Origin of the sequence: Collinsella sp. BA40 (assembly GCF_008014645.1) — a bacterium.
Lineage (GTDB): Bacteria > Actinomycetota > Coriobacteriia > Coriobacteriales > Coriobacteriaceae > Collinsella.
In genome coordinates, this window is record NZ_VOWY01000015.1 from 1 (window position 1) to 50530 (window position 50530).

Here is a 50530-nt window from a genome sequence, read left to right on the forward strand (position 1 = left end):
GGGAGCCCTCCCTATTTGTCACCATCGAGATGTAAACAACGTCTTGGCACTTAACAGCTAGCCCCTGACGATCGACAGCGAGGAACGACGGCGCCGTCCAATGAGGACACGGCCGCGTGGCGGCAGACACCACCTCCGACCGCAGAAACCTGCCGCATTTCCACTCACTTCGAGGGGTCGACGGACTAAAACAACCTGGCACCCCCGAAGTGAGTGGAAAAATCGAGAGGCGCCCGATATCCCGCTGCAATTTGCAAGAAAACCCCAGGTGAGGCGCTCCCCCAACAGGGGTCTACTCGCCCCCTTCGAAAAAATCAACTCACTTCGAGGGGGAGGGCTCGAAGGGAGCTGATTTTTCTCCTCACTTCGAGGGGGAGAGCTCGAAAAAGCCTGCTCTTGCGCCCCGCTCCGAGGGGGATGGCTCGAAAGAACTCGTTTTCGATCCCGCTTCAAAGAAAACCGCCTCCCCTTTCTTGGCCATGAGAAAGGAGAGGCGGTTCAAGGCGGCCTTAGTCGCTAATCGTCATCACCCGATGCGCCCAAGCGCACAAGCAGGCCCAACGCGGCCTGGACGCACGTCATGCTCTCGTCGCTTGCGTCGATGCCGCGCCCAACGCCCGACCCCACGCCAGCACCCGAGCGATACGGCACGGTAAACTTGCGGCTCTTGGGATAGTTGATAGCCCCCAGCTGCCCCTTGAGCTCGAATGCGACAGCCTTGGGCACGTCGATCCCCTGGAACACCAGGCGCCCCTGCGTGAGCGCCACGCTCTCCAGGCCCAGGCGCTCGGCGCGAATGCGGATGCGCGCGCGGTCGAACAGGTTCGCCGCCGCCTGCGGCAGCTCGCCATGCTCGTTCTCGCACTCCTCCTGCACCGCATCCACCACGGAGAGCCCGTCGGCCGCCGCCAGCTTGCGATACACCATCACGCGCTTGTCCACCGCCGGCAGGTACTCCTCGCTTAGGAAGAAATCGGCCGGCAGGTTGATCGTCGCACCCGATTCCTCCACATCGGCGCCGCCCTCGCCGCGCGCCTCGGCAACCGCCTGCCCCAGCATCTGCGTGAACAGGTCGAAGCCCACGCTCGACAGGTTACCGTGCTGCTCGGCGCCAACCAGCGAGCCCGCTCCGCGAATCTCCAGGTCGCGCATGGCGATACGCATGCCGCTGCCCAGATCCTGGAACTCCGAGAGCGCCATCAAGCGCTCCGTAGCCTCCTCGGTGAGGGGCAGCTCGCCCGGAAACATGAAGTACGCGTAGGCCTGCGTTGCGGAGCGCCCGACGCGCCCCTTGAGCTGGTACAGTTGCGCCAGGCCCAGGCGCTGCGAGTCCTCGATGATCAGCGTGTTGGAGTGCGGGTTGTCGATGCCGCTCTCGATGATGGTCGTGGCCACGAGCACGTCGATCTTGCCGGTGGCAAACTGTACCATCACATCCTCGACCTCGCGCGGGCTCATCTTGCCGTGCGCCACGCCCACACGGGCCTCGGGCGCCGCCTCGTGCACGCGCTCCACCGCGTCCTCGATGGTCTTCACGCGGTTCGACACGTAGTACACCTGGCCGCCGCGCCCCATCTCCAAGCGGATGGCCGCCGAGACCACATCGGGATCGTACTCGCCCACGTGCACGCTCACCGGACGCCTACCCGTGGGAGGCGTGGTGATGAGGCTCATATCGCGCACCCCCGAAAGCGCCATCTGCATGGTGCGCGGAATGGGGGTCGCCGAAAGCGTGAGCACGTCGATCTGTTCGCGGATGTTCTTGAGCTGCTCTTTATGCTGGACGCCGAACCGCTGCTCCTCGTCGATGATGACAAGCCCCAGGTCGTGCGGATTCACATCGGACGACAGCAGGCGATGCGTGCCCACCAGCACGTCCACCTTGCCTTCCGCGAACGCGGCGAGGGCCCGGCGCTGCTGCGCCGGCGTGCGGAAGCGGCTGAGCACCTCGACCTCCGCGCCGAACGGGGCGAAGCGCTCGAAGAACGTCTCGAAATGCTGCTGGGCGAGAATCGTGGTGGGGCAGAGCACCATGACCTGGCGGCCGCCGGTCACGCACTTGAAGGCCGCACGCAGGGCCACCTCGGTCTTGCCGAATCCCACGTCGCCGCATAGCAGGCGGTCCATGGGCTTGGTGCTCTCCATATCGCCCTTGATGTCGGCGATGGCATCGAGCTGGTCATGCGTGGGCTCGTACGGGAAGCTCTCCTCCATCTCCACCTGGTCGGGCGTATCGGGACCGAACGCGTACCCGGTGATCGACGAGCGGCGCGTATAGAGGTCCACCAGGTCGAACGCCAACTTCTTGGCGCTCTTGCGGGCCTTGTTCGTCGCGCGGCTCCAATCGGCCGTGTTCAGGCGCGTGAGGCGCGGGTTGGACCCATCGGGGCCCACGTAGCGCGTAATGCGGTCGACCTGCTCGAGCGGAACATAGAGCTTGTCTCCATCGGCATATTCCAAAAGGAAGTAATCGCGCTCGCGACCCGCCACCTCCTGCCGCACGATCTCGGCGAACAGGGCAATGCCGTGCGTGGCATGGACGACGTAATCGCCCGGCTTGAAGGGGAAGGTCACCTCGGTGACGTCGACGCGGCGGCGCGCCCGGCCGCGAGCGCGCTTGGCGTCCATGCGCGCGTTGAGGTCGGCCAGCGAGAAAACCGCCAGATGCGCCTCGGGCACCACCGTGCCGGCGGGCAGGGGCGCGTCGATGAACGTCACGCGGCCGCGCGTGATGGTGGGAACGGTCGGACCGGCGGCCCCCTCCTCCAAGCCGCGTCGGTTCAGCGCGTCGGCGCGTCGGCGCGACACGCTCGCAAGCTCCACGGCCGGGGCGTCCGCGCCGAATCCGCCCGCGTTATCGGGATCGGCCTGCAGGGACTCCTCGAACGGAATGGACACATCGGTGAAGCTCAGCTCCATCGATTCGCGGGCGCCGCGGTCGGGGATGGCGAACAGCACCGCATAGCGGTTGTTCACCACCTCCTGGATGCGCGATATGAACCGGTTGTCCGAGCCCGCCAGCGCGGGTTGCTCGAGCTTGAGCTCCGCCGTCACCGCGCCGCCGGCGCGGATCAGACTCACGTAGTTCAGGCGCTGCTGGCGGCCGAAATCGAGCTCCTGCGGACGCACGTACAGCCCGTCGAGGCGCGCCACCTTCGCTTCCCCGGCACGGCGCTCCAGATCCTCGTATGCGCGCATGCAATCGTCGAACAACGAGCGCGGCTCCGACAGGATGACGAGCGCGTCCTCGGACAGGTGCGCCAACGGGCTCTCAGTCCGCTCGTACAGCAGCGGCAGATAGCGATCGAGCTCGGGGGTCACGATGCGCTGCTGCGCCAAATCGAGCATCGCCGCGAGCGCGGTATCGTTTTGCGCGGGCAGATACAGCGCCGCGCTGATGTGCTTCACCGCGTCATCGGTCAGCGCCAGCTCGCGACAAGGATAGATCTCCACAGCGTCCTCGTCGCCGATGGTCTGGCCCGTCGAAGCCACCATGCGGCGTATGCGGTCGATCTCGTCGCCGAAGAACTCGATGCGCACGGGAGCCGTTGCCTGGGCGGGGTAGACGTCCACGGCGTCGCCGTGCACCCAGAACAGACCCGGGGCGTCGGCCGCCTCGGAACTCGTATAGCCCATGCCGACCAGCATGCGGGACACCTCGTCGAACGGCACCTCGGCACCCACGGAGAAGCGCGTCGAGGACCAATAGCGGCTCTCACGCGGCGGCACGCAGCGCAGCAGCGAACGCGCCGAGGCCACCATCACGCACGGTTCCCCGCGGGCTACGCGACCAAGGGCCGCGCAGCGCGCCGCCACCACGGCATCGTCGGGCGCAGTGTCTTTCCAGGGATAATCGGAGCGCTCGGGGAATCGAGCAACATACTCGAGCCCCAGATAAGCCGCGAGCGAGCGATACGCGCGGTCGGCTGAATCCTCGCCGGAAACGATATAGACCGTGGGGCGCGGGCGACGCGCAAACTGCGCCGCGACCATGAGGGTGCGGCCCGATTGGGATACGGCGAGCGTAGCGTCCTCGCCCCGCTCCAATGCCTCCTCGATCACCTTCGGGCCCTCGGCGGTATACAGCTGCGCAGCGATGCGATGAATGAGCACGCGTGCCTCCGTTCACATAGCATATACGCCGAAAACCCGCCCAAGCGATATGGACGGGTCGACGCACGAGTGTGTTCTGCGAGCTATTCTACCCCAGCACGCGCAGTGCCACCCTACTCCATGCGCGCGCTGGGGCAGATATCCGCAAGGGGGCATTCACCGCAACGGGGCTTACGGGCATCGCAGATCTCGCGCCCCAGCATGATCCACTGGTGGTTCACGTCGTTCCAGTATTCGCGCGGCAAGATCTTGAGTAGGTCCTGCTCGGTCTTGAGCGGCTCCTTCTCATGCGTTTTCGGCGAGAGCTTCAACCGGTGCGCGATGCGGTTCACATGCGTGTCCACTGCGATGCCATCGACGATACCGAAGCTCACGTTGAGCACGATGTTGGCGGTCTTCCGACCCACGCCGGGCAACTTGACGAGCTCCTTCATGCTTGCCGGCACCTGGCCGCCGTAATCGGCCACGATCATCTGCGCGGCCTCCACGCAATGCTTCGCCTTCGTCTTATAGAAACCCAGGGATTTGATGACCTCCGCCACCTCGGCAGGAGTCGCGCCCGCCATCGCCTCGGGCGTGGGCCAGCGCTCGAACAACGCGGGCGTTACCTTGTTTACCTGGGCATCCGTAGTCTGAGCCGACAGCAGTACCGAGATGACCAGGCGAAACGGGTTCGTATGGTCAAGAAAGCACTCCACGGGACCGTAGCGCTCGTTCAGGCGGCGGCACACCTCGATGGCCCGCTCGGTCTTAACCGCGTTCTTCTCTCGTGGCATCGCGTTCCCCTTCCCCTCATCCTCGGCGCCGGGGCGCCGTTAGCAGTCGTCGTCTTCCTCGCCCGGCAGCATCGCGTCGTAGCCGATCACATCCGCCGCCTCCCGTGCATCCTCGAGCGCCGTTACCGCTCGCAGCTTGCGCTCGATCACGTTGGTGCGCGTGGTGATGATGCCGTCCACGGTCTTGCCCGCGGTCTCGATCTGCTTGCGCGCGCGGCGCAGCTCGGCCTGATAGCGCGGGAACTCGGCCTTCACCGCGGCGAGCACGCGCTGGATCTCGTCGGCGCGCTTCTGGAAGGCGAACGTCTGGTAGCTCATCTGCAAACTGTTGAGGATGGCCGCCATCGTCGAGGGACCGGCGACGTTTACCTGGTAGTCACGCTGCACGGCCTCGATGAGGCCGGGCCTGTCCACGACCTCGGCGTACAGGCCTTCGAACGGCAGGAACAGAATGCCGAAGTTCGTGGTGGCGGGCACCGAGAGGTATTTCTCGGATATGTCGCGCGCCTCGGCCTTGATGCGCTGCTCCAACGCCCGGCGCGCCTGCTCAATCGCCGCGGCGTCGCCCGCCTCTATAGCCTCGCGCAGATGCTCGTAGGTATCGCCCGGGAATTTCGAATCGATGGGCAGCCAGACGGGCTCTCCGCCGTCGACCGGCAGCTTGACTGCAAACTCGACGCGCTCGGAGCCATCGGGCTTGGTGGCGATATTCTGCGCGTACTGATCGGGCGAGAGGATATCGGCCAGGATCGCGCCCAGCTGTACCTCGCCCAGAATCCCGCGCGTCTTGACGTTGGACAGGACGCGCTTGAGGTCGCCCACGCCCGCGGCGATGTTGCGCATGTCGCCCAGGCCGGTATAGACCGCCTCGAGCTGGTCGCTCACCTGCTTGAACGAGGTCGACAGGCGGTCGTTCAGCGTGCGCGTGAGCTTCTCGTCGACCGTCTCGCGCATGCGATCGAGCTGTTGCTGGTTATCCTCGCGAATCGACCCCAGCTGCCGCTCCACCACCGTCCGGACCTCGCCCAAGCGCGCATCCACCGTATCGCGGCTCTTCTCCAGGCGCTCGGCCGTATCGCGGCGCAGCGCATCCATCGAACCCGACAGCACGGAGAACTCGCGCATCATGGCGTCGTGCCGCTGCTGGCTTGCCGCGGAATCGCCCACCGCCCACTGCGATAGCGCCCCCAAGACCGAGCGCGCATCGGATATCGACGCCTCGAGCGCGCCCATCCGAACCTCGAGCTCCTGCATGCGACGCGAGGCAGCGCGGCTCGCACGACGAACCTCGCCCAGCGCGAACGCCGCGCACACCGCGGCCACCGCGGCGGCGATTCCCACAATGATCAACGCCAAACCGTCCATGGACGAGCGCTCCTTTCAATCTCGCTTCGCGCTACGCCCCCATGCGCGGCGCAGCACGACCACAGCCTAACACGCATGCCGTGGCCACGGCCCCCGCCGCTCGCACTCGTTTCCCGCATGCCATAATAATCCCCCGCGAACGACGGACGGGCGACGACGCGGCATGCCCGCATGCGCGAGCCGAAGCGAGGCGGCGGACGTCACGAGACGGCCCGCCCCAGCACCTGGCCGGCGAACACCGCCATGCGCTCGAACAGCTGCCCCATGAGCCCGACGAGCTCCTCGGGCGTCGCTCCGTTCACGATGCAGGTAGTGGCATAAGCCGCAAGAAACAGCAGGACGAGAGCCAAGGGCGTGAGCACCGCGATCATCGCGATCCGCGCGACCGCCCAGCGCTTACGCGAACGAGAGCGCTGCTTGTCGTATGCGAGCGCATCGCGATAGGCCTCCTGCGCCGTGGAATACGCCTCCGAAGCCGCCGGCGCCGTATGCGTCAACGCGGCGACCGCAGCCCCGCCGCCGCGAGGAGCGCGGGCGGGGCCGGATGCAGCCTCGTAGCCCGGCGCCTCGTCCAGATCGAGTCCATCGTCCGCATGGCGCGCGCCCGCATCGCGATTCCACCCCGCCACCACGTCGCGCCTACGGGCGGCGCGCTGCGCGGATTCTATAAACAAGCTCATACGGCCTCCTTTGCCGGAGGCTCAATCGAAGAGAGGGATATTCAGCATGCACCCAACAACATGCCTGGTCAAGAGGCGTTGTTGTTCATTTTCACTAACAGAAACGACCCGCTTCCCCTACAGGATCGGCCCCGTGCCCCAACATCTCGCCACGGCGCCGCGGCCGCGCATCCCACTCCGCATCCAGGTACCGCGCCACCGCGCGCGCCGTGGGAGGCACCGCGGCCGCCACCACGGGACTCAGCCCGCGCTCCAGCGCGCCCGACCCCCTATCGGCCACCTGCACGCCGAAGCAGCGCCCCGCGCACGCCGCCCCCATGAAGCGCGCCGCGGCCAGCACGTCCGCGAAGCGCACCTCGCGCAGCGATGCCACCAAGCCGCCCACCGCCATGTCCTGCGGCCCGAAGGCAAACACCGTGCCCGGCGGGGCACCCGTGCCGTCCAGGGCGTCGACCAGCACCACGGCATCGAGGTCCAGCAGCTCCGGCACGATATCGAAACCCGCCACCGCGCGATCCATCACCATCACGCCCGGCCGAAACCGGTAGCACTCCCGCAGATAGCGGGCGACGGCGGGACCGAATCCATCGTCTTGCCGGTATTCGTTGCCAACGCAGACCACGCCCACGTACGGCGGCTCAGCCGCGCCGCTCATCGACGGCCCTCTCCCCCTTGAAGGTCTCGCCATAATCCGGCTTGCGCCCCATGCCATCGAACCCCACGTTGTTCATGGTCGCAGGGTCGTACACCAAGCCGGGGGCCTCCCTCCAGAAGAAGATCAGCGCCGCCGGCGTCGCGCCCTCGATCAGCGACAGGTACACGTGGATGCACATGAACGCCAAAAACGCCCACATCATGAGGTAATGCAGGATGCGCACGTTCATGGCGCCGCCGAAGAAATCCAGGCCCGCCACGCAGATCGGCCACGAGGCGGTGGGGCTCCACAGGCACAGCCCCGTATAGCCGGTAAAGAAGATCATGGCCGGAATGAGCAGGTACACGATCTTCTGCGGAACGCCCAGCTTGGCCGCGATGGGGTGCTCGCGGCGCAGGAACAGGTAATAGCTGACCCACGCCCACAGCTGGTGCCTGTTGTCGCGCTGCGGCAGCCAGGTCTTGTAATCGGGCACCACCTCGCGCGTACCGGGCGCCGGAGCGCTCTTGATGACGAACGCGAGCACGATGCGCACCAGGCAGTTCGCCAGTAACACGATGCCGAAGAACAGATGCAGCCCGCGCGCCAGCGACATCACGCCGCCGAACAGCGGATAATGCACGTAGAAGCCAGTCGGGATGAGGAAGGCCATCGCGACGAGGTTCACCCAGTGCGTCACCACGCACGCGAACGGATGCGCCTCGCGGTAATGCGCCATATGCGCCATCTACCTCACCCCCCAGGGGGATGCGACCATGCGAAACGTCCTGCCCGTCCCGGGCTCCGTCACATGGCACGCGCACGCGGTGCACGGGTCCACGCTGTGCACGACGCGCACGGCATCGAGCGGGCGGTCGATATCGGCCACCGGCGTACCCAGCAGCATCTCCTCGAGCGACCCGGGGCGGCCGCGCCAATCGGCGGGAGACAGGTTCCACGTGGAGGGGATGATCTCCTGATAGTGCGTCACGACGTCGTTCTCCACCCGCTCGGTATGGAGCAACGCCCCGCGCGGCGCCTCCCAAAGCCCCAGGCCCGTACCCGTCGTGCGCGCGGGCTCCACATGGTATTCGGCCTTGCCCGCACCTATCAAAGCCGCGAGCTCTTCGGCGTTCTGCTCCATCACGTCGCAGACGTAATCGGTCTCGAGCACGCGGGCGATCATGCGACCCGCCACGCAGTCGAAATCACCCAAGGGCAAGCCGGTCTTTGCCAGCGCCTCGTCGACGCGCGTCACCACGGGCTCCACGTTGCGAGCGTAGGCGGCCATCATGCGGGCGATGCCGCCGGCCTCGTACGACGCGCCGTCGTAGCGCGGCGCCTTCACCCAGGTGTATTTGTCATCCAGATTCTTGCCATCGCGCGGCCACAACGGCGCCGTCACGCCGTCTTCGGGGCGGAGCGGGGCATGGTTCTCGTAAAACGCATGAGCGGTATCCTCGGTGATGAGCGACGCGTCCACGTCTGAGATGGCGAGGCGCCCATCGGACGCAAGCACCACCATGCCCGCAGGCAGGTACCGACGGTTGAGCTCCCGGCTCGCATCATCGAGCACGCCGAACGATATGAAGCGCCCGGGGCCGCGCCCCATGCCCTTGATCCGCGGATAGCGCTCAACGAGCATATAGAGGTCGGGGATCATCGTAGCGCGTATCCAGGACTTGAGCTCCCGCACGCGAAAGACGATATCGTCGAGCTGATCGGTCGTGGGCACGAATGAGGTGCCGCCCGGAATCGCCGTCATCACATGGGGCATCTTGCCGCCGATGATCGCGCATATCTGCGACGCCTTCGCCTGGTTCTCGATACCCTCGAAGTAATGCGCCGTGGCAACCAGGTTCTCGGCAGGCGACAGCTTGTACGCGGGCGCCCCATCGACGTCGAGGCAGTCGAACCAGTTGCCCGTGAAGATGGAGAGCTGGCCGCCCGCGGCGAACGTGCGCAACCGACCGAGCAGGCTTTCGAAATCCGCGCCCGACGTGCCGTAGCGCCGGCACACGTCGCACGCATCGGCCGCGCTCGCCTCGAGCGCCCCGAGCGGGTTGATATAGTCCAAGCCGGCGAGATTGTAGAACCACAGGATGGTCGAATGCAGGATCTGGGCGCCCTCGGCGATGTTGCGCACGAGGCGCGCCGCTTCGGGGATCCGGATGCCGTAGGCGTCCTCGGCGACGAAGCACGAGGTGTGCGCATGCGACACCGGGCAGATGCCGCAGATGCGCTCGGAGATGAGCGCCGCATCATAGGGCGTGTGCCCCACCAGGGCGTTCTCAAGCCCGCGATACAGGTTGCCGCACACCCAGGCCTTGGACACCGCGCCGCCCTCAACCTCCATCTCGATAGAAAGGTGCCCCTCGATCCTGGATACCGGATCGACGACGGAATGCGCCATCACTCATCGCCTTCCTTCTTGCTCGACTCCTCCACGTGCGCCTGGGCGGCCTCGCGGGCAGCCCGACGCTCGGCGCGCTTCTTCTTCATGCGATCGATGTTCTTGGGCTCCAAGCCACGCGCATCCAGCTCGTCGTACAACCTCGCAGCCCGCTCGCCGGCCTCATGCGCCGCCTCGGTACCGTGCTTCACGTCCCAGCGCCGCTCGGCCTCGAAATCCGCTCCGCCGTCCACACGGCCCGCGAGCTTCATGCCCACCGCGTGAACCGACAGCGCTGCGCAGATCAGCCCCGTGCAGGCCAGGGCGGCCGCCGGCGGCTGGAATTGAAAATCGCCCAACGTCAGATCGCGATGCCGCTTGCGGAACGGCGCGCTCTCGTCCACCCAGTTGCGCTTGGGGTCCATGGGGTTGATCACGCCGCACCCGATGCATGGAGCGCCCGCCTCGACGCACCACGAAACCGAACGGTTCCACCTCGTGACCGGACAGGTCGAAAACGTCTGCGGTCCGCGGCAGCCCAGCGGATACAGGCAATATCCCTTTTCTTCCTCCGCGCTGCCGAACCGGTAGACGAACTCCCCGTTTTCGAAATGCCCGCGCCGAGGGCAGTTGTCGTGCACGGTCTGCCCGAACAGCGCTGCCGGACGGCTCTTCGTGTCGAGCCGCGGCAAGCGTCCCGTGAGCGCATACTCCACGATCACGGCGATCAGCCATTCCGGATTAGCCGGGCAGCAGGGAATGTTGACGACGGGCGTCTCGATACCCTGCTCAAGCAGATAGCGCTGCACGCCCATCGCATGCGCGTCGTTGGGCCGGGCTGCCATCCATCCGCCGTCGCACGCGCACGACCCCAGCGCCACCACCGCGTCGGCGCGCTCGGCCGCGGCCATAAGCGAGTCGATGCCCTTCACGCCGCCGACGGCCAGCACGTTGCCGTCGAACGCGGTTGGCACCGCGCCCTCGTAGATAAGCAGGTAGCCGCCCGCCTCGATGGTTTCGCGCCGCACCTGCTCCAGCGAGCGTCCGGCCGCCGCCGACAGGGTCTCGCTGTAGTTGAGCGAGATGCTCTCCAGCACGAGCTCGCCAATATCGGGCGAGCCCGCCTGCGCGAGCGCCTCGGTGCACCCCGAGCACGACCCGCCCTCCATCCAGATAACGGGCAGTAGCCTCCCCGTCTTGCCCCGTGCCTCCAACGCCTCGGCGATCTTCGGCGCCGCCGTACTGGAAAACCCCAGCATCACGGCAAGGCCACCGCAATAGGCAAGAAACTCCCTGCGAGAAAAACCGTGCGCCACGAGGCGCTCGGCCAGCGTCGCATCCCGGACCCGCTGATCGATTCCCATCGCTCCACCTCCCTGGAACCGCACGCCCGCCTGCGGGCGGCGCGTCGCACCTCACGTGGCGCCGCGAAACGCAGGCGAATACCACCCGCAGCGCCTCGTTCGACCATAGGCACGAGCACCAGACGCCGCGCCCACATCGGGCAACATAGCCGCAAACGCACGAAGCGCCCGCGCCCTTCCCGCACATGCGGGCCGGGCACGGGCGCTTCCATGCAGAAGAGATGACCGGGAGGCAGGCCTTATGCCGCCTTGCGCGCGAGCTTCATCTTGGTGTCGTCGCGCACCAGCGTATAGATGACCGACGCCAGCGGGATGAAGAACACGATGCCGATGACGCCGAAAAGCTTGCCGCCCACCAGCGCGGCCAGCAGGGCCCACATGGGCGCCAGACCCACCGAACCGCCTACGACGCGCGGATAGATAAACTGGTTCTCCACGAACTGCGTCGCCAGATATACCACCAGGCACACCGGCGCCTGCAAGGGATTGGCAAGCAGCGTGAGCACCACGCCCGCAGCTCCCGAGAGGAGCGCGCCCACATAGGGCACGAACGCGCATAGGCCGGTGAGGTAGGCGGTGATGCCCGCGTATGGCAGGCCGAACAGCTTGAACGTCGTATACATGAGGCAGCTCAAGATGATGGCCTCGACGAACTGACCGGAAAGAAACTTCGCATAGGTCTCGCACGCGAGATTGCCCGCGAAGCGAATCTTGTTCACCACCGACTCGGGCAGGTTGGCCTGGGCGATCATGAGCGCCTGGCGCGAGAACGTGTGCTTTCCCAGCAGCAAGTAGATGGCGATCACCATGCCCAGCATCATGTTGCCAGCCGTCAAGATCGTCGACTTAGCCAGAGCCGTCGCCGAACCCACGAACGACGGCGCATCCATGGCGCCGGAACTCTCAAGGTCGCTCAGCTGCTTGACCAAGCCCGACAGGTCGACGCCGCTTTCCTCGGCGAACGCGATCCACTCCGGGATCTTTTGCTGCGCGAGCGGAATGATGGTGCGGCCCGATTCGATGAGCTCGGGGATCACCAGCGCCACCGCGCCCACAAACGCCAAGACGATGCCGGCCAGCGTGATGAGCAGGCTCAACAGGCGCACCGGCCCTACGGGAAACTCGCGGCCCAGCCTGTCGCCCAGCTGGTTGAACATGCGCTCGAGACCCGACATGGGCACGTTGAGCACGAAGGCGAAGATCGCGCCGATGAGCACGGGCAGCAACAGCTGCGCCACCTTCGACAGCGCGTCGAACACCACCGACAGGTGCGTCATGCCCACATACAACAGCACGCCGAACGCCACGAGGAACATGGCGTCCCTCATCTTCTTATTGTCCACAGCCTCCCCTTTCGCCGCACGCGCGCGCATCCGCGCGCGCGGCGATCGACATGTAGTTCTTGTACAGCGCGTCGAAACGACCGCGGTAGCCCGGGTTCCACGGTTTGTCGCGCCCGCAATAGTGCAGGATGCCCGTATGCTCCATCACCCATGCCATCGTGCTCGTGCCACCGGTGCGCACCAGGTAATCCGTGTATTTGCGTGCGTCGTAGTTCCACAGGTTATCGGGAACCTCCACGGTCTGGTCGCCGTAGAGCGCGTTGAAGATATCCTGGTCGGGAAAGACGATCTCGGCGTCGTGCTCGCCCGCGAACGCCATGAGCTCCGCCGGATCGACCACGCGTCGGGCCGCCGGCGCATCCATCAAGATCACGCCCGTGTTGAAGTACGCGCCCTTCGTGTCGAGGCGGATGCGGTTGAGCCCGGTCACGGGATGGATGGCATCGAGATGCGAGGCCGCGGCGAACGCCCGGCCCTTCAGGTCCGTCTCGATCAGGGGACGCAGCGGATTGATCACCAATATGTCGGGATCAAGATAGAGGAGGCGCCCGTCGATATCATCCAGCACATGGGCGGCCAGCATGCGATAGTACATTTCCTGGGGATAGCGCTTGCTCGAGCGCGCCCCCTCGAATGCCGCCCGCTCGATGGCATGCGCCTCGAAGCGCACGCCCACCGCTGCGCAAAACGCGTCCATAGCGGCCAGATTTCCAGCATCTATGGTGCTGTGCAGCACATGGAGCCTAAAGGTCTCACCTGGATTGTTGATAACGCACGAGACCACCGTGCGCCGCAGCGGTTGCAGATAGGCCGCATCGCACGTCGCCACGAGCTCTATGCTGTCGCGCATCTCGGCTTTCCCCCTCGTCTCTCATCTCCCATTGCAGTTGCACCGCGCGCTTGTAGCCCGGCGCGCCCCTATACGCAAAGGCGCCGCCGTCGTTGCCGCACAAAGCCCACGACGGTGGCGTCTTCCATCGAATCGCCCGCACGCAACCAAGATTACAACCCTGGTTGCGCGATGCGCTCATTAGTAGTTAACGACCTGCTCCTCGAAATACGCCTTCGGATGGGCGCACACGGGGCACAGCTCGGGGGCAGCGGGACCAACATGGAGATGGCCGCAGTTCAGGCACTTCCACACCTTCACGCCCTCGCGCTCGAAGACCTCGCCCGCTTCCACGCGCTCGGCCAGCTTGCGATAGCGCTCCTCGTGGGCCTTCTCAACGGCGCCCACGCCGCGGAATTTAGCGGCGATATCCTTAAAGCCCTCCTCATCGGCGGTCTTTGCAAACTCATCGTACATGGTGGTCCACTCGTAGTTCTCACCCGACGCGGCATCCAGCAGGTTGTCGAGCGTGCCCGGTACCTCGCCGCCGTGCAGGTATTTGAACCAAAGCTTCGCGTGCTCGGACTCGTTCAGCGCGGTCTCCATGAAGATGTCGGAGATCTGCACGTAACCGTCCTTCTTCGCCTTGGAAGCATAATAGCGGTACTTCGTATGCGCCTGCGACTCACCGGCGAAAGCGGTCTCGAGGTTCTTCTTAGTTTGCGAGTTCTCGAAGTCCATACCAAAGGTCCTCTCTACCAACGATGCCGCATGGCAACACGGCCGGGGCGAAACGCGGCGACCACCATGCGCGAGCGCCCGATGCGCTCGAACCATCTATACCCGCTCGCGCGCGCGGCTAACGCTCCATGCAGCTCGCACATCCATCCCCCATCGCTCATGAACCGATGCGCCAGGCGTCGGGTGACACCTCCCGGCAGAAGCCCTCGCGTGCAAGCTCGTCCACAATAGACCGCACCTCGTCGCGAGCGACCGCCGGGCGCGCAGATGCCGCCTCGGACTCGTTGAGCGACGCCGCCAGCTCGTCCAGGGACAGCGCCGGCGCACCCGCCTCGCGAGCGCCCAGCAACACGCGAACCAGATGGGCTCGTTTCTGGCGACGCGAGCCCTCGAACTTCGACTGCCTGGTATAGCTCTTGGACCGGCGCGATGGGTTGGGAACCGTCTTCTTGAGGTGCGCGCCGTAATCCAGCAGCGCGTAATACCACGAGCGCGGCGTATCTTCGGCATCCACGGGCTCGGCCCACCCATCCTCCGGCGGCCCCGGGCAGGCCCGGACGATCTGCGGCACGAGCTCGCGATCGGGCACGGCGGGAACATCGGGGAAGAAATGATGCAGGAAGACCGTTCGCACGTTCGTCTCCAGATACACCCCGGGCAGGTCGAAGGCGAACGAGCGGATACCCTGCGCCGTCGCGGGCCCTATCCCCGGCAGAGCGCACAGCTCCTTCACATCGCAGGGGAAGACGCCGTCATATGACTCCACGAGCGTTTCGGCAGCAGATTTCAATGCCAGCGCACGACGGTTGTAGCCCATTCCCTGCCACGCTGCGAGCACGTCGCCCACCGGGGCCTCCGCCAGGGCGAATACGCTGGGAAACCGCTCCAGCCACTCCTCCCAGCGCGTCAGGACGCGCGGTACCTGCGTCTGCTGCAGCATGACCTCCGAGATCCAGATGGCATACGGATCGCGCGTATCGCGCCACGGAAGGTCGCGATACAGGCGAACCCCCTCCGCTCGTACATGTGCGCGAAAGGGGTTCGTCGGTTCATTCATATTGATCTCCTCGCTGGTGTGGACGAGGAGCCAAGACGCCAAGCGCTTACTTGGCCTTCTTGCATGCCTCGCCGCATGATGCGTACTCGGCAAACCGGTCGCGATCGGCAAACATGGGGTCGACGGCGGGGCTTACGCGACAGTTCACAACATCGTCGAGCGTAACGGAATCGAGATAGCTGTGAATCAACGCCTGGGCACCCATCCAGATGGGATGATAGCAGCAGAAGCCCATGCGCGCGCACTCGCCATCCAGCGCGGTGCAATCATTCATAACCAGCGGCCCCTGGATGGCCTCGACGATCGCACGGATGGTGACCTCCGTCGGGTCGAGCTTGAGGCGCATACCGCCATGGACGCCTCGCAGGCTCTCGACGATACCTGCCTGCACCAGGCCATGCTGAATGGAGCGAGCAAATGAGTAGGGAACGTCAACCGCCTCGGCGGCAGTACGGACAGAAAGAAGACCGCCGTCGCTCTGCACCAGCATGGCCAGCATGCGGAGAGCGTAGTCGGTCTTGCGGGAGATGTTCATCTCTGCTCCTCGTTCTAACAGGACACGCCCCGATGATCCGGGGATTCCGAAGGGTCTTCCATATGCGTACAAGGTACCTTACGCATACATAACGAGTACTCTATCACAATGAATCGTATATAAACAGCTGTTACAAACAATTGCCAGCGCCTATTCAGTTGGCAACATAAAAAAACAGAATAGGCAGGTAGGTGACCGTTTTTATCCCAGGACAACCCTGTTCCCTCGCTGGGATCGCCGATGCTCAGACGCACACCCCATACAGGATAAACTGTAAAAAGTCGCGCTTTGATGCCTCTATAATGAATAGAATGGCGTCGCAACGTGCCTTCTTAAGCAAAAAGCCCCGCCGAAGCGGGGCTTTACAAGCAAATGGCGGGAAGTACGGGACTCGAACCCGCGACCTCCGACGTGACAGGCCGGCGCTCTAACCAACTGAGCTAACTCCCCAACAGCGCGTGCTGCTGCAAGAGCTATTATACGCAGATGGGAACGGGAAACACAACACCTATCTTATGGAGATATCATAGAGAGCTACGTCACGTTCCCAGCTGCTCGATATGGAAGCCGAAGATGCGGCTTGGGTACAGGCTCCTCCGCAATTCGCAAGCCCTTGGCACGCGGCCACGATCGACACACGTTCCAAGGCGCGCCCCATCGCTCCATTCCGAAGCGACGACCTGATGCAGGATTCAAGCAACTGATAAAGAAAAAGCCCCGCCGAAGCGGGGCTTTACAAGCAAATGGCGGGAAGTACGGGACTCGAACCCGCGACCTCCGACGTGACAGGCCGGCGCTCTAACCAACTGAGCTAACTCCCCAACAGCGTGTGCTGCTGCGAGAGCTATTATACGCAGATGGGAACGGGAAACACAACAACAATTTTAAATTATTTTACCCGCCCCGCCGATCCAGTCAGAGCGCTGCACGGCGCTACAGCTTGATGATCTCCATCGATAGCAGCGAGCCCTGCGACAGCCAGGCGCGCGCCATGGTCGCGCCGTGCTCGGACCGCGGAAAGGTGGGCGAGCCGGGATTCACGAACACCGCGCCGCGCTTCTCTTCGATCACCGGAACATGGGAATGCCCGAACACGGCGATGCCCGTGCAATCACGGGGAAGATCGCGACGATAATGAGAAACCGTGAAGGTCACGCCCTCGTATTCGAAACGGATCAGGCGCTCCACGCCTGCACCATAATCGAAGAAGTAGTCGTTGTTGCCCAGCACGGCACGTACGGGTGCGATCTGCTGCAAATGCTCGAAATCCATCTCGGACGTCATATCGCCCGCGTGGACGATAAGATCCGCGCCCTCGAGCTGGGCCAGGAGCTCTTCAGACAGGTGCCCATGGGTGTCCGATACGATATCGACGCGGCGTGCGCTGGCGTCCATCTTGCTTCCCTTCTCCCGGCGACCTACAGGTTGAGCGCCTTCTTCAGCGGCACCACGCGGCGACGGGACACGGGGATGCGGTCCTCGACGCCCGAGACGCCCAGCTGGATCGCGCCGGACAGCACCGTCTCGACATCCTCCACGTTCGCCAGGTTCACGATATAGCGACGGTGCACGCGGAAGAAACCAAACTCGCCGAGCTTGGACTCGAACTGCGCCAACGACGTGGTGGACAGATAGCGGTCGTCTTCGGTAAAGATGCAGGAGTAGTCGTCCTTGGCCATGATGTAGCGGATCTGGTCAACCGGGATAAGAACCTTGCGGCCGCCCTTCTCCACCGGGATGCGCTCGATGGAGCTCTTACTGCCATCCATCATGGGCTTCACGCGCGTGAGGACCTTAGCGATAGCCTGGTCCAGACGCGCCTCCTCGACGGGCTTCATGAGGTAGTCGGTCGCATCGACCTCGAACGCCTCCACGGCATGGTCACTATAGGCCGTCACAAAAACCACCGCGGGCGGGTTCTTGAGCTTATGCAGGGCCTCGGCGAGCTGCAAGCCCGAAGCGCCCGGCATAGAGATATCCAGGAACACCACGTCGACGCGATTCTCCATGAGCATTTCAATGGCGGCGCGAACGCTCGAGGCCTCACTGATCGATCCGATTTTGCCTGTCTGCTCGAGCAGGAATCGCAGCTCGGAACGGGCGGGTGCTTCGTCGTCAACGATCATGGCACGCAGCATACAACTATCCCTTTCACTGTTTTAAACCATACAGAGTCCCGCGACTTGCGCCCGCGAGACTCATATTTTCTTATTCTACCCCTTCATGGAGCCTTGCTCGAAGATGCTTTGCTGCAAATCCAGATGCAGCGCGATCGTGGTGCCGCAGCCAGGCTGCGACGTCACCTCGACCGTGGATCGAGGCCCGTAGAAGCGCTTGATGCGCTCGGAGATGTTGCGGGTCGCCACACCGGCTCCCCCGCCCTGCGGCGCAGCGTTGTCCGGCTTGGGCAGCGACTCGTTGAACAGGCGGGCAGCGGTCTCGGCATCCATGCCGGCGCCGTCATCGATCACCTTGATGCACAGCGCATCGTCCTTGTCGGGCTGAACGCTCACCGTGATATGCAAGGCGCCCTCGTCCTTCATGGCATGGCGCACGGCGTTCTCGACCAGCGGCTGGATGATGAACGCCGGGACCGGCGCCTCCTCCACCGATTCGTCGATGTCCATGGTCTCGATGATGCGCTCCTCGCCGAAGCGCGCCTTCTCGAACATGAGATAGCGGCGCGTCTGCATGATCTCCCTCGAAACCGGGATCAGGGAGCCGGAATTATCCAACGTCGAGCGGTAGAACGAGGCGAACTCGCGCAGCAGTTCGCGGGCGCGCAGCGGATCGGTGCGCGTAAGCGACGCGATGGTGTTCAGGGTGTTGAAGAGGAAGTGCGGGTTGATCTGCGCCTGCAGGGCGCGCAGCTCGGCGCGAGCCGTAAGCTCGTCTTGGCGCTCGAGCTCGTGCGTGGCGAGCTGCGTAGAAATCAACTCGGCAAATCCCGATACCAGGGCATACTGCGTACGGTCGATCGCACGCGGCGAGCTGAAGTAGAACTTGAGCGTGCCCACCGACACGCCGCGCACCTTGAGCGGTGCGATGATGCCCGCGGGGACGCGCCAGGGCTCCCCTTCTTCGCGATGGATGGACGGCGCGTTGGTAAACGACTGCACGAGCCCGTGGTCGAGCGCGTAGCGCGTCGCGGGCGTGTGTATCGACGAGCCCGTGGGAAACTTATCGGCATAGGAGCCCACGCACGCCAGCACGCGCTCCCGATCGGTCACCGCCACGGTGATCGCATGCGTCTCGGGAAGCAGGCGCCGGCAGATGGCCTCGGCGCTTTCGGGCGTCAGGCCGTCGCGGATGTCCTCGAGCATATCCGAGGCGATGGCAAGCGTTTGCTCCGCGTACTGCGAGCGCAGCGTATCGGGATTGATGCACAGGTAGAGAAACATCACCAGCAGGATGCACAGCAGCACGCTGGAGGCCAGCGTGACCAGAACGTCGTGACCGCCCATGAGCTCGTAGATGAAGTACAGCAGCAGCAGCGACGCGCAGGCAACGGCGAGCGCGCTGAAGAACGGGGTGAGCCGCACCGTCGATGACGCCCCTTCTACGCGGGCGATTCTCTCTTTGTTTGCTTTCATGCATGCTCCAACAGGTCGGCCAAGATGGGATCGTTCCACAACCCATCCATGATACTCGGCCAAAAGCTTTGGAACTTCAGATATCTGCCAGCGTTATCGCATGCGTAGCGCTCGGCTTCCTCGCACCCCGAGCGCCAGATGCGCCAATATCCCACATGATCGCTCGAAACGAGCATCCGCACGAACGACGTGCGGCGCACGCGCTCGTCCAGCTCATGCGATATCCACGGTCCTGGATACGGCATGAGCGACTCGGGCGTGACCAGGCAGTACTCCTTTTGGCGCGAAGCAAACGACAGCTTGGCGCGCTCGTAATACCAACGGTAGACGTTTTGCATGAAGCGCGTGCTTCGCTCGCCGCGATCGGGCGGCAGATGCTTCACGGCCCAGGTGTTATCGAACCATACGTCGTAACCCTGCAGACGCATATTGAACAGGTAATCCAGGTCCTCGCCGCGCGTGATGAACGGATCGAAGGCCACGCGCCGAAACGCGCGCGCATGCAGGGCGAAGCAACCGCCGCACACGTAGTTCGAACGCGAGATGCGCGTCCCGGCCAGAGCCTTCTCCATCCACCTGTTAAACTCCAGCCGCTTGGTCCACCAACGTTGCGACAGGCCCGCGCGAGAGGTGTCGGCCAGCGGCGAGCCGGAGCGATCGTAGAAGTATCCGCTCTTAGCCAGGATCGGCAATCGCTGCCGCGTCTCGTTTCCAAGGGCGTACAGCGCCGTTTCCATAAAATCAGGGCCCAAGACGACCTCGTCGTCGTCCAAAAACACCACGGCGTCGTGGCCCAGGATGGCCGCCGCTGCCAAGCCCATGTTGCGAATGGCGCCGTACCCGCGCAGCGAGACGCCCTCGCCGGGGGCATGGGGCGCCAGCTCGGTCACGCGTTCCGCGATGCGAGCAGCCTCGATATTCGTTACCAGCGTGATATTCAGAGTCGTATGAGCCGCCAGTATGTGGTCGAGTCGCAAGCGCACGTCGCGCGTGGCCGAAAGCGGGCACACCACGAGCACGATGATGCGCGGGCAATCGCGCACCTGCTCGAGCGATGCCAGGCAGCGTTCCAGGTCAGGGTCCTCCGAGAACAGGTCGGTCGTATGGTCATAGGCGCCCGGCGACAAGGTCTCGGCATGGTTCCCCGCCCAGTAGGAGGGAATCACGATAACAGGTCTCATGCGCTCGCCCCTTCCAAACACGCCGCCAACGCGCTTCGTGGCGCATGGACCGCGCCCGAAGCACCCGCACCGTGAGCGCGCGGTATGCGCGCGTAGTGGTGCTATTTTTCTGTTGTACCCATACTCGCGAGCTCGCGCTTGATGATCGGCGATTTTGCCAAAGACCGCTGGAGCGGGTAGCCCAGCACGTACATGATGACAGCCTCGCCCACACCGGTGGCAACCAGACCAAACAGGTACATGGGCAGCCAGGCGCCGTCGAGCGATATCGAGGTGAACGGAATGGTGTAGAAGCCGATGCCCTGCAGGAGCAGCGGAAGGTACGCGGGCACGATAAGCGCGTTGGCAAGCACGGGGCCGGCAAGCGCCACGAGCGGACGACGGCGCATCTTCCAGGTGAACAGGGCGCCGGCGAACGTAGCGAGCGAACCGAACACCACGTCGAGCATGCCCAGCATACCGGTGCCCGACAACACGATGTTGGCGATGTTGGCCAGCGCGCATCCCAGCGTGAGGCCGGGAACGGCCGCCGGCGTGAACAGCGCCAGGACGCACAGCGCCTCGGAGACGCGGAACTGAACGGGACCCCAGGCCAGGCTGCCCAAGAACAGCATGGCGATGAGCGTGCAGGCCGCATATGCAGCGGCGATCACGCCCACACGGGCGATGTAATGAGATTTCATGTGGCCACCTTCTAACATAACGGAGGGCTTTACTGATTGCCAGCAAAGCCCTCCGCGTTCGAGCAGCCTATGCCAAGGCGAACGCTAGGCACGCGCCTTCTGCATGCTGGAGAGCTTTACTAACATGACAAAGCCCGCGACCAGCAAGATCCCGATGGAAAGCACTCCTAAAGAAGGATCCGCCGTGAGCGATGTCACGATAGATACTAGCAGAGTGCCCATAACGGAAGCGTAGCGTCCGAAAATATCAAAGAAGCCGTAGTATTCGTTCGCGCGGTCCTTGGGGATGAGCTTGCCGAAGTAGCTGCGCGACAGCGCCTGCACGCCGCCCTGGAACATGCCCACCAACACCGCGAGCAGCCAGAACTCGGCGGCGGACTTCAGGAAGAAGGCGGCGAAGAGCACGATGCCCATGTAGGCGGCCACGGCCACCGTGATCATGCGCAGGGTCCCGAACCTGCCCGCCAAGCGACCGTAGATGACGGCCGAGGGGAAGGCCACGAACTGCGTGACCAGCAACGCCAGCACCAGCTGGGTCGAATCGATGCCCAACGCGGCTCCGTAGCTGGTGGCCATCGAGATAACCGTGTGGACGCCGTCGATATAGAAGAAGAACGCGATGAGGAAGACGAGCAGCACGCGGTCGTGCGCGATGCTCTTGCACGTCTCCAGCAGGCCGCCGAACGTCTTGGCGATGTTATGCATCACGCCCGCGGCACCGTGCTCGCGCTCCTTGCCGAAGCGCTGCCGGTAGGTGCGTAGGAGCGGAATGGTGAACGCCAGCCACCAGAGACCGGTGATGATAAACGTGATGCGCGTGCAGGTGAGCGTATCGAGGCCCAGCAGGCTCGGGCCGCCGAAGATCAACGCGATGCAGGCGATGAACGGGATGGTGGAGCCGACATAGCCCCAGGCGAAGCCGGACGACGACACCGCATCCATGCGCTCGTCGGTGGTGACGTCGGGCAGCATGGCATCATAGAAGGTCATCGACGAGTTGAGGCCGATGGTGCACAGCACGTAGACCACCAAGAACGCCATGGCGCTCATGGGGATGGCCTGCGCCAGGCATAGGACCACGCCGGTAAGGAAGAAGCCCAGGAAGAACTTGATCTTGTTGCCCGCGTAATCCGCCAGGGAGCCCAAGATCGGCATGAGCATGGCCACCGCCAGGGATGCCACGGTCTGCGCGTTGGCCCAGGCCGTCACCAGGTCCGCAGAGCTCCCCCCCGTATTGATGGCGTTGAAGTAGATGGGGACCACCGAGGTGTTGAGCAGGACGAGAGCCGAATTGCCCACGTCGTACATGACCCAGTTCCGCTCCATCTTGGTGTATTTCATATCTGGCTCCCCTCGGTGATAGATATCGCCTTATGGTAGTGCAGCGCTGCATGGTCGCGCATCAGGATTCGGTAAGCGAGTCGCCACCACGCACCGCGCCCGACTCCGCCCCGCGCCTTTCTGCGGCTCGGCACCGCCGCCCGGAAACCCCCAGGGCGCAGCGCCGACGCGCCCCGCCGGGGTGCCCGCACGCAGCGCATTATGACAGGCCCAGCCGCTCCTTGACCTCCGCGGTGCGGCGGCGCGATACGGGCACCGTGGCGCCCACGCGCTCGACCTTGAGCTCGAGCAAGCCCGAACGCGACACCTCGACGTCGTGGACGTCGTCGAGGTTCACCAGGTAGCTGCGGTGCACGCGCAGAAAACCCTGCGACGCCAGCCGGCGCTCGAGCGAGGAGATCGACTCGTTGACCAGATAGCTGCCAGCCGCCGTGACCACGCTGGAGTAGTCGGCCTTTGCCTCGATGTAGACGATGTCGGATACGGGGATGAAGGCGCGCTTGCCCCCTCGCTCCACCGACAAACGCATGACGCGCTCCGCACGGGGCGCCGGCCCGCGCGCCGCCATAGCGGTGGAAACCTTATCCAGCGCCTTCTCGAGGCGCCCCGTCTCGACGGGCTTAAGAACGTAGTCCACCGCATCGAGTTCGAACGCCGACGCCGCGTATTCGGCGAACGCCGTCACGAACACCACGACGGGCGGGGTCTTGAGGTTCGATAGCGTCTCGGCCAGCTTGATACCGCTCGTGCCGGGCATTTGGATATCCAGGAACAACACGTCGGGGCGGCTCGCCAGGATGCGCTCGACCGCCTCGGTGGCGCCGCCCGCCTCGAAAATCGTGCCGATGCGCTCGTCCTGGCTCAACAGGTAGCGCAGCTCGGCGCGGATGGGCGGCTCGTCGTCCACGATCAACACGTTCCACTGATCACTCATCATCGATTCCCTTCCGTACAAGCTCTACGATGCGCTCGAGGGCAGCAGCGTGCCCGTCGGTGCGGGCTCGTGGGGCTCGCCCAGAAGCCGCACGGTAATGGTGGTTCCCACGCCTTCAGTCGACTCGACCGCGATGCCGGATTCGTCGCCGAAGAAGAAATGGATGCGCATAAGCACGTTGCAGAGCGCCAGGCCGCACCCGCGTTTGATGGAGCCGTCGGCCGTAACGGTGGCGGGCTCGGCGGGGCGCGCGGCGTCGGGCGGGTCGAACAGGTGCGCGCGCACCTGCTCGCTCATGCCGATGCCGTCGTCGGCCACCACGATCTCGGCTCCGTTCGCGATGGTACGCGCGCGCAGGTGGATGGTGAGGGGATCGGTCTCGCGCATCGCATGCTTGATGCAGTTCTCAAGCAGCGGCTGCAGGATAAACGGCGGCACCCTGCAAGAGCCCATACCGTCCTCGATTTGCGCGACGACGCGCAAACGGCCGTCGCCATAGCGCGCCTGCATGAGGTTGATATAGCGAATACCCTGCTCCAGCTCGCGCTCGAGGGTCGTAAGCGACTCGGAATCCGAAAGCGTCTGGCGATAGTAGTTGGAGAAGTCGATAAGCAGCGAGCGCGCCTTCTCGGGCTCGGTGCGCACGAGCGACACGATGGTGCCGATGGTGTTGAAGAGGAAGTGCGGGTCCACCTGGGACTGCAGTGCGCGAAGCTCCACACGCGCCGAGACCTCCTCTTGGCGCTCGAGCTCGAAGCTCGCCAGCTGCGTCGAGATCAGGTCGGCAAAGCCCGTGGCCAGCGCCGTCTGACGCGTATCGATATTGCCGAAACGCGGATAGTACAGCTCGAGCGTGCCCACGCAGCGACCGCGCACGGTCAGCGGCGCCACGATGCCGGCGCGCATGCGGGGAAAGAACTCCAGTCCGCGCGTATCGCTCGCATCGCGCGAAAACACGCTCATGACCTGGGTCTCGATAACGCTGAGCGTGGTCTCGAGTACCACGGGCTGGCCCGTGGGATAGCGTTCGCAGCCTTCTCCCCAGCTCGCCAGCACCTCGCGACCGTTGGTGATGCACATGGCCGACGCCAGGGTCTCGGGCAGGATGATCTGGCAGGCGCCCAACGCGGCGTCGGGCGTCATGCCGTTGCGCGTATGGACGAAGATCTTCGATGCGATGGACAAGGTGCGGTCCGTAGCGCTGGATGTAAGGTCATCGGGAACAACGAACACGTAGCTGAAAAAGAAGCACAGCATAACGAGGCCGGCGATGGTGACCACCGCCGGCACGGGATTCATGTTGGCCGTGAGGTCCCACACCAACAGCACGATGAGGAACGGCACGCACAGCCCCAGCAAGACGGTGGCTACGCGCTGCGCGTTGCGCAAGGTGCGCGTCATGTTTCGTGCGGCGGACTTATGAAATGCTCGGCGCTGGTCGCCCACGGATCCTCCCCTATCCCCTCGTATATATTCGACAGCACGAATCATTGTAGCGAGAGGAGGAGCGGGAGGGGCCAACGCTCCGATGGAAGTCCGAGGGAACTCGCCAGACGGGCGACTAGTCCTCCTGGTCGCACTCCTCCGACGCATCGAGCGGGCGTCCGGAATAATTCAGATGGCGCGTGACCTCGGCCATATCGACGCCGTCGATGAAGCGCGCGGCCGTGGCACGGTAATCGTCGAGCGCGCGATCGAATACCTCGGGGAAGCTCTCGGTGGATGCGGCGTCCGTGAAGGGGTTGCGCCAGGCTTTGTGGTCGAGGTTGCCCGCGCGACGCGGCAGCTCGGAGGTAATGGGGTGCGCCAGACCCGCGAGCATGGGGTGCACGCGCGTGGCAAGCGAGCCCGCGGGCTCGATCGCACGGTAGGCCAGCTTCATATCGGCCACGGCGCCGCCGTACTCGAAGGCGGCCACATCGAGGTCGTAGACCTTCATGGCTACATGGCTCATAAGCGCGCCGGCAACCTTGTTGATATGGTCGTCCGTAGCGAGCTCATCGGTGGGCGGATAATCCAACGTGGTGCCCTGCGCGCGCTTGAGCTGCAGCATGAGGACGTCGAGGTCGCTCTCGATGACCGCGTGCACGGAGCTGCCCATATCCGCAAGATCGGGGTCGGCCTCCATGATGCCCCACTGCTGCTCGTACACGAACGGATGCGCGTTGCGGTCCAGCACGTAATGCGACAGCAGGCCCAGCGAGAAGGCGCGACCGATACGGGCGTCCTCCTCGTTCAGACGGCTCGTACCCTCGCGCAGCACGGCGAACTGCCGCGACATGCGGCTGCGATGCATAACCTGCGCGAGCTCCATGCACGAGCGCATCGAGCGCGTGCGAAACCTGAAGAAGAACGGATCGGGGCCCTGGTTGGCCAGAAGAAACGCCGCGCGCTCCTCCCCCGATGCGATGAGCCCCTGCGGCAGGCGCTCAATGCTCTCTTCGCCGAACAAGCGGTGCGTGATCAAGGCGGGCATAGCACTGTACCTTTCCGTAAAAATTACGACTGTTCGCTATTATGCCCAGCTGCGCCCGTTTCTGACCCGCGCACGGGCGATTGCCGGCTTTTCGGGGCGCGACGTACAGGGCTGCCGGCACCGGACCCCGACGCACGAAAACGCCCCGGTGGGCTGGAGATCCACCGGGGCTTCAACATGGGAGTTGATGAGATTAGGAGGCGCGAGGCTTACTCGGAGTACTTGTTGCCCTCGCCGAAGGTGCCGGCGTCGACGATCCAGCCGTCCTTCATGATGACGTCCATGTTGTCGACGTTCAGCGTGTGGATGTCGGCGGCGACGTCACCGTTCACGACCAGCAGGTCGGCGCACTTGCCGGCCTCGAGCGAACCGGTCTCGTCCTCGATGTGGCACATCTTGGCGCCGTTGAGGGTGGCGCAGGTGATGGTCTCGACCGGGGTGAAGCCGATCTTGTCGACGAACTCGTACATCTCCTCGATGGAGCAGGTGCCGTACGGGGTGACGAAGGAGAAGGAGTCGGAGCCGATGGTCATCACGACGCCGCGCTTCTTGGCCTCGCGCAGGCAGTCGTAGTTGCGCTGGAGCTCCTTCTCGACGAGGGTGCCCTCGTACTTGTCATGCAGCTCGGGCACGTAGACCGGCGGATAGGTGGAGTACCAGGTGGGCAGGAAGGCGATCGTCGGGGTGAAGAAGGTGCCCTGCTCGGCCATGAGGTCCATGGTGCGCTCGTCGATGTCGAAGCCGTGGATCAGCTGCTCGCAGCCGAAGCGGACCGAATCGTAGGCAGCGGCGTGGTTGTTGTAGCAGTGGCTCCACACCGGGATGCCGACCATCTTGGCCTCATCGATGACGGCCTGGATCTCCTCGGAGCAGTAGTGCTGGTCGCGACCGGAGTCCCAGCGCCAGATGCCGCCGCCGGTAGCCCAGATCTTGATGGCATCGGGGTTCTCGCGCAGGCGACGACGAACGGCCTTGCGCAGATCCCACGGACCGTCTACCTGGTCGCCCCACGGATGGGACTCTTTGTTCTCGAGCTGGCTGCAGTGATGGGAGTCACCATGGCCGGCGGTGCGGCAGAAGCCCAGGCCGGTAGCGAGAACGCGAGGACCCTTGAAGACGCCCTTCTCGATGCAGTCGCGGACCTGGATACCGAAGCGGCCGATCTCGCAGACGGTGGTGAGGCCGTGGGTGAGGCAGTCATAGGCCTGCTTGACGGCGACGGCCTGCTTCTCGAGCAGCGGCTGCATGACCCAGTCGGTGTCATCGTCGGTGAGGTTGCCGGAGAAGTGCAGGTGGGTGTCGATCAGGCCGGGCATGACGGTCTTGCCGGCGGCGTCGATGACCTCGGCGCCCTCGGGCACGTCCTGCATGGCGCCGGCGTACTCGATCTTACCGTTCTCGTCGACGAGAACCAGGGAGTTCTCGACCGGCTCGGCACCGGTGCCGTCGATGAGCTTACCGCCAACGATTGCATACTTAGTGGACATGGTTCCTCCTTATGGATCCAAATCTATACGAGCGGGGGCGAACAATGATTGAGAGGGGTGGTTCGCCCCCGCACGTTTCCAGGGGGTGCGCCAGGCAATGGCAGCCGGCGCGACGACTCAAGCGAGTCGCTAGGCTTTCGCCTTCTTGGCACGGGCGTTGGTGATGAACATGAGCACCAGACCAACTGCGAGCCAGCCCAGAACGATGGCCCAACCGGTGAAGTCGAGGGACTCGGCGGTGATGGGGAGCACGATGAGGGCGATGATGATCAGGCCGGCGGCGATAGCCAGGCAGATGCCGAACTTACCACCGGGGACCTTGTAGGGACGAGGCAGGTCGGGCTCGGTGAAGCGCATCTTCAGGCAAGCGAGGGCAACCATCGTGCAGGAGAAGATGAAGGCGAGAGCCGAAACCTTGGTCAGCGGGATGAGCATGTTCTTGCCCATGAAGGGACCGACGAGGGTGATCACGGCCAGGACGATGCACGCAAGCTTGGGAGCACCGGACTTGGGATCGACCTCGGCGAACTTCTCGGGCAGCTGGCCCTTGCGGCCCATGGCGAGCATGATGCGGCTCGTAGCTCCGTAGAAGGAGTTCATGGGGCCCATGGGTCCAAGCGTCGCAATGCAGAGCATGATGATGTAGAAGATGAAGTTGATGTCCTTCAGGCAGGCGAGCGCCGGAACCGGGGACTCAACGAAGGTGTGCCAGTCCAGGATCGTGCCGAAGGAGTAGATGCACACCATGTAGAAGCCGCCGGAGGCAAGCAGGGCGAGAGAGATGATCTTGCCGAACTTGTTCCAGTTGAGGCCCTCGGCGGCCTCTTCGGCCTGCTGGGGAATGGTGTCGAAGCCCGCATAGAAGAACGGGGTGAGCAGGAGCACGGAGAGGATGCCGCCGAAGATGTTATCGGCACCCGTAGCGGCGACGCCGCCACCCGCGTTGGTGACCTGCGAGAAGACCTCGCCGTTGTGGAGGGCGTGATCGGGCGAACCGGTAAAGATCGAGATGCCCATGGCGAGCAGCATGCCGCACAGGAGGGCCTTCGTGAGGAACGCCTGCAGCTTAGCTGCGGAGGACGCGCCACGAAAGTTGAGGAAGATCACGTACGCGGCGAACGCGAGCGAGATGAGCGTGGGGAACAGGTAGACCTTGGCACCCAGGATCTCATAGAGCTCGAACGCGCGCAGCCACTCCAGACCGGGGATGGTGCCGAACATGTCGGAGAGCAGCGTGGAGATGGCGATTGCCTCCCACGGGCACAGAATGCCGTTGCCCAGAGCCAGGAACCAGCCCGTGATGTAGGACGGGACGCGGCCGAAGGTGCGATCGACGTATTCCACGATGCCGCCCGAGATGGGGATGGCAGCCGTGAGCTCGCCGAAGACGGCACCAATGGGAACCAGGAAGATTGCTCCGATGAGGAATGCGATCATCGCGGGAACGGGACCGCCGCCAACGACCATCCAGTCGCCAACCTGAAGCACCCAGCCGGTACCGATGATGGCACCAAAGCCAATCGTGAAGAAGTTCCAAAGCGAGAGCGTTTTCTTCATGCCGCCCTGCTCGGACGCAGATGCCTCTACCGTTGTATCCGCCATATCACTCCTCCTTTCTTGTTGCGGGGCCTCGCGGGCCCCTCCCCTTCTTACTGCACGGAAACGTATCCCGTGCCCTTCGCGAATCAATGTACGGCGCTGCTCGGCGTACAGGGCAACGGAACCGATTGGAGGAGGGGCGGCGGAAATGAACGGAAGCGATTCGCGGACGAACGGCGTGCCGGCCGATGAACGGCGAGGCACGGGCGGCGGGGGCGGGGCCCGGCGCTTGGCGGGAGGATTCCGCCACAAGGGCCGTCCTCCGCGCGGATTCCTGACGGCAGGCTGCGCGGCCCGGCGCCTGGCGGGAGGTTTTCACCCTGGTTGCCTGCATCGCCCGTTTTCCTGACGGCAGCCGGGCGGCGGCGCGCTTTTCTCCCGGCAGGGACGCATCCCCGCGGCCGTTGGCGGGAGTTTTCCGCGCGCGGCCCGCCTGGCGGGAGGTTTCCGGCGGAGCCCGGGACCCTGCGCGGATTCCTGACGGCAGGCAGCGCGGCCCGGTGCCTGGCGGGAGGTTTTCACCCTGGTTGCCCGCATCGCCCGTTTTCCTGACGGCTGCCGGGCGGCGGCGCGCTTTTCTCCCGGCAGGGACGCATCCCCGCGGCCGTTGGCGGGAGTTTTCCGCTCGCGGCCCGCCAGGCGGGAGGTTTCCGCCACAAGGGCCGTCCTCTGCGCGGATTCCTGACGGCAGGCAGCGCGGCCCGGCGCCTGGCGGGAGGTTTCCGGCGGGACCCGGGACCCAGCGAGGATTCCTGACGGCAGCGACCGCGGCGACATTGGAATGCCAGCCGTTCCTCGTCTTTTCCTCGCGTTTCCCCCTTTTGAGGATATGCTAGAAGGACTGGTCAACTGATCTTGCATGCTGGAGGGCACCATGGCGCACGAAACCCCACGGAACTCGCAGGCGAATCGCGATACCGCGCGCCCCGACACGCCGCACGCCCGCCCGCGCGCGCAGCAACCTGCCGGCGTATCGCCCTTCCCCGCGATGCGGCCTCGAACCGCCCCGTTCGCCAACGCGCGAGCCGCTGCCAACAACTCGCATCGCCCCACTAATATAGAAGGAGACGCGGCTCGCCCAGCCCGGTCCGACGGCGTCGGCCAAAGCCCCCAAGGACGGCCGCGGAACACGGCATCCCGCCCGCACTCCTCGGAGAGCTCGTCGGCAAACAGACGGCCCGCCGCGGGACACCGCGACGGACCAACCGGCCATTCCAACCGCCGCCCGTCGGCCGGCGCGCATCCCACGTATCGGCCCGCGCCCCATGGCACAAGCCGTCGGGCAACCGCATCATCCCAGCGCTCCGCGCGTCCGAGCAACTCCGCCCGCGCGGCTCGCAGCGCTGATCGCAACGGCGCCGCACGCGAGCAACGTGCACGCGGCACCTACTCCGGTGCCGCCCGGCGCGATCGTCCCGCACCTGGCCCGGGCACAAGCAGGGACCTGCGCACCGCCACATCGCACGGTCCCGCGCCGCATCGAAGAACCGCCGCCGACTCCGCACCGCGCAGCAGACCAGCGCCGCATGCCGGCTCCGTCCGCAACGCGGGCGCGCTGACGCACCCGCTGCATCGCGACCGCAAGCGTCCCATGTACCTACACCGAACCGACCCCAGCTCCATCACCCAGCAAACTGGCCGCATGCCTCCCCATCAGAAGCGCACCCCGGGCTTCGCGGCGCTCGCCCTCGCACTCGCCCTCGTCTGCGTCATCGGCGGCGGCGCATATGCCCTCAACCAAGCGGCGGCGCCCAAGACGCCGGACCCGACACTTGCACAGCGCGCGGTTGCCAATCAGGCAACGCACGCGGCGGTCGACGCTATCGATATCGTCGACACGCCGCGCGTCCCGGCCACACCGAAGAGCGACTGGGCAGAAGGCGCCATCCCCGTGATCTATCAGACCGACCCGGCCTGGGCGAAGGCCCCCTACGCCGGCGAGGATATCAAGACCAGCGGCTGCGGCCCCACCTGCCTCTCCATGATCTACGTTGGCCTCACCGGCGACACAAGCATGGACCCCAAGGCCATGGCGGCCTTTAGCGAGCGCAACGGCTTCGTCCAAGAGGGCATGACCGCATGGACGTTCTTCTCCGACGGTGCCGAGCAGCTCGGCATTTCGAGCGAAGAGCTGCCCTCGTGGGCCGATAGCGTTGTAGGCGCGCTCAAGAACGGAAAACCGCTCGTGTTCAACGTGCAGCCGGGCGATTTCACCCGCGTGGGCCACTACATCGTCGCTACCGGCCTGGACGCGGACGGCAGGCTGATCATCCACGACCCCAACAGCGCCGAACGCACGGCCCAAACCTGGGACGTCCAGCGCGTCGTCGATCAAAGCTCCAACATCTGGGCGTTCGAGGTCGCCTAAGCTGCAGCATGGCTGCGGGCATCGATCTTCGCAGCCGCCAGGCGGGACCATTCTACGGGCATCGGGTCGCGCCATTCCGCGCACCCTGCTCTTCGCAGCCGCCAGGCCGCGCCATTCCGCGCACCCCGCTTTCGCATCCGCCATGCCACGCCGCCCCGCGCACCCCGCTCTCTCCGCACATCCACACAAAGACGCCCCCGCGGTAAAGCGGAGGCGTCTAGGAGAGAGGTTAGTTTGCAGAAGAGACTGCTGAAGTGGCGATGTGATTAGCCGCAGATGCGGGTACCGGAGAGACCGGCCATGGTCTCGGCGGCCTTGTCGAGCGCACCGATGATGCAGGTGCGGCCCTTGCGGGAACGCGCGAACTTGATAGCGGCGCGAACCTTGGGCTCCATGGAACCCTTGCCGAACTGGCCCTCGTCGGCCAGGCGCTCGGCCTCGTCGGCAGTGAGCTCCTCGAGCTCCTGCTGATCGGGCTTACCGAAGTTGATAGCGACGTGCTCGACAGCGGTGAGCAGGAACAGGACGTCGGCGGAGCAATCCTCGGCGAGGAGCTCGCCACCCATGTCCTTGTCGATAACAGCGGCAACGCCCTTGTAGCAGCCCTTGTTATCGTAATCGCGCACGACCGGAATGCCGCCGCCACCGCAAGCGATGACGATGAACTCGTTGTCGAGCAGGTTGAGGATGGAGTCGGCCTCGACGATCTTCTTGGGCTCGGGGGAGGCCACGACGCGACGCCAGCCACGGCCGGAGTCCTCGACAAAGGTCATCTCGGGGTTCTCGGCCATAATCTCCTTGGCCTGCTCCTCGGAGTAGAACGGGCCGATGGGCTTGGTGGGATTGGCGAATGCGGGATCGTCCGGATCGACCTCGATCTGGGTGACGACGGAGGCGGCGTGCCAGCGCTTATAGCGCTTGTGCATCTCGCGGCCGATGCCCTGCTGCAGGTGATAGCCGATGTAGCCCTGGGACATAGCGCCGCACTCGGGCAGGTCCATGGCGGGGGTACCGATGGCATCGTGGGCGGCGGCGAACGCGTTCTGAATCATGCCGACCTGCGGGCCGTTGCCATGGGTGATGATGATCTCGTTGCCCTGCTCGATGAGGCCAAGCAGTGCGTGGGCGGCGTGGCCGACCTTCTCGATCTGCTCCTCAGGGGTGTTGCCGAGCGCGTTGCCACCGAGGGCGACGACGATGCGATCGGGCTTGCCGAGCGGCTTGGACATAGCGGTTTCCTTTCTCGCAGAGGAACTGTACTCGTACCTCGTCTTGCAGACGCCGCGGGGCGTCCGCGAGCTTGTCTAGGATTATATTCTCCTTGTCCATGATTTTATACATTTCTAGCCGAATCAGCGGGCGAACGGCACTCTTGTGCCGTTGAGCGTAAGAATGCTACCACTCACGGCAAGCAAGCAGGTGTAGCTACATATTTTGCAAACTCTGCAGCTTGATAAAGAATCGTGATAAGACTCTATGCCGATGCAGTGCTTTTCACTCTTTATGCATTTCTTACATTGGTACCTAACTCATCTTGCAGCGGGGTGAATCGCTGGCAGGACGCGCGCCCTCCACATCTCTCACGCGGGCGCGGCAAAGAAAACGGGGGCGCCACGGCACCCCCGTCTGCAAGATTCCTGTAATAAAGCCGGCCGCGCCGGCGCCGACATTAGGCCCCGTGCGCGCCTGCGCGCTCGCGGATGCGCTCGGCCACGCGCTCGCGAAACGCCTGCGCCTGGTCGCCATTGAAGATGTCGTACGCGCAAAACACGCCGTCGATGCCCTCGAGCTCGACGAGGTCGGCCGCCTCGCGCTCCGTCTCGGCCATGAAGATGGTATCCGCATCGATACCGGCCATGAGCAGGCGCAGGAGCAGGTCATCGGAGTTGGCACCCTGCACCACCACCTGCTTGACGGCGGGATCGGCCAGGTACTCGAAATCGGCCTGATAGTACCAGCCGGTAAACTCCGTCTTCTTGGGATTGGTGGCCAGGTAGTAGTCGGCCAGCATGAGCACGACCACCTTGGAGCCGGGCTCGCGGCAGATTGTGGCCAGCGCCGTTGACGTGGCCGTGCTGTTCTCGCCCTTGGACGCGGTGTTAACGAGGCGCAGGCCCTCGACGGTCTCCTCGCTGAAGCGGGCCGCCGTCACGTTAACCTTGCCGTCGGCCAGCACATCCTGAAGCTGCTCGGCAGAAACGCCCAGCTCACGCGCGGTAACCAAGGCAGAAACAAGGTTGTACAGGTTGGTGATCGAATACGTTGCGATATGGTACGTATACTCGGGCGCCTCGCCGTCGACCGCGTGGCACAGCTCGCGCATCGTGAACTCATGGGCGTCCTTGTTGACGTCGGTGACCAGGTAATCGGGCTCGGGATTCTTAAAGCCGCAGGCCATGCAGCGCGCGCGGCCCAGATGGCGCAAATGGCACCAGTCGTACTCGAGCGCGCCGCCGCACTCGGGACATGCCGTGAGGTCGCACACGATGCCCTCCGGACCCTCGAGGTCGTCCTCGAGATGACCGATCGAGAAATACGTGCGATGCGTTGCCTGGGGAGCAAGCCGGCACGAGATGAGGTCGTCGGCGTTGAGGATGAGATGCGTCGACGCGGGGATGTTGGCGTCGATGACGCTGAAGATGTAATCGGGATTGGCGTTGCGGGTGAAGTTGTCGCGATAGAGGTTCGCCACCAGCATGACATCGGGCGTCATATACGGCAGCACGCGGCGCGAGGACAACTCGTCGAGCTCCATGCACGCCACCTGGCGCCGGGGCGCGCCGCTCATACGCGCGTCCTTGATGAGCGAGCTCTCGATACCCGTGATGATGTTGCCGCCGGCGCGGTTGGTCACCAGGTCGAATCCGCACGCCAGCAGAATATCGTCAAGGAGGTTGGACGTAGTAGTCTTGCCGTTGGTACCGGTCACGAACACCACGCGCTCGGGCTTGGGCGTACGGGCCAGGAAATCGGGGCAGATGGCCTCGGCCACGGTGCCGGGCACCTGGCCGCCGTTGCGCCGGGCGATCTTAAGCGCGGCGGCGGCGGTCTTGCCCGCAGCGAGCGCGAGGTAGTAGCGCGGGGTCTTGCTCGTTGAAGTGCTCACAGGAAACTCCTTGCTGGGAGAGAACGGCTAACAGTGCTGGCGGGCGATAACGACCGCGCGACAGCCCTTTCGGCACGCGCGACCGCGAACCGGCCGGGCTAAACGTCCATGCCGGGCGTGGCGAAATCCTTCACGCGCTGCTCGTACGCGCGCATCGCCACCTCTTCGTGCGCGAGCACGGCGTCCGCCTCGCCCATGGTGTCAAGCAGCCAGCGCGTAAACGGCGGGTTGACGGTGAGCAGCGGACCCAGGAACCACGTTCCGATGAGATTGTTGCGGCGAACGCCCTCGAACGCGCTCTTCTTGTTCATGCCGAAACCCTGCTTGAGCGTGCAGAACGACCACTTCTCGTTCTTGCCCTCGGCCTGGGTGAACTGCATCTTGAAGCCCACGATGTCGATGGGGTCGGCACCGGGCGCGGGCTGGAAGGCACCCAGTCCAACGCCGGTGAAGCGCTTCGGCGTGAGCTGATGCGTGACGAAGTCGAATAGGCCCAGGCCCGTGATGCCACGGCCTTCGGGCGTGATGATCATGTTGCCCAGCAGCTCTACGGCATTGCCGGTAAACAGCATGGGCGTGCCGGCGTCGGCCAGCGCAGCCAGGCGCTCGGCGTACGGCATGAGCGCGTCGAGCACGCGCTCCTGCTGGCGCTCCGTCATGCCGCACAGCAGGATGAGCGAGAGGTCGTCACGCGTGACGAACGCGGGCTCCTCGCCGAAGGTGGTCTCGATAAACGCTGCCTGAGGCAGGCAGGCGCGCAGGTACATGGCGTTGCCGTTGTCACCCGCCTGATTGCCAAATTCGGGATACAGGATCTCGATCGTTGTCTGCGCCATGCGGCTCCTCCCCTACTCATTGCTTTGGATGCCATTATCCAACAAGGCCGCGCTCCGCGCGCTCCTGCCATATAAAGAGCAGAGGGCGGGGCGGGTCGGAATGGCGGTCGGGCGGTGGGCTCCGGGCCGAGCGGGTGACGGGCGGACGACGCGGGGTGGGCGGCGAGCGCGAAAACGCGGACGGTGCAGAGCGGCAACGCACGGACGACAAGATGGGCGCTTGCCGTCATTTTTCTGCGCGCAAAGAGCTTTTGGCCAAAAAACCTCCCGGCATCGCGGCGAAGCCGCGCTTTCCTCCCGGCAACCGCGCGCCAAGAGCGTCCTTACCGTCAGCTTTGCGCGGCAGGGTTGACTGTCCGGCAGGAATCCGCGCACAGAACTCGTCTCGGCAACATTTCCTCCCAGCAAGCCCGAGGGGGAAATCCCAGCCGTCAGAAAAACTCGCAATAATCACCCGTAGGGGCCTTTTCTCCCGTGGACCCAAGACCTCGGATGCTTGTCGTCAGGAATACGCGCTTGGGCGGTGTTTGGCAAAGACCCCCGAGGAGGAGCATAAAGCCATAACGAGCCCGCGGATCAAAATCCCTCTAGGGAAAGTAAGGTCGTGACGGGCATGCGAATCAAAGCCCCTCCCGAAAGACAGCGGATCCCCAGATCACGGCCATGAAAACGAGAAAGCCAGCTCGAAAGACCGCCTTCTCCGATAAGCATCTCGCGTCTCAGAAAAGTGCCTGTCCCTTTTCTGAGCACCCTTTCCCTCCAACAAAGAAGGCCCCACCGGGGCCTTCGCACACTTCCCCTCGACCCGTGCAGGCGGGAGAAACGCAGGAAGGCCCCGAAGGGATTCCCCAAGCGAACATCCCGCAGCGCACAAGCGCGAGGACGTTCGCGTGGGAACCCTTCGGGGCCTCCCGATGGGACCATTTATCCCAACCGAAACCTTACGCCTCGTTGTAGAGGGTCTTGAGCTTCAGCAGGTGCTGGTAGCGCTCCATGGCCGCGGCCTCGTTGGCAGCGAAGAGCTCCTCGGCGCGCTCGGGGAACGCGCGGGTGAGCGAGGCGTAGCGGGCCTCGTTCATCAGGAACTCCTGGTAGCCGCCTGCAGGCTCCTTGGAGTCGAGGGAGAACTTCTTGCCCTCCTCGGCAGCCGGGTTGAAGCGGAACATGTTCCAGTAACCGCACTCGACGGCCTTCTTCATCTCGGCCTGGCAGTTCTGCATGCCGCCCTTCTTGATGGAGTGCATCTCGCAGGGGCTGTAGCCGATGATCAGGGACGGGCCGTCGTAGGCCTCGGCCTCCTGGATGGCCTTGAGGGTCTGGGCGGGATTGGCGCCCATCGCGACCTGGGCTACATAGACGTAGCCGTAGCTCATCGCGATCTCGGCGAGGCTCTTCTTCTTGATGGCCTTGCCGGAAGCGGCGAACTGGGCGACCTGACCGAGGTTGGAAGCCTTGGAGGCCTGGCCACCGGTGTTGGAGTAGACCTCGGTGTCGAAGACGAAGACGTTCACGTCGTTGCCGGAGGCGAGGACGTGGTCGAGACCGCCGAAGCCGATGTCATAGGCCCAGCCGTCGCCACCGAAGATCCAGAAGGACTTCTTGGTGAGGTACGCCTTGTCGGCCAGGATAGCCTTAGCCTTGTCGCAGCCGCAGGCCTCGAGCTGCTCGATGTAGGCGGCAGCGGCGGTCTTGGAGGCCTCGGCGTCGTTACGGGCGTCGAGCCACGCCTGAGCGGCGGCCTTCAGCTCGTCGGTCGCGCAATCGGAAGCCATGAGCTCCTCGGTCTCGGCGACGAGCTTGCCCTGGACCGCCTTGTAGCCCAGCTCCATGCCCAGGCCGTGCTCGGCGTTGTCCTCGAACAGGGAGTTGTTCCAAGCCGGGCCGTGGCCGTCCTTGTTGGTGCAGTACGGCGAGGTAGCGGCCGGGTTGCCCCAGATGGAGGAGCAGCCGGTTGCGTTGGAGATGAACATACGGTCGCCGCAGACCTGCGTGACGAGGCGCGCGTACGCGGTCTCGGCGCAGCCTGCGCAGGAGCCGGAGAACTCAAGCAGGGGCTGCTTGAACTGGGTGCCCTTGAGGTTCTTGTTGATGAGCTCGGGCTTCTCGGACACGTTGGCGACGCAGTAGTCGAAGGTCTTCTGCTCGACGAGCTCGCCCTCGGCGGGAACCATGGTGAGAGCGTCCTTCGGGCAGACCTTGGCGCAGTTGGTGCAGCCCATGCAGTCGAGCGGGCTGATGGCGATAGCGAACTTGAGACCCGTGTTCTTGGGGATCTTCACGTCCAGGGTGCGCATGGTCTCGGGGCCGGCGGCGACCTCGTCCTCGGTCATGCCGAACGGACGGATGGTGGCGTGCGGGCAGACGTAGGCGCACTGGTTGCACTGGATGCACTTGGTCTCGTCCCAATGCGGCACCATGACGGCGACGCCGCGCTTCTCGTACGCGGATGCGCCCAGCTCGAACTGGCCGTCGGCGCAATCCTTGAACGCGGAGACGGGCAGGGAGTCGCCGTCCATGCGGGCGATGGGCTCCATAAGCTCCTTGACCTGCTTGGCGATGGCGCTCTTCTGGTCGTCGGTGAGGACGGAGGCGGGAACCTCGTCGGCGGCGTCGGCCCAGTCGGCCGGGACGTCGAACTTCTGATAGGCGCTGGCGCCGGCGTCGATGGCCTTATGGTTGGCCTCGACGATGGCCTCGCCCTTCTTGGCGTAGGACTTGGTGGCGGCGTCCTTCATGTACTGAAGCGCGTCCTCCTGCGGCAGAACGCCGGCCAGGGCGAAGAACGCAGACTGCAGCACCGTGTTGGTGCGCTTGCCCATACCCACCTTGGCGGCCAGGTCGATAGCGTCGATCAGGTAGACGTTGATGTTGTTCTTGGCGATGTAGCGCTTGGCGTTCGCCGGCATGTGGGAGGCGAACTCCTCGGGCGTCCACTGGCAGTTGACCAGGAAGGTACCGCCGGGCTTGACGTCGCGGACCATCTTGAAGCCCTTGATAATGTAGCTCGGATTGTGGCATGCCACGAAGTCGGCCTTGGTCACGTAGTACGGAGAGCGGATCGGGGAATCGCCGAAGCGCAGGTGCGAGATGGTGACGCCGCCGGTCTTCTTGGAGTCGTACTGGAAGTAGGCCTGGACGTACTTGTCCGTGTGGTCGCCGATGATCTTGATCGAGTTCTTGTTGGCGCCGACGGTGCCGTCGCCACCGAGACCCCAGAACTTGCACTCGATGGTGCCCTCGGCCGCCGTGTTGGGGGCATCCGGGTCCATGGGCAGGGACAGGTGGGTGAGGTCGTCCTCGATGCCGATGGTGAACTCGCGCTTGGGCTCGTCGGCCTTGAGCTCCTCGTACACGGCGAAGGCGGCCGCGGGCGGCTCGTCCTTGGAGCCGAGGCCGTAACGGCCACCGGTCACCACGATGTCGGTCTTGCCGGACTCGTAGAGCGCGGAGACGACGTCCTGGTAGAGCGGCTCGCCGATGGAGCCGGGCTCCTTGGTGCGGTCGAGCACGGCGATCTTCTTGACGGTCGCGGGCAGGGCGGCCACGAAGTCCTCGACGGACCAGGGACGGTACAGGCGGACCTTGACCAGGCCGACCTTCTCGCCGTGGGCGTTGAGGTAGTCGATGACCTCCTCGAGCGTGTCGCAGAAGGAGCCCATGCAGACGACCACGCGATCGGCGTCGTCGGCGCCGTAGTAGTCGAACAGGTGGTAGTTGGTGCCGAGCTTGGCGTTTACCTTGTCCATGTAGGACTGGACGATGGCGGGCAGCGCGTCATAGGTAGCGTTGCAGGCCTCGCGGTGCTGGAAGAAGATGTCGCCGTTCTCGTGGCTACCGCGAGCGGTGGGGTGCTCGGGGTTGAGCGCGTGGTCGCGGAACGCCTGGACGGCGTCCATGTCGCACATGTCCTTGAGGTCCTCGTAATCCCATACGGCGACCTTCTGGATCTCGTGGCTGGTGCGGAAGCCGTCGAAGAAGTTGACGAACGGCGTCTTGCCGGTCAGCGCAGCGAGGTGGGCGACGGGCGAAAGGTCCATGACCTCCTGGACGTTGCCCTCGGCGAGCATGGCGAAACCGGTCTGACGGCAAGCCATGACGTCGGAGTGGTCGCCGAAGATGTTGAGCGCGTGGGACGCGACGGTGCGGGCCGAGACGTGGAAGACGCTCGGCAGGCCCTCGCCCGCGATCTTGTACATGTTCGGGATCATAAGCAGCAGGCCCTGGGAGGCCGTGTAGGTAGTGGTAAGAGCACCGGCGCCCAGCGAGCCGTGGACGGCGCCGGCAGCACCGGCCTCGGACTCCATCTCGACGACCTTGACGGGCGTGCCGAAGATGTTCTTCTTGCCCTGGGCGGCCCAGATGTCCACGTGATCGGCCATCGGGCTGGACGGCGTGATCGGGTAGATGCCCGCCACCTCGGTGTACGCGTAACTTACGTACGCGGCGGCCTCGTTGCCGTCCATAGACTTGAACTTGCGATCTGCCATATACCCCTCTCCTCTCGTTTGGGTATACATGCCTGCCAGGGGCGGCGATGCCCCCGGTAGATGCGTATTGCGGGCGTCCGTAGGTGCGGAAGCGCCCTCGCGGATAAAATGCCCATGCTGTTTCATTGTACCCCCGCACGCCCGGGCGCAACTCGAGTTCTAGGCGAAACCGCCCGTTCGTTCGTGCCATTTTTCGAACAGATTCCATGGGCCCGCACCAGGCGGGCGCGCACCACCTCAGAAAAGGGACAGGCACTAATCTGAGAGCCGCGGCGTCGGTACACGGAGCGCTAAATTAAGGTTTAAATTGAAGTTGGGAATAGGCTTCCATGAATGCAACCCACTTGATCGAAATGACTGGGATGGCCAAGGGGGCATCGCGCTCGAGCTTCTTCCTTCCAGAGCGCCGCCGCAGCCTGACACCTGTGGGGGGGGGATAGCGTCGGCCCCGCGCCTACCTTAAAAACGAAGCTATATCAACGATTGTGCATTCTCCCAGACCCGCAATACCGCACCCTCTTGGAAATCCTACGCGCCATGGAGTACTATCGCCTCATAACGCCGCGATTGCACGCCAACAAACCTCACGCCGCATCGGCGGGCCCGTGACCACTGCGTCACATTCATACGCGGCACAAGGAGGGACGATGGAGTTTAAAGAAGCGGAAAAGAAAGCCCTTCTGTTCCGCGACGAAAGAGACTGGGCTCAATTCCACAATCCGAAAGACCTTGCGATATCGATCAGCCTCGAAGCTTCGGAGCTCCTCGAAACCTTCCAGTGGTCCGGTGTCGATACGCACGTCGAGGCCAGCAACAAACACATGGCGGCCGAGCTTGCGGATATCATGATTTACGCCATTTATCTCGCCGATGAACTAGGCATAGATCTGCCTCAGACAATCAGCGATAAGATCGACGCCAATGCAGTCAAATACCCCGTTGCCGCAGCATACGGAAACGCGAGGAAGTACACGGAATTATGATTGAGATCACCACGACAAATCCGGCTGATACCCCCAAAGGCGCACCTTTCATCATCGACCAATTTCCCTTCCAATATGGCAAAGGCGTTGACTATGCCATCGTCAACCTTGAAGAAGACAAGATATATAACTGGCCGATGGTGTATATCTTGGCGAACAATGATTCCGCCTACGTCGGACAAACAACAAGCATCGCAACCCGAATGAGCCAGCATGGCGCCAACAAGGAAAAGCGCGGCTTCCATACCGCCAACATCATCTTCAACGAAGAATTCAACTCGTCCGTTGTCACAGATTATGAACATCGTCTTATCGGCTACATGCATGCCGATGGCAAATACAAACTGACCAACAAGAACGACGGGATGACCGACTCGAACTACTTCAGCAAGGCAACATACACTGCCATGTTCGAAGAGCTCTGGGAAGATCTCAGACGCCTCAACCTAGCAGACCACTCGGCCGCCGAAATCGAAGAATCCGAAGTCTTTAAGTACTCGCCCTTTAAAGGGCTTACACCAGACCAGCGCATCGCGCTCGATAAGGTGCTTGCCGCCATCGAAAACGGACTCGAAACGAGCGCACCCATTGTAATCGAGGGAATGCCCGGCACGGGGAAAACGATTCTCGCCATTTACTTACTCAAAAAACTACGCGATGACCCTCGCTACAAACACCTCAACATCAAAATCATCGAACCTGTCACCTCCCTGCGCGAAACGCTTCGAAAATCACTGAAAGGCGTAAGCGGCTTAAAACCATCCGATATCATCAGCCCCACCGACCTGGTGAAGCCGAAAATGGGCTATCAGCCCGAAAAGGGCAAGTGCTTCGATATCGTACTTGTGGACGAATCTCATAAACTCAAACGCCGTGTGAATTTGGGAACTCAATACGGCAATTACGATAAGGTCACCCAGAAGCTCGGGCTGCCTCGCGGCGCGACTCAGATGGATTGGATTATCAACCAGGCAAAGCTACCCATCTTCTTTTACGATCCCCTCCAAACGATCGGGCCCTCCTGCCTCAACCAGCCGTCAATCAAATCAGCGCTCGGAGCTGCTTTAGACAACCCCATCGAGCTTAAAAGCCAAATGCGCGTCAAAGGCGGCGATGCCTATCTCCGCTATATTCAAAACGTACTCAATGGAACTCAGCGGGAATTCGTCTCGTTCCAAGATTACGACCTGGTTCTCCATGATCGTTTTTCCAGCTTTCTCGACTCCTTCGAGCGAAGCCTTCAGGCGCACAGCCTGAGTAGGATCGTCGCGGGCTTTGCCTGGAAATGGATATCAAGGCGAGATAAAACCGCATACGACATCGTGATAGATGATATTGGCTTGAAGTGGAACCGTAAAAATGAAAATTGGGTCGGACTGGGCGTCGACGACCAATCTGCTGCCCATGAAGTCGGCTGCATCCATTCCATCCAGGGCTACGACTTAAGCTACGCCTATGTAATCATCGGCAGAGACCTCAAGCTCGGCACTACATCCATTCCGGAATCCAATAAAAGCAGCTACTACGACAGAAACGGATACGCGAGCGCTACAAAAGAAGAGCTGGACCACTTTATTAAAAATATCTATTACGTGCTGCTCTCCCGTGGAATTATGGGCACTCATATCTATGTCGAGGACCCCGAGCTTCGCTCATACTTCTCCCGCTTCTTCCCAAGCTCCCCGCAATAAACGACAGCCCAGCAAGATAGCCCGGACGGCTCCGCCCCCCCCCGCCGTAAGCATCTAAAACCGTTACCGCCGCCGAAAACCTGTCTTTCAAAGGAGAAACGATGCCGACGGACCTCGCCCCCTACGTCCTTTACGGGGCATCCCTGATCACCGATCTCGAATGCCTTGAGCGCCAGGCTGAATCCGGAGCAGCCGTATACGCACAAGACATCACACGTCTGCTTGCGCGCTACGGGACATCCTATCCCGACCTGCCGCATTACCTTCAAGATGCCGTCGACCGCATCGATCTTATCGATTAACCTTCCCCTATCCAGAGCCCGACACGCCACCCAGCCCATATGGGGAGCGAATCAGGAAGCCCCGCGCCCCCGCCTCGCCTCAGATCGGTGCCTGTCCCTAATTTGAGCAGCGTGGGTTACGGCACCCGGCGCTGAGCCGGGCGGCTACACCATGTCGGCGGAACCCTCGATGAGGATGAATACCGTGGTGGCGCCCAGGCGCAGCTCGTCGCCGGGATGGATCTGCGCGGTCTCGCCCGAGGCCACGCGCAGTGGCTCGCCGTCGTCGCCGCTCACCACGATGGTGCCGTTGGTTGAATCGAGGTCCTGCAGCAACCAGCAGCCGCCTGCGGCCCCGTCGAACCAGATGCGCGCGTGGCGCGCCGACACGTCGCCGTCCACGTCCGCGATATCGTCCGGCCCCGTCACCAGCGCGCCTATCTCCACGCCCTCGGAGTCGGGGTCGACCCAATACGGGTCGCTCGAGATGCAGCCCTCGATGATGCGCACCACGCCCAGCGTGCGGTTGGCATCAACCAGGGCCCCGTCCATGCCGGCGCATGCCACGCGCACGGGACGCGACGTGGGCGTACCCAGCTGGCCGCCCAGCACGTCGCGGATGTAGCTCATGGCGTAGTCCACCGAGTAGCCGACGTCGGCCGAACAGCCTGCGGCCACGAACAGCACCAGGGCCGCCTCGGCGCGCTCGCCCACGGTATAGCCCTCGCCATCGCGCATACGGACCAGCGCGTTCTGATACAGGCGTACATCCTGGCGGCACGCATCCAGCGCCGCCACCATAGCCGCTCCCCGCTCTCCGCACACGATGTCGAGAATCTGCTCGAACGAGAGCGCGCCGCGGCGCTGGGCATGCAGGCGGTCCATGATGCGCCGCGCTGCCACGCCGAAATCGCGAAAATAGCGCGCCTGGACGGACCCCACGGGCGCGTGCACCACGAAGCGCGACACCCACGTGCGGTCGGAGGCGCGGCTCATGGGGCTGCGGCCGTCGGATAGCGGGCGCTCGGACAGGATGAGCGAGGCGAGTTCCTTATGGCTGATGCCGCCGGAGCGCTTCATGATCTCGAACAGCGCGCCGCAGGGCGTTTGGTCGCTAGCGTTCATCGGCAGCATCTCGCACCTCCTCATCCGAATAGTCTATAGAGTTAATACCAGTTTTCATACCAGTTTCGTTGCCAATAGCATTGTGCGCAACAGACTCCGCGCCGTCAATCATCAAACGATTATCGGCAGGGTCGGCACCGTTAATCGGAGCGTCACCAGAATCATGATGAACGGCATCGGCCGTCCGTTCACCAATGGCGTCGCGCTCATCGCTATGATCTGCGGGCTCATCTGCGCCAACCGTATCGGCCGGCCCTCCCGCGCACTCCGCCCCCACCGCTTCATCCGCGGCGCCATCCTCGTCGGAAAGCGCACCCGGGGCAAGCGGGGCCGTGACCGCCGCAGCGGCGGTATCGAAGCCGCCCGAGGCAACCGCCGCGCAGGCACCGCCGCCCATCGCCGCCGCCTGCACGCGGGCGCGAGGCAGCGCGCGGCGCGCCTCGGCGATGATCGCGGGCGCCACCGTCATGGCGAAGTCGAGCACCAGCGGGCACCAGCCAGCCGAGGCGGCCGTAAGGATGGCCGACACCACCGCGTGCGAGCTGTTCAAACCAGAGATCGAGCCCAGCGAAGCCGCCGCCAGCAACGCCACGGTGGTCGCGATGCACGCCGTCGAGCCGCGCAGGAACCCCTCGCGCGTCCCACGCAGGCGGCCGCGCGCCGCCCAGCCCGCCAGCGCCGGCAGCATCAGCGCCGCCGCCACCGCGAAGCCGGAGAGCTCGCTGCGCCACGTCAGCTGTCCCAGGCGCCACACCACCGGCACGCCGTCGAGCAGCACCGCCGTCGTAGCCGTACATGCAGCCAGAACGGCCACCGCGATCGCACCGCCCACGGCGCTCACCAGGCGGTTCATGGCATACGGCGACGCCGTGTCGAACCACGACGCCTCGCCCGTGCACGGCAGCAGGCGCTCGCCGCGCAGCGCGCGCTCGGCGTTCTGCGCGTAGTGGTTGCAAAACGCCGCCAGCCCGTCGCGCATGGCCTCCGCCGTGGGGCGCTCGTCCTGACGCGGCTTGAGGCAGGCCAGGACCAGGTCGAACAACTGCCCGTCGACCAGCGAGAGCGCGTCGCGGAGCTCCGCGGAATCGGGGCCCAGCGACAGATCGAGCGACGCCCGGCCGGCGGCGATGGCCACCTCGGGCTCGCGCAGCAGCAGCGCCGCCATATCGGGATGGGTCATATGGGCCGAGGTGAGCGCACGCGGCTGCTCATCGGTCTTGATGCGGAACGGCGACGCATCGCGCGCGACGCCCATATCGAACGGCAGGGCACCGGACACGAGCTCGTAGAGCACGCTCGCCGCGGCGTACACGTCGATCTTCTGAGACATGCGCAAACGCGCCACGTGCGGCAGGTCGCTCGTGAGCATCTCGGGCGGCGCATAGCCCAGCGTCGCGCAGCGCATGGTGGAGAACCGCGAGGTGAACGAGGTGTCGTGCGCGGGATCCAGATTCACCGACGACCCGAAGTCGATGAGGCACAGGTCGAACGCGCCCTCGGCATCCTGCTCGGCCACCGACAGATGCGCCGTGCGCACCATGACGTTGGCGGGCGAGATATCGCGGTGCACGAAGCCGTCGCCTACCAGCTCCAGGCGAACCAGCAAGTCGAACAAGTCGCGACCCAGGCGCGCAGCCGTCAAGGGGGCGCAGCGGCCTTCGTCGTCAACCGCCAGCATGCGGCGCGCCTGCGCCAGCGTTACGCCCTCGACCCACTCCATCACGATGGCGGGCGAACCGTTTACCTGCGCGAATCCGTACAGGCGCGGGAAGCCCTTGAAACCCGACACGGCGCGATGGCTCTCGTATTCGGCCCGGAAGGCGGCGCGCGCGGCGGCGCGGCGCGTCTCGTACGCCGCGTCGTCCTCGTCCTCCGCGCGCTCGGGCTCTATAAGAACCTTGAGCGCGTAGACCTCTCCCATCGCGTTGGAAACGCGCGTGACCATGCCCAGGCCGCCGCGGCGCGCCGTGTCGTCGTCGGCGAACAGCGTGATGAAGCGGCGCCGATAGGCGGAGCGCTCGTCATCCGGCATGCGATAGGGTTCTTCGAATTGTTCCAGCCTGATGCGGTGCATGCCCACGGACAGGCCCCACGGATTCCAAGCCGCGGAACCGCGGCGGTCCAGGCGACGGGTGCGCCCCTGCTCGGCACGGGCGAGCGACGAAGCCTCGTCGGTCGCGTCAGCCGAACCCGGCGTACGGTATACGGGCTCCTCCGTCATATCGTCGTGCTGCTCGCTCATAGGACGAAGCCCTCGTAGATCTGCTTGAACTCCGCAAGGAAGATATTCTCGCCGTCCTTCTCGTACAGACGGATGGGCGCCATGAACGCATCGATGTTGCTCGAGGGATCCGGCAGGGGCACGTTGATGTCCCAAGCCTCGCACAGGACGCCGATGTAGTCGCGAAGCAGGCGGTACATGGCGATGATCCTTCCGCGCGGTTTAACGTACTGCGTGCCGCTGTAGGCGGGCGCCTTGTTCACCACGGTATCGAACTCGAGGAGCAGCTCCTCCCAGAGCGCCATGCATTCCGCACGGTGAGCCGCGCGCACGTCGTATGCGCCCAGGCAATCGTTGTTGAACCCGCTGGTGGCAGCGTTCACGCGCACCAGGTACGAATCGATGAGCGCCAGGCGCTCCGCCAGGAAGTTGTACATGCGCTCTTCTTCCTCGGGAGAGGCTTCGGGCTTCCCGCCGCCCTGATTGCCCGAGTCGCCGTCCGTCGAGCCGCCGCCCCCGGTCGTGCCGCCGCCGGGCTGGCCGCCGGTGCCGCCGCCGCCCCCGTCCGTGCCGCCGCCGGGCTGGCCGCCGGTGCCGCCGTCGGGTTCGGAGCCCCCTTCGGGCTTCGGATCTACATCGGGCTTGGCGCCGGCATCGGGAGCCTGGGGCTTCTCGACCGAGTTGCCGGCGATATTGGAGATGATACCCTGCAGGGACGCCCCGCCCAGCGTGATGCTGCCGCGCGCGGGCCGCTTACCGGACCCGGAGCCGCTTCCCGCGTCCCCCGCGGACGCCTCGGCATCCCCGGACGCGGCCGCCCCGGCATCGGCGCCCGCGCCCTGCGCGTCGCCCTGGGTAAGCCCTGCAAGGGCCTTATAGAAGAGGCTGTCGTCATCCGCCCGCTGCGCCGCCAGGATGAGCGCCGGCAGCGACGTGGTGTATGCAACGGTCGAAAACGCGAGCACCGTAAACGAAAAGGTGACGAGCCCGATAAGGGACGACGGCAGCGCACCGCGGCGCAGGCGGCGCGGCGCACGGCGGACGGCGCCGTCCTTGCTTGATAGGATCATGGCTTCTCCATGGAAATCGAGTCACAGATGATACTCAGTGTAGCTGATTTTCCACCCAGCCGCTCCCCGCCCCAAACCCCTCAGATTAGGGACAGGCACCAATCTGAGGCGTGGTGCACAAGCCCCTCGGATTAGGGACAGGCACCGATCTGAGGTGCGGCGCGTGCCTATGCCGAAAGGTGGCGCGATAGCAGGTCGAATACCCGGGCGCGCGACTCCGCGGCCACGATGCGCGCCACCAGCTCCTGGTCCTGCATGAGGTCGATCACGCGGCCGAGCATCTCCAGGTGCTCGCCCGCCTCGTTGAGCGCGAGCATCACCACGAGCGATACGGGCGTCGTAGCGTTCGGCGCATCCATGCGCGGCCAGGCCACGGGTGCCGGCAGCACGCCCACGCACAGGGCGCCGCGCTCCACATGGCACGGGTCGCAGTGCGGGATCGCCACGTTGATGCCGCCCATCTCGAGCGCGGTAGGATACGCGAGCTCGCGCTCGACCACGGCCTGCTCGAAGCCCTCGCGCACGTAGCCGGCAGCACGCAGCGTGCGTGCGAGCATCCGCTCGACCTCTTCGACCGTATGGGGCTCCGCGTCGAAGCACACGACCAGTTCTTCGGTGAACGCAAGCGATGCCATAGAGGACCTCCTGGAATCAACAAGTGGATGACAGGCCGGGACGCGACGGAAGGCGGCCGCATGGCAGGCAGGGCCGGCTGTTGGCCTTACAGCGCGCGGGGCGGCTGTTGGCCTTACAGCGCGCGGCGCGCCTCGATCGCGCGGCCCAGCGTGAGCTCGTCGGCGTATTCGAGGTCGCCGCCCACAGGCAGGCCGCTCGCCAGGCGGCTCACGGTCACACCCAGCGGTTTGATGGTGCGGGCCAGATAGCTCGCCGTCGCCTCGCCCTCGATATTGGGGTTTGTGGCGATGATGACCTCTTCGATATCCTCGGTGCCCAGGCGCGCGATGAGCTCGCGCACGCGCAGCTGCTCGGGGCCGATCTTGTCCATAGGGCTGATCACGCCGCCCAGCACATGGTAGAGGCCGTGATAGGTACCGGTGCGCTCGATGGCCGAGACGTCGCGCGGCTCGCCCACCACGCAGATGCGCGCGCGGTCGCGCGTGACGTCCTCGCAGATAGCGCACTCGTCCTCGGTGGCGTAGTTGAAGCACCGGCTGCAAAAATGGACCTGCTCCTTTACCCGCAGGATGGCGTGCGCCAGACGGCGCGCTTCCTCGGCGTCGGATTCGAGCAGGTAGTACGCGATGCGCTGGGCCGACTTGGGTCCAATACCCGGAAGCCTGCCCAGCTCATCCAAGAGAATCTGTAGACTGCGGTTTGCCGACATGTCTTAGAACGGCATGCCCGGGATGTTGAGGCCGCCGGTGATGGAGCTCATCTGCTTGCTGGCCACCTCGCCCACGCCGCGCACGGCCTCGTTGACGGCGGCCACGATCATATCCTGCAGCAGGTCAACGTCCTCGGGATCGAGCGCGTCGGGGTCGATGGTGATGGAGACGAGCTCCAGGTCGCCGTTGACGGTGGCCTTGACCATGCCGCCGCCCGCCGAGGCGTCCACGGTGACGTCCTTCATGCTCTCCTGCGCGGCGGCAAGCTGCTCCTGCATCTTGCGCGCCTGCTTCATCATTTCCTGCATGTTCATGCCAGCCATGAAGACTCCTTTTGTAAACGGCGCCCGCAGGGCGCGCTTGCTAAACCGTGCAAATGGTACCACGCGGCGGATACGGGCCACAGCACGACGACGCAGCGCGCACCGCTCTGTCACATGCGCAGGGACGAGCGGATGGGCTTCCGCGCGCATTCCTGACGGCATGGGGCGCCGCCGCGGGCTTAGCGTCAGCTTTCCGGCAGGTATCCGGCCATCCGCGCGCATTGCTGACGGCACGGGGCTCCGCCGCCTGCGTACCGTCAGCCTTCCGGCGGGCATCCAGCTGCCCGCGCGCATTGCTGACGCGAAGCGATGCCAATCGCGGAAAAGTGACGGTAAAGACGGCAGAACAGCAGCGGTGGCGGGATATTTGCGCGGCATCGCGAGCGCGGCGTCAGAGATCCGGCGCCGGCGCGCTCTCCCGCGCAAATTCCTGACGGCAACAGGCTCCGCCGCCAGCTTAACGTCAGCTTTCCGGCGGGCATCCGACCTCCCGAGCGCATTGCTGACGGCAACGGGGGTCCGCCTCCGGCTTAGCGCCGGCTTTCCGGCGGGCGTCCCGCCCCCGCGCGCATTCCTGACGGCAACCGCCACGCGGTCAAAACGAAATGGGACCCGACACCCTCCCGCCGTCAGTCCCGCGGCAACAACGCGGCAGCCCCCGCGCATTCCTGACGGCAACGGAAGCCAGCCCGCTCAGGGCATGCGCACGCAGCCCGAAGCAACGTGTCCACAGAGTGCAACGCGTCATATCCATCGGCCCCAAAAGCGTCGCATCCGTCGGCTTCGTCTTTCCACACCCAAACCGCGCCCACATATCCATCGGCCCCAAAAGCGTCGTATCCGCCAGACGCAAAGCGCCCCCGTTTCCGTTGGATACGCGGAAACGGGGGCGCGGGAAGAGTGAATCGAAACGCGGACGGATTACTCGGTCGGCTTGAAGACGACACCGGAGCCGAAGATGTTGTTGATCATCTCCTTGGCCTCATCCTGGTTCTGCGGAACGTCCTCGGCCACCGGGGTGAAGGACGACCAGGGCAGCGCCCCGGGTGCCGCCGCAGGAGCGGGGTTCGGCGTCGCCGTCGACTGCGGGGGGCTCATGGAGCCAGCGGCCGAGTCGGAACCCACCGCGGGCCGCTCGCCAGAAGCGGCGGACGTCGGGGCATCCGGAACGCTCACGGGCGGAACCTCGGAATCGACCTCGTACGCAGCGATGGTCGCATCGTCATAGGGCACCTGCTCGTCCTCCCATGCACGGCGCTGCGCATCGATGTCGGGCTCGGGCACCACCGTCGGTCCGCTCGTGTGATCGACGATGGCAGCGGGCGCCGCATCGCCAGCTGAAGCCGCGGATGCAGACGTGTCCTCGCCGGCAGAAACGGCGGGCGCCGGGACTCCGGAAGATGCGGCGGAGCCGGACGCGGAATTCGGCACAGCGGCCTCAGGCGAAGCCTTCGCGGGGGCGACGGACCCGGACGCAGCGGACGAGGCGGGCGCGGCGGGCCCGGGCGCAGCGGGGGCAGCGGGCTCGGGCGCGGCGGCCGAGGCGGGGGTGGCGGAGCCGGGCGCAGCG

The 50530-nt window shown here is 64.4% G+C and carries 38 protein-coding genes, 2 tRNA genes and 1 pseudogene; 4 read left to right on the forward strand and 37 right to left on the reverse strand.

Annotated features, from left to right (window positions below; translation table 11 throughout):
• Nucleotides 1–516 precede the first annotated feature (516 nt).
• From mfd to E4J93_RS07070, 26 genes are all read right to left on the reverse strand, one after another.
• A complete protein-coding gene (mfd, locus tag E4J93_RS06945) occupies nt 517–4113 on the reverse strand; it encodes a transcription-repair coupling factor (RefSeq protein ID WP_147588744.1) in 3597 nt (1198 codons plus the stop codon).
• A gap of 113 nt (nt 4114–4226) precedes the next feature.
• Nucleotides 4227–4889, reverse strand: coding sequence for an endonuclease III (gene nth, locus E4J93_RS06950; protein ID WP_147588745.1), 663 nt, complete (start codon nt 4887–4889; stop codon nt 4227–4229).
• Between the two features lie 39 nt (nt 4890–4928).
• A complete protein-coding gene (locus tag E4J93_RS06955; RefSeq protein ID WP_147588746.1) occupies nt 4929–6254 on the reverse strand; it encodes a DNA recombination protein RmuC in 1326 nt (441 codons plus the stop codon).
• A 200-nt stretch (nt 6255–6454) separates the two neighbouring features.
• Nucleotides 6455–6934 carry a hypothetical protein gene (locus tag E4J93_RS06960; protein ID WP_147588747.1) on the reverse strand — a complete coding sequence of 160 codons (480 nt, stop codon included), beginning with the start codon at nt 6932–6934 and terminating at the stop codon, nt 6455–6457.
• A gap of 94 nt (nt 6935–7028) precedes the next feature.
• Complete coding sequence (locus E4J93_RS06965) at nt 7029–7589, reverse strand: hydrogenase maturation protease (RefSeq protein WP_187231650.1); 561 nt, start codon at nt 7587–7589, stop codon at nt 7029–7031.
• A complete protein-coding gene (locus E4J93_RS06970) occupies nt 7573–8307 on the reverse strand; it encodes a cytochrome b/b6 domain-containing protein (RefSeq protein WP_255431961.1) in 735 nt (244 codons plus the stop codon). Before E4J93_RS06970 ends, E4J93_RS06965 begins: the two co-directional genes overlap by 17 nt.
• A gap of 9 nt (nt 8308–8316) precedes the next feature.
• Nucleotides 8317–9981, reverse strand: a complete 1665-nt coding sequence (locus E4J93_RS06975) for a nickel-dependent hydrogenase large subunit (protein WP_147588750.1) — start codon at nt 9979–9981, stop codon at nt 8317–8319.
• Nucleotides 9981–11324, reverse strand: a complete 1344-nt coding sequence (locus tag E4J93_RS06980) for a hydrogenase small subunit (RefSeq protein ID WP_147588751.1) — start codon at nt 11322–11324, stop codon at nt 9981–9983. Before E4J93_RS06980 ends, E4J93_RS06975 begins: the two co-directional genes overlap by 1 nt.
• A 239-nt stretch (nt 11325–11563) precedes the next feature.
• Complete coding sequence (locus E4J93_RS06985; protein ID WP_187231651.1) at nt 11564–12667, reverse strand: AI-2E family transporter; 1104 nt, start codon at nt 12665–12667, stop codon at nt 11564–11566.
• Nucleotides 12657–13517 carry a glycosyltransferase family 8 protein gene (locus tag E4J93_RS06990; protein WP_147588753.1) on the reverse strand — a complete coding sequence of 287 codons (861 nt, stop codon included), beginning with the start codon at nt 13515–13517 and terminating at the stop codon, nt 12657–12659. The genes E4J93_RS06985 and E4J93_RS06990 overlap by 11 nt, the downstream gene beginning before the upstream one ends.
• 180 nt (nt 13518–13697) lie before the next feature.
• Nucleotides 13698–14237 (reverse strand): rubrerythrin, encoded by a 540-nt coding sequence (gene rbr / locus E4J93_RS06995; RefSeq protein ID WP_147588754.1) that lies wholly within the window; start codon nt 14235–14237, stop codon nt 13698–13700.
• Between the two features lie 157 nt (nt 14238–14394).
• Entirely contained in the window at nt 14395–15294 is a 900-nt protein-coding gene (locus E4J93_RS07000) for a helix-hairpin-helix domain-containing protein (RefSeq protein ID WP_147588755.1), read from the reverse strand.
• Between the two features lie 46 nt (nt 15295–15340).
• Nucleotides 15341–15829 (reverse strand): Rrf2 family transcriptional regulator, encoded by a 489-nt coding sequence (locus E4J93_RS07005; protein WP_147588756.1) that lies wholly within the window; start codon nt 15827–15829, stop codon nt 15341–15343.
• Nucleotides 15830–16202: 373 nt separating this feature from the next.
• A tRNA-Asp gene (locus E4J93_RS07010) sits at nt 16203–16279 on the reverse strand.
• 294 nt (nt 16280–16573) lie between these two features.
• Nucleotides 16574–16650 (reverse strand) — tRNA-Asp (locus E4J93_RS07015).
• A gap of 112 nt (nt 16651–16762) precedes the next feature.
• Nucleotides 16763–17224: a metallophosphoesterase family protein gene (locus tag E4J93_RS07020; RefSeq protein WP_147588757.1), complete on the reverse strand. Its 462-nt coding sequence runs from the start codon at nt 17222–17224 to the stop codon at nt 16763–16765.
• A gap of 23 nt (nt 17225–17247) precedes the next feature.
• Nucleotides 17248–17967, reverse strand: coding sequence for a LytTR family DNA-binding domain-containing protein (locus E4J93_RS07025; RefSeq protein ID WP_147588758.1), 720 nt, complete (start codon nt 17965–17967; stop codon nt 17248–17250).
• A gap of 75 nt (nt 17968–18042) precedes the next feature.
• Nucleotides 18043–19422: a histidine kinase gene (locus E4J93_RS07030; RefSeq protein WP_187231652.1), complete on the reverse strand. Its 1380-nt coding sequence runs from the start codon at nt 19420–19422 to the stop codon at nt 18043–18045.
• Entirely contained in the window at nt 19419–20603 is a 1185-nt protein-coding gene (locus tag E4J93_RS07035) for a glycosyltransferase (protein WP_147588759.1), read from the reverse strand. The genes E4J93_RS07030 and E4J93_RS07035 overlap by 4 nt, the downstream gene beginning before the upstream one ends.
• 101 nt (nt 20604–20704) lie before the next feature.
• Nucleotides 20705–21286 carry a QueT transporter family protein gene (locus E4J93_RS07040; protein ID WP_255431962.1) on the reverse strand — a complete coding sequence of 194 codons (582 nt, stop codon included), beginning with the start codon at nt 21284–21286 and terminating at the stop codon, nt 20705–20707.
• An 84-nt stretch (nt 21287–21370) separates the two neighbouring features.
• Nucleotides 21371–22627, reverse strand: coding sequence for an MFS transporter (locus E4J93_RS07045; RefSeq protein ID WP_147588761.1), 1257 nt, complete (start codon nt 22625–22627; stop codon nt 21371–21373).
• A 199-nt stretch (nt 22628–22826) separates the two neighbouring features.
• Nucleotides 22827–23561 carry a LytTR family DNA-binding domain-containing protein gene (locus tag E4J93_RS07050; RefSeq protein WP_147588762.1) on the reverse strand — a complete coding sequence of 245 codons (735 nt, stop codon included), beginning with the start codon at nt 23559–23561 and terminating at the stop codon, nt 22827–22829.
• Nucleotides 23562–23585: 24 nt separating this feature from the next.
• On the reverse strand, nt 23586–25007 hold the full coding sequence (locus E4J93_RS07055; RefSeq protein WP_147588763.1) for a histidine kinase: 1422 nt from the start codon (nt 25005–25007) through the stop codon (nt 23586–23588).
• A gap of 115 nt (nt 25008–25122) precedes the next feature.
• Complete coding sequence (locus tag E4J93_RS07060) at nt 25123–26037, reverse strand: zinc dependent phospholipase C family protein (protein ID WP_147588764.1); 915 nt, start codon at nt 26035–26037, stop codon at nt 25123–25125.
• A gap of 209 nt (nt 26038–26246) precedes the next feature.
• Nucleotides 26247–27524: an amidohydrolase family protein gene (locus tag E4J93_RS07065; RefSeq protein WP_147588765.1), complete on the reverse strand. Its 1278-nt coding sequence runs from the start codon at nt 27522–27524 to the stop codon at nt 26247–26249.
• A 129-nt stretch (nt 27525–27653) separates the two neighbouring features.
• Nucleotides 27654–29126, reverse strand: coding sequence for an APC family permease (locus E4J93_RS07070; RefSeq protein ID WP_147588766.1), 1473 nt, complete (start codon nt 29124–29126; stop codon nt 27654–27656).
• A 1588-nt stretch (nt 29127–30714) separates the two neighbouring features.
• Here E4J93_RS07070 and E4J93_RS08175 point away from each other — a divergent pair.
• Entirely contained in the window at nt 30715–31491 is a 777-nt protein-coding gene (locus E4J93_RS08175; RefSeq protein ID WP_222705704.1) for a C39 family peptidase, read from the forward strand.
• A gap of 266 nt (nt 31492–31757) precedes the next feature.
• On the opposite strand, the gene arcC is transcribed toward E4J93_RS08175, so the two are convergent.
• The 4 genes from arcC to nifJ all read right to left on the reverse strand — a co-directional run bounded on the left by arcC (nt 31758) and on the right by nifJ (nt 39920).
• On the reverse strand, nt 31758–32720 hold the full coding sequence (gene arcC / locus E4J93_RS07080) for a carbamate kinase (RefSeq protein WP_147588767.1): 963 nt from the start codon (nt 32718–32720) through the stop codon (nt 31758–31760).
• A gap of 440 nt (nt 32721–33160) precedes the next feature.
• Entirely contained in the window at nt 33161–34597 is a 1437-nt protein-coding gene (locus tag E4J93_RS07085) for a MurT ligase domain-containing protein (RefSeq protein ID WP_147588768.1), read from the reverse strand.
• Nucleotides 34598–34695: 98 nt separating this feature from the next.
• Nucleotides 34696–35433 carry a glutamine amidotransferase gene (locus E4J93_RS07090; protein ID WP_147588769.1) on the reverse strand — a complete coding sequence of 246 codons (738 nt, stop codon included), beginning with the start codon at nt 35431–35433 and terminating at the stop codon, nt 34696–34698.
• A 941-nt stretch (nt 35434–36374) separates the two neighbouring features.
• Nucleotides 36375–39920, reverse strand: a complete 3546-nt coding sequence (gene nifJ, locus E4J93_RS07095) for a pyruvate:ferredoxin (flavodoxin) oxidoreductase (protein WP_147588770.1) — start codon at nt 39918–39920, stop codon at nt 36375–36377.
• Nucleotides 39921–40567: 647 nt separating this feature from the next.
• Here nifJ and E4J93_RS07100 point away from each other — a divergent pair.
• The 3 genes from E4J93_RS07100 to E4J93_RS07110 all read left to right on the forward strand — a co-directional run bounded on the left by E4J93_RS07100 (nt 40568) and on the right by E4J93_RS07110 (nt 42896).
• Nucleotides 40568–40903 carry a nucleotide pyrophosphohydrolase gene (locus E4J93_RS07100; RefSeq protein ID WP_147588771.1) on the forward strand — a complete coding sequence of 112 codons (336 nt, stop codon included), beginning with the start codon at nt 40568–40570 and terminating at the stop codon, nt 40901–40903.
• Complete coding sequence (locus E4J93_RS07105; protein ID WP_147588772.1) at nt 40900–42594, forward strand: DUF2075 domain-containing protein; 1695 nt, start codon at nt 40900–40902, stop codon at nt 42592–42594. The genes E4J93_RS07100 and E4J93_RS07105 overlap by 4 nt, the downstream gene beginning before the upstream one ends.
• A 101-nt stretch (nt 42595–42695) precedes the next feature.
• Nucleotides 42696–42896, forward strand: a complete 201-nt coding sequence (locus E4J93_RS07110) for a hypothetical protein (protein ID WP_147588773.1) — start codon at nt 42696–42698, stop codon at nt 42894–42896.
• A gap of 144 nt (nt 42897–43040) precedes the next feature.
• Here E4J93_RS07110 and E4J93_RS08185 read toward each other — a convergent pair whose 3' ends face one another.
• The 7 genes and pseudogenes from E4J93_RS08185 to E4J93_RS08120 all read right to left on the reverse strand — a co-directional run.
• A complete protein-coding gene (locus tag E4J93_RS08185) occupies nt 43041–44009 on the reverse strand; it encodes an FHA domain-containing protein (protein WP_222705706.1) in 969 nt (322 codons plus the stop codon).
• Nucleotides 43990–46242 (reverse strand): AarF/UbiB family protein, encoded by a 2253-nt coding sequence (locus E4J93_RS07120; RefSeq protein ID WP_147588774.1) that lies wholly within the window; start codon nt 46240–46242, stop codon nt 43990–43992. The genes E4J93_RS08185 and E4J93_RS07120 overlap by 20 nt, the downstream gene beginning before the upstream one ends.
• The gene (locus E4J93_RS08115; protein WP_187231654.1) at nt 46239–47291 is read right to left on the reverse strand and encodes a hypothetical protein; all 1053 of its coding nucleotides are present in this window, start codon (nt 47289–47291) and stop codon (nt 46239–46241) included. Before E4J93_RS08115 ends, E4J93_RS07120 begins: the two co-directional genes overlap by 4 nt.
• 167 nt (nt 47292–47458) lie before the next feature.
• Entirely contained in the window at nt 47459–47926 is a 468-nt protein-coding gene (locus tag E4J93_RS07130; protein ID WP_147588775.1) for a PTS sugar transporter subunit IIA, read from the reverse strand.
• A 113-nt stretch (nt 47927–48039) separates the two neighbouring features.
• Complete coding sequence (recR, locus tag E4J93_RS07135; RefSeq protein WP_147588776.1) at nt 48040–48636, reverse strand: recombination mediator RecR; 597 nt, start codon at nt 48634–48636, stop codon at nt 48040–48042.
• Nucleotides 48637–48639: 3 nt separating this feature from the next.
• Complete coding sequence (locus tag E4J93_RS07140; protein WP_147588777.1) at nt 48640–48960, reverse strand: YbaB/EbfC family nucleoid-associated protein; 321 nt, start codon at nt 48958–48960, stop codon at nt 48640–48642.
• 921 nt (nt 48961–49881) lie between these two features.
• Nucleotides 49882–50530 (reverse strand): annotated as a pseudogene (locus tag E4J93_RS08120) (hypothetical protein); the annotation flags it as partial.

Bases quoted from the DNA above. Each gene is read 5' to 3' on its own strand.
- E4J93_RS07020 (WP_147588757.1), bottom strand. From the start codon at position 17,224: ATGGACGCCAGCGCACGCCGCGTCGATATCGTATCGGACACCCATGGG.
- E4J93_RS07100 (WP_147588771.1), top strand. From the start codon at position 40,568: ATGGAGTTTAAAGAAGCGGAAAAGAAAGCCCTTCTGTTCCGCGACGAA.
- E4J93_RS07040 (WP_255431962.1), bottom strand. From the start codon at position 21,286: ATGAAATCTCATTACATCGCCCGTGTGGGCGTGATCGCCGCTGCATAT.
- E4J93_RS06965 (WP_187231650.1), bottom strand. From the start codon at position 7,589: ATGAGCGGCGCGGCTGAGCCGCCGTACGTGGGCGTGGTCTGCGTTGGC.
- E4J93_RS07000 (WP_147588755.1), bottom strand. From the start codon at position 15,294: ATGAATGAACCGACGAACCCCTTTCGCGCACATGTACGAGCGGAGGGG.
- E4J93_RS06990 (WP_147588753.1), bottom strand. From the start codon at position 13,517: ATGCGCGACAGCATAGAGCTCGTGGCGACGTGCGATGCGGCCTATCTG.
- E4J93_RS07045 (WP_147588761.1), bottom strand. From the start codon at position 22,627: ATGAAATACACCAAGATGGAGCGGAACTGGGTCATGTACGACGTGGGC.
- E4J93_RS08115 (WP_187231654.1), bottom strand. From the start codon at position 47,291: ATGATCCTATCAAGCAAGGACGGCGCCGTCCGCCGTGCGCCGCGCCGC.
- E4J93_RS06970 (WP_255431961.1), bottom strand. From the start codon at position 8,307: ATGGCGCATTACCGCGAGGCGCATCCGTTCGCGTGCGTGGTGACGCAC.
- rbr (WP_147588754.1), bottom strand. From the start codon at position 14,237: ATGGACTTCGAGAACTCGCAAACTAAGAAGAACCTCGAGACCGCTTTC.
- recR (WP_147588776.1), bottom strand. From the start codon at position 48,636: ATGTCGGCAAACCGCAGTCTACAGATTCTCTTGGATGAGCTGGGCAGG.
- E4J93_RS07130 (WP_147588775.1), bottom strand. From the start codon at position 47,926: ATGGCATCGCTTGCGTTCACCGAAGAACTGGTCGTGTGCTTCGACGCG.
- E4J93_RS07005 (WP_147588756.1), bottom strand. From the start codon at position 15,829: ATGAACATCTCCCGCAAGACCGACTACGCTCTCCGCATGCTGGCCATG.
- nth (WP_147588745.1), bottom strand. From the start codon at position 4,889: ATGCCACGAGAGAAGAACGCGGTTAAGACCGAGCGGGCCATCGAGGTG.
- E4J93_RS07025 (WP_147588758.1), bottom strand. From the start codon at position 17,967: ATGCTGCGTGCCATGATCGTTGACGACGAAGCACCCGCCCGTTCCGAG.
- E4J93_RS06955 (WP_147588746.1), bottom strand. From the start codon at position 6,254: ATGGACGGTTTGGCGTTGATCATTGTGGGAATCGCCGCCGCGGTGGCC.
- E4J93_RS07110 (WP_147588773.1), top strand. From the start codon at position 42,696: ATGCCGACGGACCTCGCCCCCTACGTCCTTTACGGGGCATCCCTGATC.
- E4J93_RS06975 (WP_147588750.1), bottom strand. From the start codon at position 9,981: ATGGCGCATTCCGTCGTCGATCCGGTATCCAGGATCGAGGGGCACCTT.
- E4J93_RS07140 (WP_147588777.1), bottom strand. From the start codon at position 48,960: ATGGCTGGCATGAACATGCAGGAAATGATGAAGCAGGCGCGCAAGATG.
- E4J93_RS07105 (WP_147588772.1), top strand. From the start codon at position 40,900: ATGATTGAGATCACCACGACAAATCCGGCTGATACCCCCAAAGGCGCA.
- E4J93_RS07090 (WP_147588769.1), bottom strand. From the start codon at position 35,433: ATGGCGCAGACAACGATCGAGATCCTGTATCCCGAATTTGGCAATCAG.
- E4J93_RS07060 (WP_147588764.1), bottom strand. From the start codon at position 26,037: ATGCCCGCCTTGATCACGCACCGCTTGTTCGGCGAAGAGAGCATTGAG.
- E4J93_RS07050 (WP_147588762.1), bottom strand. From the start codon at position 23,561: ATGAGTGATCAGTGGAACGTGTTGATCGTGGACGACGAGCCGCCCATC.
- E4J93_RS06960 (WP_147588747.1), bottom strand. From the start codon at position 6,934: ATGAGCTTGTTTATAGAATCCGCGCAGCGCGCCGCCCGTAGGCGCGAC.
- E4J93_RS06980 (WP_147588751.1), bottom strand. From the start codon at position 11,324: ATGGGAATCGATCAGCGGGTCCGGGATGCGACGCTGGCCGAGCGCCTC.
- E4J93_RS07070 (WP_147588766.1), bottom strand. From the start codon at position 29,126: ATGGCGGATACAACGGTAGAGGCATCTGCGTCCGAGCAGGGCGGCATG.
- E4J93_RS07120 (WP_147588774.1), bottom strand. From the start codon at position 46,242: ATGAGCGAGCAGCACGACGATATGACGGAGGAGCCCGTATACCGTACG.
- nifJ (WP_147588770.1), bottom strand. From the start codon at position 39,920: ATGGCAGATCGCAAGTTCAAGTCTATGGACGGCAACGAGGCCGCCGCG.
- E4J93_RS08175 (WP_222705704.1), top strand. From the start codon at position 30,715: ATGTACCTACACCGAACCGACCCCAGCTCCATCACCCAGCAAACTGGC.
- E4J93_RS08185 (WP_222705706.1), bottom strand. From the start codon at position 44,009: ATGCTGCCGATGAACGCTAGCGACCAAACGCCCTGCGGCGCGCTGTTC.
- E4J93_RS07065 (WP_147588765.1), bottom strand. From the start codon at position 27,524: ATGTCCACTAAGTATGCAATCGTTGGCGGTAAGCTCATCGACGGCACC.
- E4J93_RS07035 (WP_147588759.1), bottom strand. From the start codon at position 20,603: ATGAGACCTGTTATCGTGATTCCCTCCTACTGGGCGGGGAACCATGCC.
- E4J93_RS07030 (WP_187231652.1), bottom strand. From the start codon at position 19,422: ATGAAAGCAAACAAAGAGAGAATCGCCCGCGTAGAAGGGGCGTCATCG.
- arcC (WP_147588767.1), bottom strand. From the start codon at position 32,720: ATGTCCAAGCCGCTCGGCAAGCCCGATCGCATCGTCGTCGCCCTCGGT.